Below are 57,671 nucleotides of genomic sequence, written 5' to 3' on the forward strand. Positions count from 1 at the left end.
CCAGTGAAGTCATCTATGTCGCCATGGGGATTGATGAAGACGGGCACCGGGAAATTCTCAGCTTCAGCATTGGCGGCAAGGAGAGCGCCTATGGCTGGCGAGAAGTGCTGCAGGACCTGCACCGCAGGGGGGCGCATGAGGTACTGCTGGGCGTCTTTGACGGGCTTGCCGGGTTGGAGGAGGCCTTCAAGGAAACGTACCCCAAAGCCGATGTCCAGCGTTGTGTGACCCACAAGATGCGCAACACGCTGCCCAAAATTCGGGATACCGACAAAACCGAGATGGTGGCCGATTTGAAAACCATATACACCGCGCCGGATCGGGAGGTAGCCCTGGCCAACTTCGATGTGGTGCAAAAAAAATGGGGTAAACTCTACCCTAAGGAACTGAAGTCCTGGGAGGAGCAGTTGGATGTCCTGTTATGCTTTTACGACTACCCGGCTGCCATCTGGTATGCTATTTATACCTCCAACCCCATGGAGCGAACGAACAAAGAAATCCGCAAACGGCTGCGGCCCATGAACAGTTTAACGAACATGGATGCCGCCGAAAAGATTGTCTATCTGGAGGCCCTTGGATACAACGAGAAATGGAGTCAACGGGTCCTGAGGGGATTTGGAGAGGCCCAGACGAAGGCCGACTTGAGTCAAAAATTCGCAGCAAAGTATCCCCTAGCCCAAGAGATCTAAGAACCAACCCAACCGACGACAGAACAACTGGATATGAAAGGAAATTTTCGCAGGGGGGATCCCCCCTGACCCTTGAAAACCATTCCTATCCATTGTCCCAATGGATATCCTACAACCTTTAAAGATAATTACACAAACTTCTTGACGCTACCTCCAGCCACCGAAATTCCCCAAATGAAGTGTACAAAATCCCACTAATCCAGTTGTGGCACCGAATCCCGGAGAATTAGTGGTACAAAATCCACTTGGCATCTCTGGTTACGGAGGCTGCTGCGGGGCTTCCGTAACTTAAGTCCGGGGAAGTATTCTCGCTTTGACTCTTACGCCGCAGATCCTGGCGGACCTTAATCTGGCGGTCATCTGAAAATCCCGTTCTTTGTGATAGAACCTTTTTTTGCGGCCCGGGGCTTTTATCTGAATAAATTCCTGGCTGAAGTTGCAGCCGGCTCTGTTTATCTGCTATTTTGGATGTGTAGATCATTATTGCCAGCCTGATATGACTCCGGACTGGTGCACCCCCTGAATTCACGGGTTAACTCCCGGCGGCAATGCCGGCTGTGAGATTGTGCTCTGGACGGAAGATGCGGATTCAGCGGTCGAGTATGCTGTGAGGCATGGCGCTGTGCTGTCAGCTCCTCCACAACCTGCGCTCCGGCTGGGTGCAGGACCCTGACGGCAATCCGATTCAGTTCGTGTGCAGAAAGGAATTCGTTGAACGGTGGAGACCATTCTAATTATTGAAGATCAGGAAGATGTCAATCTGATGCTGGCGGAAGCCTTGACGGGTGCGGGCTACGCTGTGAAATCCTCATATACCGGCATGGATGGCCTGGAGGAAATCCGCAGCCACAAGTATGCTCTGATTCTGCTTGATATCATGCTGCCCTTTAAGAACGGGGACGAGCTGCTTAAGGAATTGCGGGCTTATTCCGATATTCCGGTCATTGTCATTTCCGCCAAGGGCATGATCGGCACGAAGATTGAGCTGCTCAAGCTGGGGGCAGATGATTATATCACCAAGCCCTTTGATCTGGGCGAGGTGGTGGCCCGGGTGGAATCCAACCTGCGGCGGTCCCATAAGCAGCGGCAGGAGACCAGAATCTTCCGGTATAAGGATCTGGTACTGGATGCCGGCTCCAAGCATGTTACTGTTAACCAGCGCCTCATGGAGCTGACGGCCAAGGAGTATAGGATACTGGAGCTGCTGGTCATGCACGGCGGCAAGGTATTTACCAAAGCCAATCTGTACGAATCGGTCTGGATGGATGAATACCTCGGAGACGACAACTCGGTCAAGACTCATATCAGCAATCTGCGCAACAAGCTCCGGAGATTGAATCCGCAGGAGGAATATATTGAGACGGTATGGGGCCTTGGCTATCGATTATACAAAATGTAAGGCTATATAATCAGCCGGATTTCATCCGCCCGAACCTTCATTTTAACGAGCTTCGGATCGGCATAAGCCTCCTGATGGGCCATTCTGACTTTTCGGGTTCAATCCATAAGGCCGGAAAATACTTTTGCTCCCTTGACCTTTTCTAAACCTTTGGATATTACAGTAGAGCCAGAAAGGGCAGGTGGGCAAAATGAAAGAAACGGTTCTAAGGACAGACAGCCTGACAAAGAGCTACCAGGGGGCTAATGCGCTGCATGATGTATCCATAGCACTTGAAGCAGGGAAAATCTACGGTTTGATCGGGCAGAACGGGGCAGGGAAAACCACACTCATGCGGCTTGTTGCCGGCCTGGGTTTTCCTTCCGGCGGCCGTATCGAGCTGTTTGGGCGAACGGGTGAGAAGGCTCTCCAGGTGGAGCGCAAAAGATTGGGCTGCATGATAGAGTATCCCGGTCTTACTCCCAACATGACCGCCAAGGATAATCTGAAGCTTCACCGGCTGCTGCGGGGCATTCCCAACGCGGAAGCGGAACAGGAGCTGCTGGAGTTCGTGGGCCTTGCGGACACCGGAAAGAAGAAAGTGAAGAATTTCTCACTGGGCATGAAGCAGCGGCTCGGGATCGCCGTCGCACTGCTGGGCAATCCGGAGCTGCTTATTCTGGACGAGCCGATCAACGGGCTTGACCCGCTGGGGGTTGTGGAAATCCGCAGGCTGCTTAAGGAATTATGCGAGGAACAGCAGATGACCATTCTGATCTCAAGCCATAATCTGCCTGAGCTGTACCAGACCGCAACCGATTATATTATCATCCACCAGGGCGAGGTCAGGCAGACCCTTACCCAGGCCCGGCTGGAAGAACGCTGCAAACGGCATATTCTCATCGGCTGCAATCAGCCGGAGCGATTGGCAGCTGTGCTGGAGTCGAAGCTGAATACAAGCCGCTTTGATGTGATGCCGAATCATACGGTCAAGCTCTATGACTATCTGGACGATAAGGAAAAGGTATCCAGAGTCCTGTATGAGAACGGAATCATCGTCACCAACCTGTCGGGCGAGGGCGATACGCTGGAGGATTATTTTATTTCAGCCATTGGAGGTGACGGGAATGTATAATCTGATCTCGGCTGATGTGTTCAAAATGCGCAAATCTGCGGCAATCAAGATTATATTTGCCATCACCGCGATATGTGCGGCTGCCATGTCAGTAATGGCGTATCTGATCCCGCAGGGCAAGGTGGATGCGAGTCTAAGCGGCATCGGGTTCATGTTCTCGGATATGAATGTGATCAGCATTCTGGGGGCGGTCCTTGCAGGCATATATATTTGCGGAGATTATGAGAATAAAACGATACACAATGCTATTTCAAGCGGCGTCGGCCGGGGAACGGTCATTGCCGGCAAAACCATCGTATTCTGCGGTGCGCTGGCGGTGATCCTGCTTCCCTATGCCATTGCCACTGCAATTGCCCTTGGCACCGGCTCCGAATTCAGTACGGGCAGCGTCTCGCTGGGTTTTCTGAATGTGCTTACATCCGGGGCAGGCCGGGGCTTCTCAGCCTCGGATAGTATGGAGCTGCTGGTGATCAGTGCGGTGTTGATTATCGTATACATGGCACAGCTCAGTGTGACCATCCCTCTGGCGATTCTGCTAAAAAGGCCTGTGCTGGTCATCGCAATTTATTATGGCTTATCGGTTCTTTCCGGGCAGCTGGCGGGAATTGCAGGCCGCTCTCCGGGCTTTGAACGGATTTTCGCGTTGACTCCATTTAGCGGGAACTACACGCTGATTACACTGGATACGGGGGCGGGGGAGATTATACAGGCCCTTCTCGTTAGTGTCCTCTTCGCACTGGTCATGCTGGCGGTCACTTACAGCGTCTTCAGAAGGTCGGAAATCAAATAACAGAAGGGCTGGTGAAGGCGTTGACGATAGCGGCAGGCCTGTTGGCTGGTGCGGTCATTGTGCTCATCCTGTACAACGCCTTGCTCCAGAGGCAATTAATCAGTATTAACCGGCAGCTGGAGAAGCGTTTGAGAGAAAGAACGAGGCAGCCGGTCAGTCTGGAATTAATCAACCGTGAGCTGAACAGGCTTGCCGCAAATATTAACCAATGCCTGAAGGCAGAGGAGCTTCTTCGCCTTGACGGCATTCGGGAGGAAAAACGCTTCAAGGAGCTGATTGCGAATATATCCCATGACCTGCGGACCCCGCTGACCGCGATAAGGGGATACCAGCAGCTGATGGACACAGCAGAGCTGCCGGACGGCCAGCGGCGCAAGCTGCGTACCGCCCGGAAGCATGCGGATGAGCTGGGAGCCTTGATCGAGCACTTCTTTGAATATTCCTATCTGGTGAGCGCGGAGCTGGAACCGGTTCTTGTGCGGATGAATCTGACGAATCTCGTCACAGAGTGCCTGGCAGAAGCCGTCGCTCTTTTGGAGGAGAAGAAGCTGGCCGTACATATAGAGGAGTCTGCGCCTGTATTTGCTTATGCCGATCAGGAAATGGCCGTGAGAATTGTCCGCAACCTGATCCGCAACTGTACGGCATATTCCGATGGAGATGTAGAGGTAAGGATATTTACTGCGTCCCAGGCCGTAATCTCATTCCGAAATCATGTGAGAGATGCTGAGGCCATTGATGTGAAGCGGATTTTTGAGCGGTTTTATACCGCCAACACAGCCAGGAGCAGGACGACTGGACTTGGCTTGTTCATTGTCAGGCTGCTGGCGGAGCGTCAGGGCGGCAGCGCAAGCGCGTCTCTTGAAGACGGATTCCTGGAGGTCCGAATCGGGCTGCCCGTATACACATAGCTGGGAGTCATTATAACAGCCTGCCCAGGGATCACCGCCGGCCATCAGGCGGGATGATCCCTTTTTGGCGAGCTCCCGCACAGAATGCAAGAGGCTGAAATGCTATAATAAGGCAAAGCACTGTCCGGGAGGCGAAAAACGGATGAGGATTAGATTACCCAGGCTTTTCTCTGTACTTGTATTATGCTTACTTACGACCACATGTGATTCGGAAAAGGTGACGGGAAAACACTCTGAAGATGTACCGCAGAAATTAACTCTCGCGCAAGCGGGTCCATTCATTCTGGCGAACAAGGAGGTATCCGCTTCCGGCGGCATAATTACCCATTTGATCGAAATTACACCCGCGGACATATGGGAACAGACAGGGCAGCAGCTTTTTAAAAATATAGCGGATTCCAGCTGGGACACCTATGCAGTATCGGGTGGAAAGGCCGTGCGGATCGGGAACGGATTCGGCGGGTTTGGCGTAACGAGCGCAGTGCCCTTCGATGTTAACAAGGACGGGACGGTGGACCTGGTCTATGCCTATTCCTTTGGATCAGGGCTTCATCGCTCGGTTATTGCGTGGCTGGATTTGAAGAATTATACAGAGCACACCGTCCCCGATAAACCGTCAGCCAAGGAATTCCGTGCGGAGGATCTGATACTGCAAGCTAATGGAGAAGAAGGCATAGGGGTCTACCGCATCAAGGGCGTGGATAAAAGTAAAATCAGCTTGGATGTACTGCGCACTTATCCCGCACAGCAGGATATAGAGCATATGACGCTGGAGAAGGAAGGAGACCTGGCTTGGGAGAACGGTGAATTGCTTAATAGCACCGGGGAATGAAGGCAAATATGAAGACTGCTGTCAAGCTGAAAGGTAGGGGGATAACCTTGTTTCATCCTATGAGCCTGTTGATACCGCTGATGATCTTGCTGCCCAATCTGCTGTTCTTTAGATTGGAGCCCCGGAATATGCCCGGTGAAGCTGTACGGAATGTGTTTTTTACCGGAGCAGAATTCATTGGGCGGATCGGAGTTATCATCCTCCCGCTTTTCTATTCCCTGCATATGCAGAGCGTGTTTGAGGTGCTCGCACTGACCCTGATGCTGCTCTCGCTGGGTATATACTATTCGGGCTGGGCCAAATATTTCAAGAATGGAAGACCATACAGACTGCTGTATACCTCTCTCATGGGCATTCCCGTACCTCTGGCGGTAAGTCCCGTCCTGTATTTCCTGTGCGCCTCCGTGCTTTTGCACTCCAGCTGTCTGCTCATCTTCAGCCTTATCCTTGGAGCGGGACATATTCCCGCCAGTCTGGTTGAATATAAACGAAGCGCGTAGCCAATTTGTTGCCGGGGCTATTCTTCATTTCTTTTACGCATGTATCGGAGTTCAGGTTAATGGGCAAGCTCCTTCCGCTCCAACAGTCTCCAGACCTGATCGATGACCGGCTTCAACTCACTAACCGGTGCTGTAATTCCCCGGACGGGTTCATTGGGATTGCAAAAAGTAATCAAGCGGTTCAGACGGCCGCCTTCGATGCATTGATCCAGCCAGCAGATCGTATTTATCGCTGTAATGCGGATAGACAGTCCCGGGGTTCACATTGGCCCGTTCCGTTGAACAGCCGCCGGAGCCGGTGGGCGGCAGAACGCAACAAGCATTAGCTGAGATGAACCACCTCTGCCTGCGGAGGCGGTTTTTATGAAAATATAAGAATTTACAGGCTTGGCACACTAAAAGATCCTTCGATTTCCCGCTGAGACACCCCGTCCCCTCATAAGGAAGGCGTAGCCGTTTCTGCTTGAAAGATCAGAATTTATAGGTTTTGGGGAAGCGAAGCTTATCCGTTAATTCACGGCTGCGCTGTAAATGAAAGAATGGATCGGGACTTCGGCCAGGCAAACTGCGCGATTGCGTTGGCCGCAGCGGGCAGGCAGAGGGAATCAGAGGCAGAAGTGCCTTTGAATTCGCCCGAAGCCGGCTGGACGAGGGAATCAGCTGAAATGGCAGCATTCTTATACAGGACGCCGATAGGCGTCTTTCTTGTCGTTTAGGAAATTATGCTTCTCGCAAATTGTGGATAAGGTAGGTATGAAGTTAGGGGGAAATTATAATGCGTCTTAGTCGTGCTGAATGGTGCTGGGTTTGCTGAGTTGCTGGGTCGTGCTGAGTTTGTTGAATGGTGCTGAGTTTGCTGAGCCGTGCAGAGTCTGCGGGTTCTATGTTTTGCAGGAGGAAGCGCGGAATAGAGCGGGTCCAACCGAGGCCGCACCGGGGCAGGGACGGAAGTGGAAGGGAGTGAATGAAGTGGAATTCGCAAGAATTAGTACACTTACACGGACGGGAAAGTCTTAAAGGAATCGCGGGAAAAAGCTGGCTCCATCTAAATTCAACCTGTAATCCTTATTCCAATCCGGAAAATGTGCTTTAGCAGCGGCCGGAAGAACCCTCTGAGCCCGCAGCGGACTTCATTCACATCGTCAACCGCTGATTTTGGTGCTGAGCCAAAAAGGTAATTTAATGTATAGGAATGGAACCGGAGAACCTGAAAACGCTGATGAAACGCAAGGAGATTCATAGGGAACGGAAGCGAAGTGGAAAAAGTAACACTAATGGGCTGGAATTCTGGCTTGAACGGGCTTTAGTGGGATTTTGTACACTTAATGGAGGCCCGCTCCCCCCTTATGGCTGATTTCAGCCGGATTAGTTGTACTTTTTCCCACCAGGGATGATCCGGAATCCGAATGCGCTGCTTTAGTTATCCTTTTTACCACTCAAATGGCTGCCCTTTGGATGAATGGTTCAAGTTCAGCTTAATGCAGGCGTATTCCTCTGCAAGGTGAGAGAAACGGATCGGTTAGGTCTCCTTTTTCCCGCTAACGTAAGCGAAAAAGGGAAAGTAGGGATTAAGTTTCCTTTTTCCACTTGGGCTTAGGCCGCCGGGTCTGAGCAGGAAGGTCTGGAGGGATCGGGGAGGAAGAGCTTCAGCCGGCCAGGGGAACCGGAGAGCCGGGGAACCGCAGCCAGCCTTACACCTGAAATGCAAACAGCTGCGCTGCCCGGTCAAGGACGGCATAGCCGTTTTGTTCTGTCCGGATTACGGCAACGAGGCCCGGAGCCGCAACGAAAGAAGGGGGAAACATAAATATGTTTACAATTGACTAATAGTCAATTATAATCGACTCATAGTCAATGACTTCAAGTCAATTATATTGTCCGAGATATTCATTCGGAGTGGAGGAATCTGTTATGGGTAAAAAAGTGATTTTAATTACCGGGGCATCATCCGGTATCGGCAAAGCGACAGCCCAAAAGCTTCTGTCTGACGGCCACATTGTATATGCTGCTGCAAGACGGGTTGAACAAATGCGTGATCTTCACAAATCCGGCGCGGTAACCCTCTCGCTGGATATCACACATGAGGAAGATATTCAGGCATGCATCGGCAAAATCATCAAGGAGCAGGGCCGGATAGATGTGCTGTTCAATAATGCCGGATTTGGTCTTTTTGGAAGTGTGGAAGAAGTAAGCCTGGAGGATGCAAGGTACCAGTTCGATGTAAATCTGTTCGGTCTTGCCCGAATGACCCAGCTTGTCGTGCCATACATGAGAGAGCAGCGCAGCGGGAAGATCATAAATACCTCCTCGGTGGCCGGAAAAATGTACGGTCCGCTGGTCGCCTGGTATACTGCAAGCAAGCATGCACTGGAAGGCTGGTCGGATTGTCTGCGGCTGGAACTGAAACCGTTCGGAATTGATGTGGTTATTATTGAGCCGGGAACGATCGAGACGGCATTCGGAGATGTGGTAAGCGGGCCGCTCTTGAAACAATCAGGGAATGGTCCATATAAGAGCACAGCAAATTCACTTGTCAAAACCGCCCAGAACACCTCTCAGGCCGGCGGCGGTTCATCCCCTGTGGTGGTGGCCAATGCCGTTTCCAAAGCAATTGCAAAGAACAACCCCAAGATCAGATATGCTGTCGGCAAATTGGCAAAGCCTATCATTTTTCTGAGAAAATGGCTGGGGGATCGAAACTTTGACCGGCTCATTATGAGCCAGATGAAATAAAGCATAGAACTTGCTGCGTTACCTTGACTTCAGTTGGAGGATGCTCTCAAGCTGCGTCGGGGTATTTTGCCATAATCTTGACATCCCTCCCTCTATTCATTACTATTGACTGCAAGTCGATACAGAATGTTTATTATATTGAGGTGCTGATATCAATGAAGAGGGCCATGACCGAAAGCGCGAAAGCTGAGAAAGCCAAGATGATTCTGGATGTTGCGCGTGAAATGTACCAGTATGGCAAATATGAAGATATAAAAATGAGCGATATCGCCAAAGCGGCGAAGGTTTCGAATGGCACGCTATTTTATTATTACAGCACGAAAGAAATTCTGTTTATGGAAATGCTGTTTCTGGAGTACGAAGAACGCTTCAAGAACTTTATGAATATTCTCCGTCCACTGGACAAGATGTCGTATGAAGAATTCAAAGCTTTTTTTCTGGGCGAGATGGAGGGGATTCTCGAACAGGATTCCGTTTTCATCAGGTTGAGTGCAATAAAGAATACTATTCTGGAGAAGAATATTGATGAAGAAACGGCTGTCAAAGCCGCCGCGGCAATGTATGCTTCCGTAGAACCAATCGTACGATTTCTGACTGAAAGAGTAAGCTTCCTGGATACAGAGTCCTTCATTAATTTAATGGGGGCACAGAACGCTATTATTGTAGGGTATGTTAATATAGCCAGCATGCCTGATGTGATGTTCAAAGCCATTGCCGGGCAGAACCTTCAAAGCTTCAAGATAGATTTCAAAAGGAGTGCCTTGACCGCAATGGAATATTACCTTGACGGTTTATACAGAAGTCAAAACGGCGCATAGATAATCCCTCTCACCCCACTTCATGAAAGGGATACAAGAATTTCTCTTAATCAGACTAAGTAGATTCAATCACTCCCGAGCTTAAGCAGAAGGGCATCATAATCGCTGTTCAGATAATACTGGCCGGCAACGACATATCCGCCGTCATTGGCAGCTGCGACGCTGTTGCCAATTTCACCGCTGTCGCCAAAATTATAGGTATTGGACCATAGCGCATTGCCGGAGCTGTCAATTTTCAGCAGCAGCAGGTCTTCCTTGTACACCTGCGGAGTAATGAACCCTGTCACAATGTAGTTTCCGTCCTTCGCAAGCTTGATGCCGTTGGCGAAGTCTCCGGTGGTTGCGTGGAACTGTCTGTTCCAGAGCTGGGAGCCTGATGTTTTATATTTATGGAATATGTTTCTATATAACGGCGTCCGCTTGGGTTTATCCTTTATAATGCTTCGTAAGTAAATCTGCTTTATTGCTTAGGGGGATGCTGATGAAGGCGATAGGATTTGACCTTGGCGACACGCTGATAGTTTATGAGAATGTTCCATCACACACAATTAACCCCGCCTCATCGTTTCTAGGTGGGGCTAGCTGTGCTGTTGCAGTTCCCGCCGGGAGCGGGGATTAATGATCTTCATCCGTAATTTCTCTGTCCGGCAGTTGGGTCACATAGCTGTCGGACAGCTGTAGAAGCTCAAGCGCCCGGTTGAATTCATCTTCTGTGGCTTGAAGCGGCCTAATGCCGTCTCCGGATAAGGTGTAATGCTGGCCGTCCCCGAACCCGCTGCCGGATAAGAATAGCTCTTCATTATTTACGAACGATCCTGTAGGCAAGTAATAGCGTTGAGGCAGCAGATTATAGGAGGATTGATTCAACAGGTCCTGTCCAAAATGAATATGGTTGTCTAAGGACACTCCCAATAAATTGGCTACGGTAGGCAGAATATCAACCTGTCCGCCTAATTGCTCCTTCACGCTTGGAGTTGTTACACCACTGGAAGCGATGATCAACGGAATATTAATCAAATCGCGTTCCGTATATTCGTGATCGAGAATTTCCTCCATTAAGGCCTGGTCGTTGTCCTTCAGCGAGAAAATGGGAAGGCCCCGATGATCGCCATACAACACGATTAAGCTGTTATCCCAAACCCCGCTTCTCTTAAGCTCTTCCATAAACTGGCCAAGCGCATAATCTGCATAATTCTGAGCACGGATATAATCTCCAACAAGCGTGCCTTCGTACCGTTCCGGCAATGTCATTTGGTATTTGCTCTCCGGAATCGAGAACGGATTATGAGAGGACATCGAGATTACCTGTGAATAAAAAGGCTGGCTGCCGCTGTCCATCCTGGCCAGCTCCCCGGATGTTTTTTTGTAGAGAACTTCATCGGAGGCTCCGTAGAAGACGGTATCCTCTTCGCCGAAGTAGGATTTGTCATAGTAGCGGTTAAATCCTATTGCACGGTACAGCTCTCCGCGGTTCCAAAAGTCAACCTCATTGGTATGAAAGGTTGCCGTATCGTAACCTTGTGCCTGCAGCAGCTTGGGCAAGCTTGGAAGCTCCTTGGGCGCATAGATGTCAGTAGCCGGGCCGTCCGGCGGAACATAAAAAGAAGTGTTCACGATAAACTCGGCATCGGAGGTATTGCCTTGCCCGACCTGCTGGTAGAAACGGGGGAAATAGAAATTCCCGGCGGCAAGCTTATTCATATTAGGCGTGATCTCCTGCCCGTCAATCGACAGGTTAATCAGAAAATTCTGAAAAGACTCCATTTGGATGATGATCAGGTTCTTATCCTTGGCGGCACCGAACAAGGCCGGATTTGCCGGAGCTTGAATGCCCTTCTTCTCATCAATGACGGCTTGTGTTATCTTGGACAGCTCAATCTGTTCTTCCTCATGCTCAGCAAGCAAAGCGTAGGCTTCATAATTGAGGATGCCCATTTGCTCGGCCTGGACGGTTTCATTCATGCTGGCCTGATTCGGAAAGATGTTCATCATGCAAATCACTAAGGAGATACAGAACAAGGCTGCGACCACCTTGCGGTTGCTCCGGCGCGCCATAGCTTTTTTCCAGGCGACGGCTTTCTTCCGGCTGAGCATGACCAGGCTGATAATGATAATATCCAGAAAAATAAGCATATACTGTGGCTGTATGACCGAGAATATGCTTTTCTTCACAGCTCCGACCTGTTTGGCCTGGCCAATCACCTGGGAAGTGGCAATAATGCCAAAATGATTATGATACACAATCAGAGAGAAGAACAGAACCGTAATGAGCAGATTCACAAGCATGTAGACGGCAATTTTCCGTTTTGTGGCGAACCATTCAATCAGGCAGAAGATCAGCAGCACAAAAGGGATTTCTTTAAACCAGGTAGTCCAGGTTGGACCATCTTCGAACAAGTAATACCAGGCAAAATAGCTTTTCGCCAGCATGATCAGAGAGAAGAACAGTATAGATCTTTTGCTGAGTGTGCGAGGTTCCTTCAACCGCATTTTTTATGCGCATCCTTTTCTATATAATTAGTTCATTCTATTACATAGAAGTATTCAAAATCAACTAGATTTGTGCAGGGCAAAGGGAGAGGGATTTTGGCCGGAATTGAATATATTATTACATGATGCGGGGGATTTAAGAGTTTCTGAGAGGTTTCAGGTCATCGGCTGAAAAGAGAAAAATTTCCTTAGGTATGAAAGAACCAATACGGCCCTGTCAAGGCGGGGAGTTACGCTGGTACCGCCAGAATCCTTAGAGGCGTTCTACAGTATTGTGTCAAATGATAAACGCTCTAAAAGCTCAACTGATTTGATGGATTTAATGGTATTGCTCGTTGCAGATTGCTGAGGCTTCTATTGCACAAAGTACAATCATGCAATAAGGCCTTATCGTTAGCGGAGATAAGTAAGTGCTGCAGCTTAAGTTCAGTCTACATCAAACGATGTTGAAATATTGAAAGGGTAAAGTGTAATATTACAAACCTACCTTTATTTATTTCCCTGAAATCAAAAATGTTCGTAAATTATAAAATATAACAAAAATATATTATATTCTAAAATTTTCTATGTTATTCTATTAGCGGCTGTTTATGGTCCAGTTATAAAAGAGAATGGAGGAATGAAGAATGTTTCTAAGCTTCCCGCGTCTGCGCAAAACCTGGACAGGCCTGGTCATTGCCGCTTATCCAGTGTGGCTGTGCACGCCGGTTCAACACTGGCCATCACGAATCCGGCAAAAGCAAAAGGAATCGTCTATGTACCAACGGCGGCTGCCGCCTGGTCCAAGCACAACCGGGGCAGCCAATATGCGGCTACGCTTGAGCAGTACGGCAAAAATACACTAAACCGGTGACGCTTGCAAACGTTCCTGCCGAGTGATTTGAGAGAGACTTATTCACAGAAGCTTGGGGTAATGGCTGAACGCCTTATCCCGGGCTTTTTTTGTGCGGCTGTGCCTTGGTTCAGTACGTCCCCAGACCGAGGCATAAATGCGCTTGCAGACCGTTAAACGCCTTATCCGCCGGGAGTATAATGAAGCAGCGCCGGAGAAATACATACCAAGTTTATATTCAGTTTAAACTGGCCATTTATGATCCAACTATATTAGTTGTCTAGGAGGAAGAGCAAATGAAGCAAATCAAGAAAACAGCGCCCCAGACAAGGGACTGGGCCATTGAAGCTCAGGGGCTTGTAAAGGTTTTTGGCGACAACCGTGCGGTGGACGGCGTGGACCTGCGGGTGGCTACGGGCTCCATTTACGGCGTGCTGGGCCCGAATGGGGCGGGGAAGACTACCGCGATCCGGATGCTGGCTACGCTGCTGAGACCGGATGGGGGCTCCGCCAGGATTTTTGGGCATGACGTGGTGAAGGAGCCGCAAATCGTGCGTCAGCTGATTGGAGTGACCGGACAATATGCTTCGGTGGATGAGTCGCTTAGCGCGACCGAGAATCTGGTGATTTTCTCCCGGCTGCTCGGGCTGGGCCGCGTTGATGCCCGCCGCAAGGCGGCAGAGCTGCTGGAGGAGTTCGGGCTGGCTGAAGCGGCCAAACGTCCGCTCAAAAATTTCTCCGGCGGCATGCGCCGGCGGCTGGATCTGGCCGCAAGCCTGATTGCGCAGCCGCCGCTTATTTTTCTGGATGAACCGACGACCGGACTGGACCCGCGTACGCGCAATCAAATGTGGGATACGATCCGGCGGTTGATTCAGTCCGGTTCAACGGTGCTTTTGACCACGCAATATCTGGAAGAAGCCGATCAATTGGCCGACCGGATTGCGGTGATCGATCATGGCCGGGTGGTCGCGGAAGGAACGGTAGATGAACTGAAATCATCGGTGGGTACATCGTCCCTGCAGCTAAGGGTACAGAGTTTGCAGGACACTGGCTTTGCCCGTCAGACCGTTGAGCGGGTGCTGAAGGCACCGGCAAGCACATCTGCGGAAGCTGCGTTGATTACTGCGCCGATGGCGAATGCCGATCTGGTTACGGATCTGCTGATTGCTCTCCGTGAGGCGGGGATTTCACTCGCGGAGCTGAGTGTGCAGAAGCCAACGCTCGACGAGGTTTTTCTGAGCATCACGGGGCATGGGGTAGAGGAGAAATCCATTCCTGCTTCCGGCCAATCCATTCATGTGGAGGGACAGCCGGTATGAGTACAATCATTAAGCCGGGTGCAGAGCGCCAACTGAAAAACCGCTCGGGCTTCGGACAGTCGGTACGCAATTCATTGACGATGGCATACCGGGGGCTGCTGAAAATCAAACGAACACCCGAGCAGCTCTTCGACGTAACGTTTCAGCCGATCATTTTCACCCTGATGTTCACCTATATTTTTGGCGGAGCGATCTCCGGGGATGTCCTGAATTACCTGCCTGTAATCATCCCCGGGATTCTCGTTCAGACCGTAATCACAACTTCGATTGTTACCGGGGTCCAGCTGCGTGAGGATATGGAAAAAGGCGTCTTCGACCGCTTCAAATCGCTGCCGATTTCGCGGATTGCCCCGCTCGCCGGAGCGCTGCTTGCAGACACGGTGCGGTATACCATCGCGACTGTGCTTACTTTTGCAATGGGGTATGTGATGGGACTGCGTCCGGAAGGCGGACTCGGGTACGTTGCCTTGGCCGGTGTGCTGGTAATCATCTGCTCCTGGGCGATCAGCTGGATTTTTGCCTTCTTTGGTGTAATTGCCCGGACGGCTTCCAGCGTGCAAGGGATCTCCATGATCGTGCTGTTCCCGCTCACGTTCCTCTCGAATGCTTTTGTACCGGTCGATACGATGCCGGGCTGGCTGCAGTGGTTTGTCAACGTGAACCCGATTTCACATCTGGTCACAGCGGTCCGCGGGCTTGTCAACTCGGGAACCGCAGGCTCGGATCTTGTGTTCTCCCTGGTTGGCGCGGCAGTCATCGTAGCGGTATTCGCACCGGTCACGGTTCGGGCTTATATGCGGCGGACGTAATGGTAAATGGATGCACATAGTGCCGCATAGAATATTTTATAAAGACAACACCAGAGCCTTATCCTGCGGGATAGGGCTTTTTATACTAAGAAATTTACAAATATGGCTGTGAATCCGCCCCTGAAATTACCATTACTTGTATACGGAACATTCAGGGAGTGACCCTCTATGCCAAGCAAGACCGCTGTACACAAGCCGGCAGAGCAGCAGGCCGGGACGAAAAAGAGTTCTGCACAAGGCCCGCTCACAGATAAAGCGGCAATGAAGCCGCTGCTGCGAACACCGCTTGAGCTAAAAAGGCTAACCGGCCGCCTCTTAACAGCTCCGGAAACGGTGACATCCGGTGAGTTTGCTATGCTCACGGGTGCCATTGGTATCCGGAGTGCTTTTATGCTGCTTGACCAAGGCAAGCGAAACCAAGAAAAGGCAGAGCCAACGGATAAAACCTCGGATACACCCACGCAAGATTCTCAGAACTCATCTGTCGCTTCACCAGGCTCATCAATACCGCAAGATTCCCCGTCAACGCTTCAGTCAGAGGTACCGCCCGGTCCTATTTCAACACAAGCTGCGACACCGGAAAGGGCTGAGAAGATCAGCCCCAAAGCTGAACAAGGCAACAGAAATGCAGCTGGATTCAAAAAGGATACTGAAGGCAAGCTATTGCCGATCACCGATGAACCGGCTGCAGTTCGGGTAATTCAGGCCACCAGAAAAACGTCTAAACCTGGAGCCGGGTGGGAACGGAAGCCAGAGGGCAAGCCTGCTATGGTCAAAGCAGAAGCCAAGCGGGAAAGAAAAGCAGAGGCCAACGCAGGTGCCAAGGTAATGGGGAAAGCAGAAGCTCAGGCGGAAGCCAAGTCAGACGCGGAGCGGGAAGGCAAAGCTGGGGTTCAGGCGGGAGCCAAGTCAGATGCGATGTCAGAAAGCAAAGCTGAAGGGAGGGAGGCAGCTAAGCCGGATGTGCAGCCAGAAGACAAAGCAGAAATGAGGGCGGAAGCTAAGCCGGGTGCGCAGCCAAAGGGCAAAGCAAAAGCGAAGGCGGAGGCTAGATCAGGTGCGAAGCCGGAAGGCCAACCGGAAGCTAAGCCGGAAGGGAAGCCCGCAGCCAAAGCGGCCCCGTCTGGGCCTAAGTCTGCTGCTTCAGGCCCGCTGTCCGCTGGCCAGCCGCTGCAAGCCAAAAAGGCAGCTGCAAAAGCTCCAGTTGTAAATATTACAGGCGATAATCCGGGCAGTATAATCCGGCAGCTCGGCAGCATTGCCCCGTCAGAAATTGTTGAGGCCTACACTCAAGCAGTGAATGTCTCGGGGCGAGCGCTGGAGCAGCAAAGGCAGCAGGCCGAGAAGGCGCTGCCTGCAATACCGGCACCAACCGGAATCGCGCCCGGCAAGGATACTGAAGCAGCAGAGCCTTCGAAGCGGGCAACGGCCGATCCGGCGTCCGCTTCCGGGCTGCCCGCTTTTCAGAGCGGGAAACAAGGCGGGGATACCACGGCAGGAATAACCAGCTTTCCGGAGGGGGCGGAGGAGGCAAATCCGGACCAAATTATGGAGGAAGCAAGCCGGTATGCAGCAAATCCGCCGGAAATTGGTCTGACGGGCGAAGCGGACCCTTCCCGGGTGGAGAGCTTTCAGGCAGAGGCCGCGCAGCATATGCAAACTGCACAGGATTCCGAACTGGAGCAGACCCGTCAGGATTTCGGTGAGGACCGGATTCTGCCCAAGCCGGACGCGGCCATTCTCAAATCCGGGCATGCTATCCGTTCCGTGGCCCCGCCTGCTTTTCAGCTGAAATCCGCCGGTGTGATTCCGCCCGATGTTGCCGGATACCTCAATCCTCATCTGGAGGGCCCGCTTCAGGCCTACATGGAGAATAGCCAGGCGGAGTACCAGATAGGGAAGGAACCTTTTGACAGCGGACTCACATCTGCCAAAAGTGATACAAAGGCCGAGGTGGAACGGCTGAAAACAGAAGCTTCAGAGAAGCAGCGAAGCGAACAGACTGCAGCCAAGGCAGAGGTGTCGGGGTACCGGAGCCAATGGCGGGAAGAGATCAAGGCCACCAGCGGGGAGTTTGACCGTGATGCGGGTACAGCTGCAGCAGAGAAGAACAAGGAAATTACCGGGATCAAGGAAGAGAAGGAAGGCGAGGTCAAGAAAAAGCTGTCCGAAGCCGAAACCGAATCCCGGCAGGAATATAAGAGCACGGAGACCCAGGCAGAGGAGAAGCAAAAGGAAGGTGAGAGCGAAGGGGAGCAAACAAAGAAAAAAGCTAAAAACCCCTGGGAATGGATTAAAGAAAAAGGCAGGCAGATCGGAGAGGCCATCCAAAAAGGCATGAATTTCCTCTTCACCCAGCTGCGCAAGGCAGTCAAAACCATTTTTGATAAAGCCAAGCAAGCCGTAGTGGGGCTGATAGAAGCAGGCCGGAAGCTGATTGTCAGCGCCATTAAAGGCTTCGGGAATGTGCTGAAGGGCTTAGCCAATAAAATATTCGCCCGTTTTCCGGGCATTGCCAAGAAGATCAACGGACGGATTGACCGTGCGGTGAACAAGGCGGTTCAGGCCGTCAATGCTGCTGCAGGCCTTCTGAAGAAGGGGGTCAGCGCCGCCCTGGATTTCATGGGGAAAACGGTGGATAAGCTGTTTGCCGGTGTCCAGTCGCTGTATAACGGCATATTCTCGGGAATCGGGAAATTCCTGAATGGCGATTTCAAATGCAGACGGGCCAGGCGGACGACAAGGAGAAGGACAAAGATACCGGCAAGGCACCGAAGAGCGGAGGCCGGGAACAAGGGCTGTTGAAGGTGCTGCAGCTCCTTCAGGGTGTGTTCGAGATTCTGCAAAAGACAGCCGGCAAGGTTGCAGGGGCCATCAACAAGGCTTTGCCGGTTATCAACATTTCGGACAAGTCGTGGTTCAACCCGTTCAGCATGATTTATGCCGGTGCTGTTCAGGCGCTGGAGGTCGTGAAGAATCCTGCTGAGGCGCTGGGTGAGGGGGCAGGCAAGCTTAAGGAAGCGGCTGGAGGCTTTTTTAAGGGGATTAGAGAAAAGGTAACCGAAGCCGCCGGCGGGATTAAAGCAAAGGTGCAGCTGCTCGGGAAACCGGCTCAGCTCATGACGGTCCTGGCCAACAAAAGCGTGGAAATGGTGCTGAATTTTATCGTCTCCAATCCGCCGTCAGCGCTGATTAAAGCCGTATTCAAAGGGATTGAAGCCGTGGCAGGCCAATCGCTGGTTAAACTGATCCGCCAGCATATCCCCTTTGCAGACAAGCTGATTAACCAAATCGCAGACTCCAGTCCGGTCCAGGGCCTGCTGCAGCCCTTACAGGAGCCTGTGGAAAAGGTCGGCGGAATGATCGACGAGGCAACGGAAGGAGCGGCCAGCCTTGTCGATGCTGCTGAAGCAACAGGCCGACAATGTCTTCAGTAACGGCACGAAGCTGCTGGCCAATCTGTCCGGGCTGTCCGGGACTTCAAGCGGAGGCAGCAAAGACAGCCCAGGCCAAAAAGAAGAGCAAAAAGACGGCGGAAAATCAGGCGCTGCCAAAAAAGAAGCCGCCGGTGATTTCCTCGGCACAATTAAGGGAGGCATTCACACCCGCCTGTTAGCGTTCGGCAAGCAGCTTTTGAAGTCAGGAGTCAACCTCGCGGTGGCAGGAGCAAGCTCTGGGGGCAGACACCGTCAAACTGAAACTTATGGATTAACCGGACAAGGTCTCCAAGATTATTTAAATTTATCTCCAAGGGATGCTTTAGCCCGTGATATATGGGATGTACGTAAAATTTATCAAAAGGATGGACTCTATACACCGGAGATAAGAAGAAGCCTGCAAGATGTTGTAAAAATGAATGAAAATATGTATCCTAATTTATTCAGAAAAAAACGTATAAACTTATTTAAAGGATATAGTCATAAACGGTGGGATTAACCCTCCTGATTTATATTTAAATTGGAGATGGGACAGATCTAATAGCAGACCCGCTTATGGTCATGCATATACAAGACATGGCTCACATGTTTCTGATAATGAATTGAATTAAAAGCTATATGAATTGAACCGGAGAACCTGAACAAGTGATGGAACGGCAAAGAGGTTCATATGGAACTAAAGCGAAGTGTAAAAAGTAACACTAATGAACTGGAATTCTGGCTTTAAGGGGCTTTAGTGGGATTTTGTATACTTATTGGAGGCTTTCTCCCCCATACAAGGTGATTTCAGGCGAATTAGTTGTATTTTTTCCCACTAGGGATGATCCAGGATCCGAATGCGCTACCTTAGTGTTCCTTTTTACCACTAATTACGGCTGGCAAAAAAGCGGAAGGGAATTTGGAGACTGCAGGAGCGGAGCGTCTGCCTTTGTCTGCGGATTTCCACCGCGAACAGTGGTATACATCAAGAAATCTGCAGACGGGCAGCGGCGGGAAGTCCAAGCATTCTCTGGAGTCACGACCAATCCTAAATAGAAAAATTACAAGTTCAATCTATATAGAGCTAGCAGTATATGATTTTTGTATATTCAAACTCTTGCAGATAAGGAGCGATGGAACAATTTCGATGGCAGTCAAGGAATATGAAAAAGTAGTCTGAGAACAAATGCAAGTCTAAAGGACTACTATGAAATTGAATGTATAGAAAACTGTGGAAAATTTTGATTCTACTGTAGAGAACTATGTATATAGCCAGCCTTCCGCCGTCCAGACGCAGGTGATTTCCCGACTCTGATGCTCGTCTGACTTAAACACCTGTGCTGTAACGGTTTCCGGATCTGCTCCAAACTTCTTGAGCCAATTATAGAGGGTATTGTCATTGAGCTTTAGCTCCTGGGCGAATTCCGACAACGTATGGCTGCTCTCCTTGAATGCTGTACACACTGACACTTGAAGGCTTCGTCGTACACAAGTTTTTTCATGAGATACAATCTCCTTGTTTTAAGGCTGCTCATTCAATAAATTTTGTGTTTGCTGTTCAAGCTAACTTCAGAGATTAAAAAATCTGATGTAACAGTGATTGGCACAACGCTCCGTTAGCGGATCGTCCGTATGGATTCAGAAGTCTATCTGACTCCAGAAACAGGGGATGTCCCAAGCAGCCATTTCATGGCTCATGGGACATCCCCTGTTGTTCGAAGCCGGCAGGAAGGTGGAAGCAAGGGTAGAGATACCTTTGATCTGCGGGGAAGTCGGGTGGATGGCGAGATCAAGGGTTATAAGCTTCATTTGCTTGCACAATACATTATCCTTCTATTGCTCGCTTGATACGCATCCTTCCATTTGCATGGATGCAGCCGATTTCATGGAATATATGCCTATCCCCTGCTTTTTACAGCGTATATTATATTTCTCGCGGCATGTTTTCTGACATAATTATTTCTGTGCAGAAGCGGAAAAGGCTGATCGGTAGAGTCATGGAGTCAGTAATCTGAACTTCCGATTACGGCAGGGAAAGTAAAGGGGCTATGAGGAGGCAGGTGTGAGAGAATGCCGTTTTTTTAAAATCGTTATTCAATATTTTTGATCATTAATTGATCAATAAATTTTCTTTTATTAATAATTATGATTTTTGTTGACCAAAATTGATCGTTCAATTATACTCAAATCAATACAACCGACAGATTAAAGTCATGTATATGTAATTATATCTAACACGTATCTTTTACTATTAGACGAGGTGATGATTATGCCGGAAATACACACTTTATCTCCTTCTTCCGGGACGGTCCTGTGGGGTTACATCGGCGGTCCTCAGCAAGCGGTGCTCAGGGTGAAGCCCGGGGATTCCGTAATTCTCAAATCTGTATCGGGCTCACCGCAGGATTCTGTGCCTTCCGAATGGATTCCGGACAGCCTGCGCGAGATTCACGAGCGGACCCGGGACCGCGGGCCCGGGGTGCATATCCTGACCGGTCCGATACATGTAGAGGGTGCAGAGCCGGGCGATACGCTTGCCGTGCATATTGAAGATGTCAGGGTGGATGCTCTGTATGGCTTCAATTATATGGGGCCGATGTCCGGTATTTTCTACAATGAGATGGACGACCCGGACACCGCCATAATCAAGATCGATGCAGAGCGGAAGCTCGGCGTCTGGGGCCCGGCCAAATTTCCGCTGAAGCCGTTCTTCGGAATTATGGGGGTTGCTCCTCCGGATCATTGGGAGCGGATTACGAGTGTAACTCCCGGACGCTACGGAGGCAACATGGATAACCGCGAGCTGACGGCCGGCTCGGTGCTGTATCTGCCGGTCATGCGTACCGGCGGACTCTTCTATGCCGGTGACGGACACGGGGCCCAAGGCGACGGGGAGATTGATGTAACGGCAATCGAGGTCTCGCTGGAAGGCCGCTTCCGCTTCGGGCTGCTCAAAGGGACAGAACAGCGCTGGCCCTATGCACAGAAGCACGGCAAGCTGATCAGCATGGGCTTCGATGAGGATCTGGCGGCGGCCCTGCAGGCGGCGGCGAACCAGATGATTGGCCTCCTGCAGGAGAAGCATGAATTAACGCGCAAGGAAGCTTACCGGATCTGCAGCATTGCCGCTGATTTCCATATCACGCAGGCGGTGAACGGCATCAAGGGTGTACACGGAATCTTCGATACTTCGATCTTGGCCGACTAATCAGGCCTGGGCCATTTGCAAAGGAGAGATTGGGATGTTATCCAAAAAAGACAATGAGCTGTTGACGCAGACGGGACCGGAAACGCCGATGGGTGAGCTGTTCAGAAGATACTGGTTCCCCGCCTTTCTGTCGCGTGAGATCGAGACTGGCGGCGCGCCGCTTCAGGTGAAGCTGCTGGGTGAACGCCTGGTTGCCTTCCGGGATAAGACCGGCCGAGCCGGACTGATGAGCGAATTCTGTCCCCACCGCGGGACTTCATTGACACTGGGCCGAAATGATGATTGCGGCTTGACCTGTATTTATCATGGCTGGGCCTTCAATACCGAAGGAGACTGCACGAACATGCCGTCGGAGCCAAGCTACAGCAAATACAAGTCGAAGATCAAGCAGACCTCATACCCTATCCATGAAGCGGGCGGCATCGCCTGGACCTACATGGGGCCGAAGGAGCTGCAGCCGAAGTTCCCCGAGCTGATCTGGACCAGTCTTCCCGGGGATATGCGCATGGTGGAGAAGGTGCACCAGGAGTGCAACTATCTGCAGATCTGGGAAAATGAGATCGACTACATGCATGCGGCCTTCGCCCATCTCGCTCTGAAGGAGCAGGACATGAAGGAAGGCGCGCTAAGCACAGAGCTGGGGATTAATCCGTCCCACCCGCTTGTCACTTCTGTCAATCCGAAGCTGGATGTGCAGCTGACAACCTACGGCTTCCGCAATATGTTCATCGGCCAGGCGGATGCGGATAATCATTTTATTCTTGAGGCTCCGATTCTGATGCCGTTCTTCGGCTTCACTCCGCGTGTGAAGGAAGAGGATCATCTGTTCCATGCTTATGTTCCGATCGATGACCACACCACCTGGGCCTATGATGTCCACTTCACGCTCGACCACTCGCTGGATGCAGAGAACCAGAAGCTGCGCCGCGGCTTGTGGGTGGATGAGAACCACCGGAAGATCCATAACAGCTCCAATAACTATAAGCAGGACCGCTCCCTGATGGAGGGCGACAACTTCTCGGGCATCCTTGGCATCAGCAATCAGGACCATGCCGTTACTGAGAGCATGGGGCCGATTGTGGACCGTTCCCGGGAACATCTCGGCACCAGCGACATTGCGATTATTGCGCTCCGGCGCATGCTGCAGCGCACGCTCCGCGAGATGGGCGAAGGGAAAGTCCCGCTGGGGCTTGATCCGTCCATTCCGACAGAACGCATCTTCAGCGAGGGTGTAATTGCGCCGAAAGAAATTCCGTGGGAAGAGGCCTGCCCGGTGGACCCGGTGTATCTTCCGGACAAGGAATCCGATTCTTTCAAGAGCAAGGTATAACGGCGCCTTGAACAGAGGTGTTCTTGGCTGCGGAAGGAGCTGAACCACTTGCCGAACCCAGTGAAAGTAGCCATTATCGGCACCGGCCGGTCCGGGGATCACTATTATTCCAATTGCAAAAGAATGTTCGATATTGTGCAGCTGGCCGCTTGCGCCGACGACAATGCGGAAGCTGCGCGGCGCCGGGCTGCCGCGTTAGGCACTCCGAAGGCTTGCTCGGTAGCTGAAGTGCTGGCGGACGGGGAGTTTGAGATCGTTGTGCATTTCGAGGGAGCAGCCATGACCCGGAGAATTCTTGAAGCGGGCAAGCATGCGTTCGCCGCAGGGAGCTTCGCCATGAGCCGGGAGGAAGCGGATGGGCTTATTGCCCTGGCGGAGTCCAGAGGGGTTATCCTTGGAACTGCTCCGGAAACGGTGCTGGGCGCAAGCTTCCAGGCCTGCCGCAAGCTGCTGAATGACGGCTGGCTTGGCTCTCCTTACGGGGGGAGGGCGGTGGTGGTCATGGACCGTTATTCATTCGCCGATCCGGGCCGGTTCTTGTCGGAGACCGCGTTCTACTTGACGAACTGGATTCATCTGCTGGGTCCTGTCCGCCAGGTAACAGCCTACCGGAGCGGTTATGAACTGGAGGCCCAGCTGCCGGCTCGTGTTGCGGAGGATGAGCTGCCAAAGAGTCCCGACGCCCATGTTACCGCCACCTTGCATTTTGCTGGCGGAGTTGTCGCCAACCTGTATATCGTGCTGAATGCGCCTCAGGACAGCCATGCTTTTGAAATTTATGGCACAGAGGGGAGCCTCTATATGCCCTATCCGCAGCTCTACGGCGGGCTGGTGCAAATGAAGCGCGAGGAAGAAATCAAGCTGAAGGTCCCATCCATCTACAATTATGGTGAAGAGTGCTCCGGCATCGGCGTGGCGGATATGGCTTATGTACTGAGGATGGGTACACCGCACCGCACAAATCCTGAAGTGGCCCGCCATGTGCTGGATGTGCAGCTCTCCATTGGGGAGTCGCTGGTGCTGGGTACGGGCGTGCAGGTCGAGAGCACCTGCAGCCGGCCGCAGCCGCTGCGGATCGGGCTGCCCGACGGGAAACTTGATGAGACAAGGGTCGAAGCAATGACTGCGGCGGACCAATAATGGAGGTGCCCGAAGATGGGTCTGTATTCCTTGGGGATTGATATAGGCACGACCGCCGTGAAGGCGATCCTGCTGTCGGAAGAAAGAATTGTCTATCAGACCAGCGCCGTACATGATCTGCTGTCACCGCAGCTGGGCTGGGCGGAAGAGGATGCCGGACGCTGGTGGAGCAACACGCTTCAGGTTGTGCGGGAAGTACTGCAGGCAGTTCCGGATGCCGGGGCGGGAATACAATGCATTGGTGTCAGCGGCATGGTTCCGGCAATTGTGCTGCTGGATGAACAAGGGGAGCCGCTGCGCAACAGCATCCAGCAGAATGACGCCCGGGCGGTGCAGGAGATTGAAGAGGTGCTTAGCGCACTGGACCAGAAAGCCCTGTATGCGGCGACTGGCGGCTGCACGAATCAGCAGCACATTTTACCCCGGCTGCTCTGGGTGCGGAAGCATGAGCCTGAAGTGTATGCAAGAATCGCCACGGTATGCGGTTCCTATGACTACATTGCCTATAAGCTCACCGGCATCCGTTCGCTGGAGATCAACTGGGCTGTGGAGAGCGGCATGTTCAATATCCGTACCCGCGAATGGCTGGAGGAGCAGCTTCCTCTGCTTGGATTGGCTGCCGCTTGCTTCCCGAAGGTCAGTGAGTCCGGCGAGATTATTGGGAGTGTCTCTGATGAGGCAGCTGCCATCACCGGCCTCCGTCCCGGCATTCCGGTCATTGCCGGAAGTGCGGATCATGTAGCTTCCACGCTGGCGGCGGGCATTGTTGCACCGGGCGATTTGCTGATCAAGTTTGGCGGAGCGGGTGATATCCTTTATTGCATGGATGAGATCCGGCCGGACCCGCAGCTCTTTTTTGATTACCATGTCTTTCCGGGCCATTATCTGCTGAACGGCTGCATGGCGTCCAGCGGCTCGCTTGTGAAATGGTATTCCCATCAATTTCTCCGGAATGAATCTCCGGAGCTGTTCAAGGAGCTGGATGAGGAAGCGGAGAAGCTGCGGCCCGGCTCGGACGGGCTGGTTATTCTGCCCTATTTTCTGGGAGAGAAAACGCCGATCTTCGATCCGGAGGCAAGAGGGGTTATGTTTGGTTTGACGCTTAGCCATACCCGCGGCCATGTCTTCCGCGCCATTCTGGAATCGGTAATCTACGGCTTCCGCCACCATATTGAGGTTATGGACGGGCTGGGCTACAGGCCGGCGCGGATTATGGCCACCAACGGCGGAGCCAAGAGCCGGTTCTGGTGCCAGATTGCAGCGAACGTACTGAACAGCGAGATCCGGTCTTATCCCGCACATCCGGGCTCGGCGCTGGGTGTGGCCTTTCTGGCCGGGAAGTCGGCGGGCCTTTACAAGCAATGGGAGCAGATTAACAGCTTCCTGACCGAATATCGTGACTTCATCCCCGACCCGAAGCAGGTGAAGGTGTATGACAAGGCTTACCTGATCTACCGCGAGCTGTATACGAATCTGAAGCCGATGTTCAGCCAGGCCAACGAGTTGTATTCTGAATAAAGATCAATCTTCTTATAACAAGGATAATAGAATAGATGGGAGAAGAGCAGGATGGAACTGGAAGGCAAAATTGCTGTAGTTACCGGCGCAGCCAGCGGTATCGGTCTAAGTATTGCAGCCCGCCTGGCGGAGGATGGGGCGACGGTTGTTGTTTGTGATCTGAATGGGAAGGCTGCGGAGACGGCTGCCGAACAGCTGCCCGGCACTGGGGTCCACCATGCGGTATCGGTGGATGTAACGAATAAGAGCCAGGTGCAGGAGGCCTTCAAGTCCATTATTGACCGTTACGGTGTTATTGATATTCTGTGCAACAATGCCGGTGTGTCCACGATGAACCGGATCGAGGATCTGACGGAGAAGGAATGGGATTTCAACTTCAATGTCAATACAAAGGGAGTGTTCCTGTGTACACAGGCCGCCTTTCCTTATATGAAGGAAAAAGGTAAGGGGAAGATTATCAACACCGCTTCCATGGCCGGCAAAAGAGCAACTCCGCTCCTCGCGCATTACGCTGCTTCCAAATGGGCGGTAGTCGGCTTCACCAAAAGCGCAGCGGTCGAATTCGCCCCCTTCGGCGTAACTGTCAACTGTGTCTGTCCGGGCTTCGTCAAGACGGGCATGCAGGAGCGGGAGCTGATCTGGGAAGCGGAGCTTAGAGGCATGACTGTGGAGGAGGTTCAGGAGGAATATATCCGGCTTACGCCGATGGGCCGGATTCAACAGCCTGAGGATGTGGCGAAGGCGGTCTGGTTCCTTGCGACCGAGCATGCAGGCTTCATCACCGGCGAAGCGCTGGATGTAACGGGCGGCGCGCATCTGCTGTAACAAGTTATGCACTACTAATGTCCGTGATCGGAGGAGACACGCATGAAGTTGCAATTCAATCCCATGGAGTACCCTTACCCATCCCGCCGCACTGCGGTTTACGGCAGGAAGGGAATGGTGGCAACCTCCCAGCAGCCCGCGGCACAAGCGGGTCTGGATATCCTTAAGAAAGGGGGCAACGCCGTCGATGCTGCCATCGCCGCAGCGGCCTGCCTGACTGTCGTGGAGCCGACCTCCAATGGCATCGGAGGCGATGCCTTCGCACTCGTCTGGATGAAGGACCGCCTTCACGGGCTGAATGCCAGCGGACCGGCGCCGGCCGGAATCTCAATTGAGCAGCTGGAGGCCTCCGGCCTGACCGAGATGCCGGTCTACGGCTGGACGCCGGTTACTGTGCCGGGAGCGCCCTCAGCCTGGGCTGCCTTGTCGGAACGTTTCGGGCGGCTCGCACTCGCGGAAGTGCTGGCACCGGCCATCCGTTATGCGGAGGAAGGCTATGCAGTATCCCCGACGCTCAGCTATTTCTGGAGCATGGCGTTTGAACGCCACCGCAAGGAAATGGAGCCGGAGCTGTTCGGGCAGTGGCAGGGAACCTTTACGGTGAACGGCCGGGCGCCGCGTCCGGGTGAGATCTGGTCGTCTCCGGACCACGCCTCTACGCTGCGGGCAATTGCAGAGAGCGGGGCGGAGGCCTTCTACCGCGGCGGCCTGGCGGAGCAGATTGATGCTTATTCACGGGCGAATGGTGGGTATCTGCGGGCTGGTGACCTGGCTGCGTACCGTCCGGAATGGGTAGAACCGATCAGCTCCAATTACAAGGGGTACGATGTCTGGGAGATTCCGCCGAATGGACAGGGAATTGTCACTCTGATGGCACTCAACATCCTGAAGGGGCTGGAGCCTGAGACGATGAATGACGCGCGGATCTGCCACCGCCGGATTGAGGCGGTCAAGCTGGCGTTTGAAGACGGCCTGTGGGAGGTCACAGACCCGGCCTTCATGGAGTCAGGGGCGGTTCAGCGTCTGCTGTCCGAGGAATACGCCGCCCGGCAGCGGGAACGGATTGCCGAGGAGGCGCTTCTGCCGGGCACGCCGCCGATTCCGACAGGAGGAACGGTGTATCTGTGCACGGCGGATGATGAAGGGAATATGGTGTCCTATATCCAGAGCAATTATATGGAGTTTGGATCGGGCCTGGTTGTACCGGGAACGGGAATTGCCCTCCATAACCGGGGGCATTCCTTCTCGCTTAATCCGGCGCACCACAATGCGCTTCAGCCCGGAAAACGGACCTATCATACCATCATTCCGGGCTTCCTGTCGCGTGATGGCCAGCCTATCGGGCCGTTCGGAGTCATGGGCGCTTTCATGCAGCCTCAGGGCCATCTGCAGGTGCTGCTGAACACGCTTGATGAAGGGATGAACCCGCAGGCGGCGCTGGATATGCCCCGGTGGCGCTGGGAGAGCGGCCGGAAGGTGCTGATCGAGCCCTCTTTCCCCGAGGATCTGGCAGAAGCGCTTAGACAGCGGGGGCATGAGCTGGAGATCGGCAGCAATCCCGGCATGTTCGGGCGGGGGCAGATTATCTGGCGGGACCCGGGTACAGGCGTCCTCTGCGGCGGAACCGACCCCCGTACGGACGGCTGTGTCGCCGCCTGGTAAGCAGGATCGAGCGAATGGAGAGGTGCAGGCAACGTTCAACAATAGCAACGACATGCTGATATTTTACTAACATGACCGATAAGGAGAGAGTGCCAATGACTTGGTTAAAAGAGGTAATCGGAACCGAGAAAGCGATTATTGCCATGTGCCACTTAAATGCGCTGCCCGGTGATCCCGGGTTCAATCCCGAGAAGGGGATGGAGGATGTGGTGGAGTGGGCAAAAAAAGACCTCATGGCACTGCAGGATGGCGGTGTGGATGCAGTCATGTTCTCCAACGAATTCAGCCTGCCTTATCTTACGGATGTCAAGACTGAGACGGTGGCTGCGATGGCCCGGATCATCGGGGAGCTGATGCCGATGATCCGTGTGCCGTTCGGAGTAAATGTGCTCTGGGATGCCAGAAAATCGCTGGATCTGGCTGCTGCCACCGGAGCCAAGTTCGTGCGCGAGATTTTCTCCGGGGTATATGCCAGCGACTTCGGCCTCTGGAATACGAATGTCGGTGAAACCATCCGCCATCAGCACCGGATCGGAGCGTCCGGTGTGAAGCTGCTGTATAACATTGTGCCTGAGGCTGCGCAATACCTGGCCCACCGCGAGGTCAGCAGCATTGCCAGAACGACGGTGTTCAACAACCGGCCGGATGCGCTTTGTGTATCCGGGTTAACCGCAGGCGCACCAACAGATTCCCAGACTTTGCGGCTCGTGAAGGACGCTGTTCCGGGGACGGTTGTGCTGGCGAATACAGGCATGCGCCTGGACTCCGTGGAGACCCAATTGTCTGTAGCCGACGGTGCGGTTGTGGGGACGACCTTCAAATATGAAGGCATCTTTGAAAATCATGTGGATGTCCAGCGGGTTGCCGCCTTCATGAACAAGGTTAAGCAGTTCAGAAAGGGCGTTCTGGAAGAAGCCAGAACTACCCTCGTCTAGGGCGGGACGGCGAAACGAATGCCTGGTATGAAATAGGGGCTGCAATTATAGCAGTGCTTCACGATCGGCATCTAAGGGGCTGCGAGGAAATTAGCGGTACTTTATTTCGTCGCAGTCTAAGACGGTTCTGCTTGCTGCCTGCTTCCGCGATTAAGCGGGGGCAGGCGCTTATACTCTGGTTCATGTGGAGGGTGGATGGTTATGGGGAATGGGTTGAGCGGGCTGGCCGCACTCACCGGCACGGCTTGGGAATGGATGAATGAGCCCCGGCACTGGCAGCTTGAGAATGGGGTGCTGAAGATGACGGCAACACAGGCGGAGGATTTCTTCAATGATCCGCAGAATGAAAGCAAGGTGGCGACTGCGCCATTCGCATATACGGAGCTTGCCGGGAATTTTGCCGTTCAGGTACAGGTTGGTGTGGAAATGAAGGCGCAGTGCGATTCAATCTGTCTCATGATGTTCGATACGGAGGCTAATTGGGCTAAAATTTGCTTTGAGCACATGAATACTGAGCCTTCGATTGTAACCGTCATAACCCGGGAGCGGTCGGATGATTGTATCTCCGGGAGGGTGGCTGCGCAGGAGCCTTATTTGCGATTATCGCGGTATGATAACGTTTTTGCCTTCCACAGCTCGGAAAACGGAGCCGACTGGTCTGTTGTCCGCTATTTCCGGCAGGAAATGCCGGAGACGGTCAAGGTGGGGCTGGTCGTGCAGTCGCCGTCCGGTCCTGAATGCACAGGAAGCTTCCGCTCCTTCCGTGTGCTGAAGAACAGGGAACGGGATGTCCGGATTATCGGCATGGCGGGGGAGCCTTCATGACAATTCTATATGCCGGCGGCCAGGCCTGTGATGTTGATGTTGTTGTTTTCGATAAGGACGGTCTGCTGTTCGACTCCCGGCATTTCTGGAAGATGCTTGCCTATGCCCGGCTGCAGGTGCTCACCGAAGTGATCGGGTCCGAGGGGGCCGCGGAATGGTGCCGCCTGTTCGGGGTGCGCACTGCACATGAAGAGCTAGACGGGGCGGACCCGGACGGGATCTTTGCACTGGCGTCCCCTGAGGAGGAAATCGTAGTTACGGCTTCCGTAATCCGTTCCTTTACAGGTCTTGACTGGGGGGAGTGCCGAAGCCGTGCGCAAGCTGTATTTAAGCAATCGGACGCCGGGTTTGACCTTGCCGGTGCGCTGCGGCCTAAATCCGGCTTCCCGTTTATCTTCGACCGCCTTGAACGGGCGGGGCTTGCTTATGGTATTGCAACCTCCGATGATCTGAGCCGCACGCTGGTCTCGCTTGAGCAGTTCGGCCAGTCTGGGCGGACCCGCTTCATTGTCACACCGAAGGATGTGAAGCGCGGCAAGCCGAATCCCGATATGCTGGAGCGGGTTGCGGAGCTTACAGGGACGATGCCTGCCAGAATTGCCATGGTAGGTGATTCTTTTGTGGATGTGCAGATGGCGCGTGCAGCGGGCTGCATCGGAATCGGCATCCCCGATGATCCGGCCATGAAGCTGAAAATGCTGCCCTTTGCGGATATCATCCTGGACTCGCTTGAAGAAATTCGTGTTCCCGGTGATGAGGATGCAGCACCGTCCGTATATATAGCTGCGGGTGAAGGGGGCTAATGCGGTGGGGTACATTTTGCCGGGAGTTTGCCGGCCTGCCTCCGGACACGGCAATCGGGCATTTGCATCTGCATGTTAAGGGGATGCGCCACGCGGAAAGGTTCTATTGTGGAGTGATGGGCTTCGCAGCTACGCTTCATTATGGGCCTTCCGCCCTGTTCGTAGCTCCCGGCGGGTATCACCATCATCTCGGGCTGAACATCTGGGCGGGTCCCGGAGCGCCGACGCCGCCGGAGCATGCCGCCGGTCTGAAGGAATATACGATTGTGCTTCCCGGAGAGACGGAGCTGGAGGCTCTGGCCGCACGGCTGCGGACAGCGGGCGTAGAGCTGACGGCCGGGGAAGACGGACTGCGTTTTCGCGATCCGTCCGAGATTGGAGTCCGGCTGGTCGCGGAGTGCGCTGAAGTATAGATATATATAGAAGCAGAATATGCATTACTTATCGCCGGGGCTGGAATTTCTGTGAGGGTATCATCAGTTTGCCGTTTGCGGAATGGAGGAGATCGATGGAATCGGACAATAAGAACAACGAAGATTCGTATGCGGGATACATCCGAATGATACAGCGGCAATATGAACTGGTGGAGGATGAGCTTCCGCCAACCCATCTTTGCGGCGGCATGACCGAGGTTATGGTTCCAGTCCGTGACGGGACTAAGCTGAACACGAGGATCTATGTCCCCGCCGGGACCGGGCCATGGCCGGTCATACTGGAACGGAATCCCTATCCTGACATGCACCCGGTAGCTGAGCTTGCGGCCTGGGAATGGACGAAGTACGGTTATGCCGCCGTTTTGCAGGATTGCCGGGGCACAGGAGGTTCTGAAGGAAGGTGGGAGCCGTTCGAGAACGAGCGCAATGATGGGCTTGATGTCATTCATTGGATCATAGAGCAGTCATGGATGAACGGCAGTATGGCTATGAATGGCCAGTCTTACGGAGGTTTCGTGCAGTGGATCTTGGCTGACCGCCTGCCTCCGGAGGTGAAGACCTTGTTCATTGGCGTATTCGGTACGGAACGGCACCGGCAAATGTACATGAACGGTATGTTTCGCCATGAAATATACACGTTCTGGGCTGTACAAAATAATGGAGCCGCACCGCTGGCTGATCCCGGAGGCGTATACCGGAGCATGCTTCAGCATGTACCGCATATCGAAGCCGATGCTGCCAGTATTGGACAGGAGCTGCCCTGGTACCGTGAATGGCTGCTGAGTCCGGGAGCGGATGCCGCAGCATGGGATGTGGAGCCGTGGTCGGGGCTGCAGGCAATGCCTGGACTGGTCAGTGTGCCGTTATATCTGTTCGGAGGCTGGTTCGACCATCATCTGGACGGGATGATGTGTGCATATGAAGGGCTGCCTGATCAGGTGAAAAGCGCAAGCCGCTTTGTGATCGGACCCTGGGTTCATACGCTGCAAACCGCAGGAGATCTGGAAATGGGCAATGCTGAATCTAGTCCGCTGCGCGAAGCGATACTCTGGTTCGACCACCAGCTAAAGGGCAAGCCGTATGCTTACAGCACAGGTGTGGTGGATACTTATGTGGTAGGAGATGACGGATGGCGGGCCTGGACCGATTGGGGAAGGCGGGATAAAACCCTTAAGCTGCATATGGACTCCGGGGGCTCCGTTGTGGACGGAGCGTTGAAGCTTATGGATAAACCGGGCGGTGAAGGGCGGATAACGTTCCGGTATGATCCCCGTAAGCCGGTCCGCACGCTGGGCGGCGATGCCTTGTTGGCCTGGATTAATCCAGCCTTTGGGGGAAGCAGGCCGGCGAGTGTACTGCAGCTTGCCCCGGGCGAAAGGGAGGATATTATAACATTCGTTACAGAGCCGTTTCATGATGAGCTTGCTATAGCGGGTGCAATCAGAGCCTGTCTGAGTGTCCGGTCCGATGCGGTGGACACGGCGTTTACGGTCAAGGTATCCGAGATGAAGGGGGATGGAGGCGCTTATAATATTCGTGACGGAATCACCACTCTTGCTTACCGCAACGGAGCCGGTTCTCCACAGGACTATGTACCGGGAGATACTGCCGGTCTTGAGATAGAGCTGTGGCCCGTGGCCTGGACCCTGTCCGCCGGTTCCAGGCTTAGAGTGGATATATCCTCATCCAACTTCCCTGCCTATCACCTGCACTCCAATCACGCCGGCAACTGGGCGCTGCAGCAAGAGTTCCGCGCTGCTAACCAGACTCTACTTACGGGGGCGGAGCATAACGCCTGGATTGAAATTCCTTTGGGATAATACGGGCCTATGGTGCCGGGGGAACATAACGGCAGTTTGACGCGCATAGCGCCTTTTAAGTCGGAAGCGGCTTAGAGGCGCTTTTTGGGATGCTTTTTGAACGAATAATGAAAAATATTGATCTGCTTTTACTGATTGTGTATAATTTTATTCATAAACTTTCAAAATAATTACAGTATTTTGTATTCTATACTGGAATAATGAAATGTCATCGTCTGAAGTGCCGCAAAAGAGCGGCATATATGTCTATCTGATCAGTTCCGTGTTATATTGTGTCTATTAATGTCTGGAGAGAGGTTTTCTTATGACGAGTTCCCGTGAAAAGGAAATTATCAAGTTACTGCAGGACAAGTCCCCGCTTAAGATCGAGGAGCTGGCCAGGCTGCTTCAGGTGTCCGAGCCTACCGTAAGACGCGATCTGATTGCCATGGAACGCAAAGGGCTGATTCTGCGGGAGCGAGGGGGGGCATCTTTGCCCGGGCTTGGTGTGGAGCCGCTGTTCACCCAGCGGCAGAACCAGAATCATGAGCTGAAGCGGAACATCGCCAAGTACGCTGCCAGTCTCGTCAAGCCGGGGGATGTAATCGCACTGGATGCGGGGACGACAACCGTAGAGCTTGCCAAGGAGCTGCTGAAGCTGGAGAACCTGACAGTCTTTACTTATTCCATGCCTGTGGCGTTTGTCCTGACAAGAAGTCTGCATGACATTTATGTCATTGGGGGTCATCTCCGCAAATCCGAGCAGTCAATGGTAGGCAATCTGGCTATGGATATGATCCGGCAATTTAATTTCGATTATTTCTTTATGGGGCTTGGCGGATTTAATGAAGAGAACGGTCCTACGGATTATATTCTCGATGAGGTCGAGATGAAGCGGCTCATCATTCAGCGCTCGAAGAAGGTTATCGCCCTTGCCGATATTTCAAAGTTTGATAACGCTTCACTCGTCAAGGTGTGCGAGTATGAAGAGATCGATGAGATTGTGACCAATATTCCGGAAAAGGATGAACGGGAACGTCTCCGGTTCCATTCGAATATTACTTTGGTATAGAGGCGGCGCGGACAATAATAGAATACGGAAAGGTTTTCTGCGGAACGGAGTGGGCCGATGGCTTGCGGATGTTTCGCTTTTTTGTGTTCAAAAGCTTATATATAACATAAACATAACAAAAAAAGTTACTTAAAATATAAATAATTGATCAAATAGTTTCAGATAATGATTATTATTGATTAAATTATAAATAAATATTGACTGCAATTAATGTGTGACCTATAATTCGATATAATATGAAAGGTAGTCTTCGATACAATGTCATGTTTTATTACATTATCAACGGGAACTATATTGGAGGTGGATTGCTCATGGCTGAACAGAACCGGAAAGAGCTGGAGAATGTAATGGCAGCTCGAAGCCGCCGAGGGCTTGAGCTGCATGGCGGACGTTTGCTGTCTCTTTTCAAAACAAAGGTGAAGGGCCCGGAGGTGCTGCGCCAATTTGTCTTTGTCGGACCGGCGGCGCTGCTCTTCCTGATTGCCGTTGCTGTTCCCTTTGTGCTGGGTGTTTACTATTCGATGACAGACTGGAACGGGATATCCAAGACCCATTCCTTTATCGGGCTGCAGAATTACATTCAGATTTTTTCGGATGATGCCAAATTTCTTCGTTCCTTCTGGTTCACCGTAAGGATTTCGGTAGTGATTACAGTGCTGATGAATGTGCTTGGATTCCTCGTTGCGCTGCTGCTTATGAATCCGTTCCGTTTCCGGAACGGCCTCAGAACTTCCTTTTTTATGCCGAATGTTCTGGGCGGTCTGGTGCTTGGCTTCATCTGGCAGTTTATCTTCACGAAGGGCTTTGAGGCGCTGGGCGCTTCGACGGGCTGGAGCCTGTTCCAGATTCCCTGGCTGGCCACGGAGAGTACGGCCTTCTGGGCCGTTGTGCTGGTCACTGTATGGCAGGGGATGGGCTACGTTATGGTCATCTACATTGCAGGTCTGTCCAACATTCCGGCTGAACTGAAGGAGGCGGCCAGGGTCGATGGTGCGAACAAGTGGGTTATGCTAAGCCGGATCACCTTTCCGCTGATCATGTCTTCGATTACCATCTGCTTGTTCTGGAGCATAAATGTTACGCTCAAGATTTTTGACGTGAACATCTCGCTCACCAATGGCGGACCGTTCGGCACTACGGAATCTGTTACCCTGAACCTGTACTACTCTGCTTTCCGGGATAACTTCCTGGGCGTGGGCTCGGCCAAGGCGGTCATATTCTTCCTGATTGTTGTTCTGATTACTTCCGTTCAAGTGTATTTCACCAAGAGAAAGGAAGTGGAAGCATGAGAAGGCTGAAGTCCCGGTATGCCCTGCTGGAGGTTCTGGTTGCCCTGCTTGCTGTGCTGTTCCTGCTGCCGTTCTATCTTGTTGTGAGTAATTCATTCAAGGCCAACGGGGACATCCTGTCCGGTATGATGGCCCTCCCAGGCTCGCTCCGTCTGGAGAACTACGCGAATGCCTGGGAGCTGCTGAATTTTCCGACGGTTCTGACCAACTCTGTGCTGATTACGGTTCTGAGCAATATTGGCACTACGTTATTCGCCGCAATGGCTGCGCATCAATTTATCCGCAGGAAGCACTGGATTAACAACTATTTGTTCGCATTGTTTGTTGCCTCCATGGTTATTCCGTTTCATACACTGATGATTCCGCTGGTGCAGGTGCTGAAGTCTATGGGACTGACTAACAGTATCGCGGGAGTTGTTATTGCTTATTGGGGTCTCAGTATTTCATTTGCAATTTTTCTGTTCCATGGCTTCATTAAATCTCTTCCTTTGGAGATTGAAGAGGCTGCGCTAATCGACGGCTGTACCCCCTACAGCTTGTTTGCAAGAATTGTGATGCCGCTGCTCAGGCCGATTACGGCAACTGTCATCATGGTCCATACCTTGTGGTACTGGAATGATTTTCTCCTGCCGTTGCTGCTGCTTCAGCGGCCTGACCTTCGCACGATACCGGTGGCTATCAACTCCATGTTCGGTCAATACATGAAAAATTGGGAGCTGGCGCTTCCGGCATTAACGATGGCTATAGCCCCTGCTGCCCTGCTCTTTCTGGTGCTGCAGCGCCAGGTGATGGAAGGCGTCACGAACGGAGCGGTTAAGGGATAGATGGCGAGAGTTCAATGTTATATCCATGTCAATTGTTATGATATGGATATTTTTTTGTCTGATTTAGCTGTTTATAAGGGGTGTGAATATGTAAATGAAGAGTTTTTGATGAAAACAAATAAAATATTAATCATTATGTGATTATTATTGACTATTTAAGATACATTTCTTATAATTTTAAATATAAGGTTGGCACTTATTCTTACATGAAATGAATGAATAATGTGCTGAAACGAGATTGTGAAGCGATATACTACATACAGCTAACATCCCTCGACAGGTAAGCCAACCCAAAACCATTACTTTTTTGGAGGGATTTAAGGTGGGGAAGTGGAAACTAACAGGTTTTTGCGGATTGTTGTTCTTGTTGATGTTGCTGACGGCATGCTCCGGCAGTTCAAGTGAAGCCAACGGAGATACGGCTGCAGGCTCCGATGCCACGCCTTCCCAGGCTGCTGCTTCAGAGCCTGTAACACTGCGGATTTTCACCAACCTTACTGAAGCATCAGATGCGTTCAAAGTCCTCAAGGAAAAGTACGAAGCCGAGTTCCCCAACGTCACACTGGAAATTGATGCAACGGGGGACAACAATTTTGGAACCGCGATGAAAGCAAGAATGGCTGCCGGAGAGATGCCGGATATTTTCACAAACAGCGGGGGGAGCGAGCTGGGCCTTTGGGGAGACTATATGGAGGACCTCTCTTCTGAAGCCTGGATTTCTGAAGCTCAGGACAATACGCTGAACAATATTACCGTGGATGGCAAGGTATATGGGTTTCCGTTGACGATATCGGGTTTCGGATTTATGTATAACAAGGATCTCTTCGCCAAAGCGGGAATTACGGAAGTGCCTGCTACGATGACAACCTTAAAGGAAGCGGTAGACAAGCTGAACGCGGCCGGGATTCCTGCCTTCATTCCCCCCTTCGGTGAATGGTATACTCCAGGCGTTTTCGAAGCGAACAATCCGGTAGCGAAGCAGGCAGATCCGGTCAAGTTCCTGGCTGATCTCACAGCAGGCAGCGACAAGATTACCGGAAATCAATTGTTCATGGACTGGCTCGATCTATTTATGCTTGAAGTCAAGAATGCCAATAAAAATGTCCTGACTATCGACTATACGACGATGGTAACGGATTTTGCGAATGGTGAAGGGGCGATAACGCTGGGCTCCAGCTTCTCACAGCCTTTGCTCGATCAGATCAACCCGGATGTGAACCTGGGCGTTATGCCTATGCCGATCAATGATGATGCGGAACTGAATGACAAGATTTTTGTTGGGGTCTCTGCTTATCTGGCGGTGAACAAGGATTCCAAGGTGAAAGACGAGGCAAAGAAACTTCTGAATTGGCTGGCTGCGAGCGAGACCGGCAAAGCGGTGCTTGTTAATGATTTCAAGTTCATTCCGACGATGAAAGGGGTAGAAACGACTCCTGAGGCAGTAGGCTCCATAGGCTCATCTATGATGGAATACATTGATGCAGGCAAGACACTCTCTTATTACTACAATGATTATCCGGAAGGTCTGACTACTGAGTGGGGGACCATCCTCCAGGAATACGCGGCAGAACGCATCACGAAGGAACAAACGCTGGAGCGGTTCCAGGCTGCATGGGATCAATTCAATAAGTAAAAGGATTTCGGAAGCGTGGCCTTCTTCATTGCGGTGAAGGGGTCATGCTTTTTTGCGGATAAGGGGATTCCCCCTGGAAAGTTAGACCTGCAGAGATTGCGGAGGTATCACTTCCGTCACCGGACAGAATCCGGGAGCAGCGGAGCACAGCCGCCGGGCGAATTCCGGGCGCAGCTTGGAGAGTTCTCTGAAGTAACTGCCCAGTGCGTGATTGAGGCTGACGGAGCCTTTTTGGAAGGAGAGGGGGCAGAAGGTCTGGACATGGCTGTAATAATACCGTTTGTCCCGGTTCGGCAGCTTGAAGATCGAGGGCGGAACGTAAGCGGCAGCGTCAAAAAGATTGGCAATGCGGTAGCTGTTCGGGACATGCTTGCTGCAGGCTTGTGCAAAGGCCGGATCACCGGTGCGGGGAGAACCATAGGTATACAGATGCGGTGTGTTATATTCGGTATTGGCGGCAATATCCGCTGCACACAGGGTTGCGAGTGCTCCGCCGAGGCTGTGGCCCGTAATATACAGTCTTTTGCCGGAAGGCAGCCTGGAGAGTGCAGAGAGAAGCCCGCTGCGGGCGGAGGAATAGATGTCGGTGAAGCCGCGGTGCGCAAGGCAGTCTTCCTTAATGTATTTGAATTTTTTCTGCATGGCGTTGGCGTTGGAGATCCAGTTGACTGTCGAGCTGCTTCCGCGAAAGGCGATAATAATCTCTTCCGGAGATTCGAGGATGAACCCGAAGCGCTCCCGGATTTGGCCCAAGGATTTCGCATGAATTATGTGGCTGACCGAATAACCCATTGGAACGGTAAACGCACCGTCTATATTGTTAAACTGGACATAGGTCTGTCCGCAGACAGCCGCCAGAAAGATTGCCCGCTCTTCAAAAGCCTGATTGCTGCTCATTCGCATCCCGTCCTTCCCATTATTCTATGTATGCATGAGCGCAGGATCGGTGCTTGTCGATGAGGAGAAAAGTCCAGTCCGAGATTGAAAAGCTTATAGCGCAAATCTGCCTTCCGTATAAAAAAGCTTGCGCGATTAATCGCGCAAGCTTTTATTGTCCGGAGGCCAGCCAAGCTGCAAGCTCTTCCGTTTGTGAAAGGACGGCAATGGGATCATAGTACCAGGATGTTTCTTCTTTCCAGACATAAATATGATTGTTTTTGACCGCAGGCAGGCTGCCCCAGATCGGGTCATCCTTGAAGTCCTGAACAGTCAGCCCGTTGTCGGTCACGATAAGGTAGTCCCCGGCATATTTGTGAAGCATTTCGGTAGAAATTTCTGCCCACTGCTTCTCCATGAGTTCTTCCGCAACCTCGGCCCGCGGCTTGCGGCCCAGTGCCTGATAGACAGCCTGCCCGCCTCTCCCGAAGTTGTCTCCATAAGCGTAAGTGGTTTTGTCTGTATGCTCCAGAATGCTGAAAGTGGCTTCGGCCGGGATGGCCGCATCCACCTTGGCCCTGGCTCCGGCAATGCGTTCATCGTATTGAGCCAGCCATGCCTTGGCTTCCTGTTCCTTGCCCAGCAGTTCTCCGAAATAAGTTAACTCTTCATGGGCATTTTTCAGGTCCCCGTAAGGCACGATGACGGTAGGGGCAATTTGGCTTAAGGTTTCGTAGCTGTCAGCCATACCGGAAATAATAAGATCGGGTTCGAGTGCGAGAATCTTTTCGGGCGACATTTTCCCGTAGGTTCCGGTATCGGCTATGCCCGTGAGTGCTTCCTTGAAGTATAAATTCTCCAGCGTCAGGCCAGGAGCGCCGACAGGGATGGTATCCAGGGCAATCAGGCTGCCCAGGTATTCCTCGGCAACGATGCGTTTCGGTTCAACCGGAATTTCAATGTCCCCGTTTATGGTTGTAACGGTTTTGAATGAAGCCGGTTCCGCCGCCTGCTCCGGTTGCGGCGATGCTGCCGGGGCTGCGGCGGTACTCCCTGTACTGGCTTCACTTCCCCGGGAAGTGCTGTTTCCGCAGGCTGCAGCAAATATGGCCATGGTCAGCAGCAGGGGGAGGAGGAACCGGTATCTCCGGTTTGTGCTGTTGTATTGCGGGTTAGTCAATTTGTATGCCTCCTTATGTAAAATGATTATCATTATCAATTACACTTTACAGACTTCTCCCGGTCAAGGCTATGGCCTAATGTGATTTTGTCTCATGTGAATTTGTGATGTTACCGCCTGCATAATCGTTTTCAATTGAGCCAGCGAGGATAAGGGATCGAAGCCATAGAATTTGTCGGGCTGGTTCAACTGATACACGCGGCCGCCTTGAACTGCGGGAAGCGCTCCCCAGCAAGGGGATTGCTGGAGTGCCATGAACCGTTCCTGTCCTTTCCGCGTTGAGGGGAGGCTGGTAATGAAAATATGCTCTGCGGGATAAGCGGAAATATCCTTAATGGATGCCTCCAAATAACCGCTGTGGAGCAGGCCTTGCTCAAGCAAGACCCCAGGCGGATAGAACCCCAAATCTCCGTATACAATCTGACACCCATGGCCAAAGCTGCTGCTGTAGCAATATGCTGATTCCTCGCCAATCTCCCAGACGATGGCTGTACCGCGTGCACCGATCAGCGCGTCCAGCTTCTGGTTGGCGGTCTGACACAGCCCGTCGAATCGGCTGAGCCAAGCTTCAGCCTGCGGCTCACGGTTAGCGATTGCTGCGATCTGCCGGAACTGCTCCCGCCAGCCCATCCGCATATAAGGCAGCTCAATCACCGGTGCCACCGGCAGCAGCAGCTTGCTCTCTGCGGGCAGGGCATAGCTGATTATAACGTCAGGCTGTGCTGCGGCTACTGATCCATAGAGCGAAGCGGCACGGTTTTTCTCAGACCGTAATTTTTGCTGGGAAGGGACAAGATCGAGACGCTCCATCCAGGCCGAATATACACCCAGTTCAGGCATGATCTCCAGTGCTCTCAGGCTGGCCGTGTGATTGAAATTCAAGGAAACAATTCTTTTATTCTTGCGGTGGTAGGCTGCAGGAGACACGCCAACGACCTGCTTGAACTTTCGGCTTAGATAGGTTCCTTCGCCATAGCCAACCTCCAGCGCAACCGCAGTCAAATTCGGTGCACCGGTCAGGAGGCGCTGCTGTGCCCGGCGGATTCTCAGCAGAGTCATATATTCATTGAAGGTTTGGCCGGTCGCCTTGCGGAAGGCGCGTGAGAAGTGTTCCGGGCTGACTCCGGCCAATTCTGCCATTTGTACTCTTGTCAGATCCTCGTTATAGTGCGAGTCAATATAATGCAGTACTTGTTCCAGCCAATGTGCGGGGGCTTGGCCGTACTCCGACTTTTTGCTGTACAGCTCTGACAAAAGCTCCGAGAACAGCTGCTGCAAGGCGAACGGTTTATTCTGTTCCGGCTCCCCACAGGCTTTCAGCAGCTCTGCAGCAAGCGAACAGGCTTTTGAGGTGCACGCAGACAAGGGTTCGCCGTTGTTCAAAGGGCTGGCATCTGTACGCTGCCCCGGCAGCGCGGCGTATTCAATCCATACACCGTATAGCTGGTATTGCGGGCTTAATGAAATGCTTAATGTGCTGCTGCAGCTCAGCAAGGTCCCGCAAGCAAGGCTATGCTCTTGCCCCTCCAGCTCGATGGTGCCGCTGCCCCCGGAGACAATCATCACTATAGAGGAGAGAGGACGGGGATCAGATTCTCCGCCGACGGATAATCCGGCAAGATTAACGATCCGCGTGGGAATATGGAAGCTGTGGGGGTGCGGCAAGGAAGCACCGGAGAGCAGGATAGGCATAATCTCTGTCACTACTTTCATATTTGATAATCATTCTCAATTGAAGTATAGCAGCTTTTCAGAGGCTTGACGATCCTCAGAGCAAGGCCGTGGGTCCGCCAATCGGCCGGTTTCCAAACCGTGGAATATAATTGAAACTTATGGGCGTGATTTGCGTCTATACATCGTCTGCAGAATTCACAAAGTTATCACTGAACCGGGAGAGGACGGGGAATTCATGGTGAAAAAATGGCTCGCCGCACCGCTGCTTGCCGCCTCACTGCTTATGGCTCCGATGACAGATGCGGCTTCAACCGCTTATTTCAGGTACACGTTGGAGAATGGCGGCCAGAGCACCAGCCCGGCGCTGCTTAAGAATGGAATGACTTATGTGTCTGCCGGACTCTGGGAGTCTTCGGGGCTTCAGGTAAGCTGGGATAAGGCACATCAAAAAGCGCAGTTTATAGGCTGGAACAAAAAGATCGGTGTTCGGATAGGCAGCACAATGGGAGTTCTTGACGGAGCAGCCGTAAATCTTGGCGGCTTGCCTTTTATGCATCAAGACCAGCTGTATGTCCCGGCACGTTTTCTGGTCCGTTCGCTGGGGGGAACCCCGGTAAGCTGGAATGCGGCGCAGAGTCTCTATGTTGCCCAAGGGCTGCAGACCTTCTCCAGCGCAAGTGCAAGCTATGGCGGAGTTACATACACCGTAGATAAGAATAATGGCATCTTATATGCGGCTGATGCTGCGGGCAACCCCCGGCTGCTGGCAAAACTCGGATCGGAGCTATACGATATGCTTCAGTTTGATTTTCAAAAGACGCCTAAGGGTCTGGTCTACCTGACAATCACGGATGTATACGGTGAACCCCATATCAACAACGCGTGGTATACGCTGATCCTCAAGGATGGTGCGGTTATCCGCCAGGACAAGGTGAGATACTGGCAGCGCTACGGCGATAATGTAAAAATGTACGGCAATACGCTGGTGCTTACGGATGGATACACGCTGCGGCTTATTGAAGACGGGACGGGGAAGGTTAGCGCCGCAATAGACATGGCCGAACTTGGCGGTGAGTCCGGAGCGTATCTGGTGGAGGGAATGGACGATGATTTTCTGCTGATCCGTCCGAACCAGAAGGGGCTTCTCCTGCTGGTCGAACGCAACACGGGGAAACGAACCTTATTGTACCAAGAGCTGCTTGATTCCGGGCAGCAGGAGTATGCGGAAACGAATGACATTCCATTCCATGGAGACAATCTGAAATTCATTAAGCGAGAAGGGGATGCGCTGCTGTTCACGAATGAGTATGTGCAGGACGGCAAGGTGTATAAATACATTCTGACGGGGAATTAAAGCTCGGCCGGCAAAAGAAAAAGCGTCCGGGGTATGGCATCTGCACATATCCTCGGGCACTTTTTAAAAGATAATTTATATGTCTCCTCTATACATTAGCCTTATCTTTCTCGCTGAAACGGGTACCGTCCTTATAAGGACGGCAAAAGCCGTTTCCACTTGAAAGATAAGAATTTATATGTTTTGGGTCCCCGCAAAGTTCCTGAATAATCATCGAAGCCAAGGCCCCGCTTTGTGGAATTATTTTGTGGAGTTATTGCGGGATCAACCGGGTGAGCTGGTTCAAGAGCTCGCTGATTTGGCTGACCGTCCCGGGAATGCCTGTCGATTCGAAGGCGGCTTTGCCTTCTTCCAGGTTGGTTATGGCCTGATCCAGACCCTCCTGAAGCTTGTCATTGTAGCCGACAATCGATTGGTGCAGCTCCGCTGCATACTCCGGAACCTGAAGATCGGCATATTGGACGATTTGTTCCTTGAGTGCAGCCAGCCTATCCGTCAATGCCTTCCTAGCCTGCGTATCTGCGGCTGCATCGGCGGCCAGCGAATCCATCTCTTGCCCGAATTCCGCCAATGTCTGCATATAAGTGGCTGTATCGGCGGCGAAGCTGACGCTGTTTCCCACCTTTTCCGCAAACCCGCAGCCCGGTACAATCAGCAGGATGAACAGCAGCAGGCTTAACCCGTATTTCTTCATTTGCTTCACTCCTCTTCAGCTATCGTATGTGCCGGGTTCACCGTAGTTTATACGGACGGAAGCGTAACGGGTTGCGGGAAAGTTATCTTCGGCCAAGCTGTGCTCAAGGCAACTGCAGGCCCAGAAGCTGTTCGCTCAGACTCCAGAGCCGGTCTGCTTCTTCAGGATCTACCGCATAAGGCATCACTCCGACCTGACGGGTCGAATCGTCGCTTTTCCAGGGGGCATTATCCTCTTTCAGGACAAGGCTTGCCACCTCTACATTCTCACAATAGACGCCGCCCAGGCCGTTCAGCTTGGGATGCGTGGCGCACCAGACCTGCGTCGCAGCGCCTTGCTTGATGGTTTTCAGCTGTCTGGCCGGGTCGATAATAGGCTGTCCCTCGTCGTCGACAACACCGAAGTTTCTAAGCTGCTCAAGTGTTGCGTACCGGGCGAGATCGGTGATGATGCTGCCCGGATGGAGTGCAAAGGCGCGGATGCCTTCATCCCTGCCGCGCTTGTCCACACCCACCGCAAACAAAATGTTGGCGGTTTTGGACTGCCCATAGCCTAGCATAGGCTTATATTCCCGGCGCTCAAAATTAGGATCATCATAAATAACTTTGGATTGCCGGTGCGCCCAGGCCGATACCGAAACGACGCGCGCCCCGCCTGCCCGGCGCAAGGCCGGCCAGAGGCGGCCCGTAAGCTGAAAGTGCCCCAGATGATTGGTGGCAAAATGGTATTCGAAGCCCCGCCCGTCCTTCGTCAGCTCAGGAAGTCCCATAATGCCTGCGCTGTTCACCAGAATATGAAGGGGGCGGCCTGAAGCCAGAAACCCGGCGGCAAAAGTGTCAATCGAATTCGGATCGATCAGATCCATTTCCTCGATTTCGGCACCTTTAAGTCCGGCCAGCGCCTGCCGGGCCTTGTCCAGATCGCGCGCCGGAACGATCACATTGGCTCCGGCGGATACAAGAGTGCGGGTCGTTTCCAGTCCAAGGCCGGCATAGCCGCCGGTTACAATGGCTGTTGTGCCGCTCAGGTCGAGGCCGCGGATCACGTCATCAGTTGTTGAAGAAGCTCCAAAGCCGGAGCTGATCGGATGTTGTCTGGTTGTCATTAATAAACCTCCTTGATTTGTTTTCAAGGATATTATTCAATAATTTATCGTTTGAAAGTAGACCTTTACTGCCGGATATTTGCCCGATCCTGCAAATCTGCTCCAGCTTCCAAAAGGGGTTAACGGAAGGTAAGCAGCCCGCTCTGCTCAAGCAGGCCGGCGGAGAAGGAGGCCTGAACAGATTTAATATCCTGGAGAGGAGGAAGGCCGAACAAACGGCGGTATTCCCGGTTGAATTGCGACGGGCTTTCGTATCCTACCTCCAGGGCGGCAGTTGTTGCATCCATTGCCCCGCTCAGCATGAGACGCCGGGCCTCCTGCAGGCGTAGCTGCTTCTGATACTGCAAAGGCCCCATGGTTGTGACCGCCTTGAACTTGTGGTGCAGCCCGGAGACGCTCATATTGCTCGCTTTTGCAAGCTCTTCTACCGTAAAGGAACGGCTGAAATGATCCTTAATCCAGGCAATGGCGGAGCCTATTCCTTCCGCCTGCTGGTCAAAGAACACCTGCTGGAAAAAGAGATGGCCGTATTCTCCGGACAGCAGCTTGAAGATCATCTCGCGTTTGACCAGAGACGAGAGAAAGCGGGCCTCCGCTTCAGGCATGTCAAGCAGCTTCATCAGCCGGATGAACAGCTCCAGCTGGTCCGTGCGGGTTGTGCCGATGAAGGCCCCTGCGGTCAGCTTCTTATCTCTGGGGCTGATCTTCAAGCCAGCCTCCGTAATCACGGAAGCGATTTCCTGTGTCGTGAAATCAATGCGCAGACCGACATAAGGGACCGAATCTTCCGTTGTGTTGACTTGTGCGGTTCCCGGCATCGAAATCAGGGAGGTGAGGAAGTCGCCCGAGCGGGCAAAAATGATCTGCCGGCCGAAGTGGACTTTTTTGGAGCCTTGCAGGATGAGACAAAATGAAGGCGTCAGCACCACTGGAATCGGCGGAGTCGGATGGCTGTACCGGTTGATTGAAAGAAACGGCACGGCTGTCTGGTAACGTCCGTCCGAAGCTGCCGTGCGTTTGGCGAGCGCCGTTAATTCATTCAGGGCCTGCTCCCGGAGCGGCTTACGATATTCTTCCTGAGTATGCTTCGCTGGTGCTTCTTCATGCATGCGGAATTCCTCCTGACTGCTAACCTTCCGGTTAAAATATTGTTGCCATTAGGCTAAATTATACCCGCGGCCCGGCAGGAAGCAAACTGCCTGATCGCGGTAAATACCGGAATCTGCAGCTTTAGGCAATTATTCAGCAGTAATAGTCAAGCCTGCGATATCTGCTTAAGCGATAATCGCCCTATAGACATTTCTTTCATCGTCCTAATGCAGAGTTCGGGGGAGGTATTGCAATAGTGACACAGATCCATTCAAATCATTCAGGCACCGTTCTGGTGACAGGAGGCAGCGGGTTTATTGCAGGCTGGTGCATAGTTTTGCTGCCGCCGCCGGGGTTAAACGCATCGTTATGACAGCCTCGTGTGCGGCAGCCCCCCCGTCCAGATGGATGAACGATATTTCGGCAACGCAGCGCGCCAGGCTCGGAGAAGCAGGCAGTAAGGCTCCCAAGGGAAAGCTGCCGAACCTCGTGCTGCGGCTGGCTGCTGTGTTCGACCCGCAGTTTCGCGCGATTACACCGATGCTCGGGCGGGCGTTACCGTTACACCCCGCAGAAGGCGCAGCGCCTGCTGGGCTGGCAGCCGCGTCCGGCCGCTGCAACCCTCTGAGAGTCTTATTGCCCGGAAGTCTATATAGCAACCATAAGAATGGAGGAATCGATCATGACAATAAGCAAGCGCAAGCTTGGCTCCCAAGGGCTGGCGGTGCCGGCCATCGGCCTGGGCTGCATGGGGATGAGCCAGTCTTACGGTCCGGCAGATGACAAGCAATCCATCGCGGCCTTGCACCGTGCCCTTGAGCTGGGCTGTAATTTCTTCGATACGGCTCAAGGCTATGGTCCGTTTACCAATGAAGAATTGCTCGGACGGGCATTCACGGGTCGGCGCGACCGGGTAATCATCGGCACGAAATTCGGCTTCCGCTTCAAAGACGGGAAGCAGGCCGGCGCCGAAACGGCAAGCCGCCCCGGGCATATCCGCGAAGCGGTGGAAGGCTCTCTTCTCCGGATGAATACCGACTATATTGATCTTCTGTACCAGCACCGCGTCGATCCGGAGGTGCCGATTGAAGAGGTTGCTGGCACAGTTGGCGATTTGGTCCGTGAAGGCAAGGTACGGTTCTTCGGCCTTTCCGAGGCCGGCATCGCCAATATCCGCCGCGCGCATGCGGTGCATCCGGTCTCTGCGCTCCAGAGCGAGTATTCTCTCTGGGAGAGAAATCTGGAGCCGGAGATTCTCCCGGTTCTGCGTGAGCTGGGCATTGGACTCGTTCCCTTTTGTCCTCTGGGACGGGGATTTTTGACCGGTGCGGTCAAACGGGCGGAGGAGTATCCGGCCAATGATACCCGGCGCTCCGACCCGCGCTACCAGGGCGCGAATTATGATGCGAATATGCAAGCGGCCCGGATCGTAGCTGAAATCGCTGCGCAGATGGAGGTCAAGCCCGGACAGGTCGCGCTGGCCTGGCTGCTTCATAAGGGGGAGGACATCGTACCGATTCCCGGAACAAAACGCGTGGCTTACCTGGAAGAAAACCTGGCTGCTGCCGATATCCGGCTGGGCGCTCCGGAGATGAACGCACTTGACGCAGCCTTGATGCCGGAGAATGTCGCGGGACAGCGTTACCCCGATTGGATCATGAAGACGATTGACCGTTAAGCCAGGCCCTCGGGTTCTGGGTATTCTTACGGTCAGGAACTGGACATAGCCTTTCCAAGGAAAAACTCTTGCCGGTTTAGGCAGGAGCTTTTTTGTCGTTTAGGAAATTATGCTTCTCGCCAATTGTGGATAAGGCGGTATGAAGTTAGGGGGGAATTATAATGCGTCTTAGTCGTGCTGAATGGTGCTGGGTTTGCTGAGTTGCTGGGTCGTGCTGGGTTTGTTGAATGGTGCTGAGTTTGCTGAGCCGTGCAGAGTCTGCGGGTTCTATGTTTTGCAGGAGGAAGCGCGGAATAGAGCGGGTCCGACCGAGGCCGCTACCGGGGCAGGGACGGAAGTGGAAGGGGGTGAATGAAGTGGAATTCGCAAGAATTAGTACACTTACACGGACGGAAAAGTCTTAAAGGAATCGCGGGAAAAAGCTGGCTCCATCTAAATTCAACCTGCAATCTTATTCCAATCAGGAAACCGGGCTTTAACAGCGGGATCGGAAGGACCCTCTGAATCCGCAGCGGACTTCATTCACATCGTCAACCGCTGATTTTGGTTTTGAGCCAAAAAGGTAATTTAATAAAAAGGTAATTTAATGTATAGGAATGGAACCGGAGAACCTGAAAACGCTGATGAAACGCAAGGAGATTCATGGGAACGGAAGCGAAGTGTAAAAAGTAACACTAATGGGCTGGAATTCTGGCTTGAAAGGGTTTTAGTGGGATTTTGTACACTTAATGGAGGCCCGCTCCCTCCAAATGGCTGATTTCAGCCGGATTAGTTGTACTTTTTCCCACTGGGGATGATCTGGAACCCGAATGCGCTGCCTTAGTTGTACTTTTTCCCACTAGGGATGATCCAGGATCCGAAGGCGGTGGATTAGTTATCCTTTTTACCACTAAAATGGCTGCCCTTTGGATGAATGGTTCAAGTTCAGCTTAATGCAGGCGTATTCCTCTGTAAGGTGAGAGAAACGGATCGGTTAGGTCTCCTTTTTCCCGCTAACGTAAGCGAAAAAGGGAAAGTAGGGATTAAGTTTCCTTTTTCCACTTGGGCTTAGGCCGAGCAGGAAGGTCTGGAGGGACCGGGGAGGAAGAGCTTCAGCCGGCCAGGGGAACCGGAGAGCCGGGGAACCGCAGCCAGCCTTACACCTGAAATGCAAACAGCTGCGCTGCCCGGTCAAGGACGGCATAGCCGTTTTGTTCTTGGAAGAAAAGTTGGGGCTGTTAACATAATAGATGATGTAAGCAGAAATTCGCAGGTGTAATTTCTGTATCCCGGACATCTGTGGTAGACTACAACAGTCTGGGGATTACATTTTGATGTACAGACAATTTGTCCTGGGAGGCAGATATTATGAGAAACAACACAAGTGTTAGCGCAGAAATTCACCTGGGGATAACGTCTAACTGATATAACCCGTTAACGTCTCCCCGCCATTCGAAAGGGGAAAATCATTTGAAGCAACTATTATTAATCATCGACGCGCAGCAAGAGTTAATGGACGGAAATCAAAAGGAAAGTGCAGTCTTCAACAAAGAGCAGCTGCTCCAGAACATTATTTAGTGATTGGAAAAGCCAAGGATGCCGAGATTGAGGTTGTATTTGTAAGAGATCTGGACGTAGCTGACGGAAAAGGGCCCGGCTTTCAGGTTCACAATGCAATTCATAAGCCGGAGGGTGCCAAAGTCTTTGACAAGCGGGCAACCAATTTTTTTCACGGAACCGGGCTTCTGGAGTATTTGAAGAAACGGCAGACTGAGCACGTGGTAATCATGGGCTGCAAGACACAGCATTGCATCGATACCGCAGTCCGGGCGGCAACGGTCAGCAATTTGGATGTCACCTTAGTCGGTGATGGACATTCAACCAACGATAACGAAGATTTAAGTGCTGAACTAATCATCAAGCATCATAACAAGACGCTGCATGGCCACTACAATGTCGAACACTTTTCTGTGGTCCGAGGTTCTGCGGAAGACTTGTTCACTCCGGTACATGATTCTTATAGATAATAATTGCCCGGCAGGCGGCACTTTGATGGTGCCGTTTCTGCTTGTCTTTTACCGTATTCAACCGAGGTGACTCCAAATGAAAATCACAGAAGCGAAAGATGAGGAAATAGCGGTCATTACAGAGCTTATCCACGGCGCTTTAAAAGAGTTCGGCACACTTGGATTTGCTTTCGGTTTTTGCGGCTTGGAAATGGACCTTCTCAACGCTCTGAAAAAGTATCACTGATTGGACCATTTGGCGTACAGATAGCTACTATATCGATTGGACTTGAAATCTGTAGAATATAGGTCAGACAACCCTGGCGGATCATCACGTGACTGCACTATGTGCAATAGACATCCATGCCGCTGCACAGCACCTGGAGGATGCACATATAAGCAGAAAAATCAACTTGCAGGATAGAACACCCCCAAGCTTTCATTGAGTAGAGCTTCGAATCAGCATAACAGCTGGATGGACCCCGCCTGACCTTTCAGGTTCAAAGGATATAGCTTTGCCGCCATGATTCGGCGGATTAGATTTACTGTTTCCGCTTCGCTTCGTTCCTTGTTCACCTCATTACCGTTTCATCAACCTTCAGCTTCTCCAAAAACGGTTCAATTTATATAGAATCATTAACTGCAAGAGCATTGCCGCCACCGTCCTGCCCGGTGCGGCAATGCTCTTATTACTTCAGCGGCTATTGCCTGGTTCCCCTGGCTGCTTCATTTAATAACGCTCCAGGATCAGCTGGGTCTTGAGGCCATCCTCCGGAATCAGCCATCCTTTTGCCTTCAGCAGGCTCATCAGCTCGCTGCGCACTCCGGATGCGGTGGAGATACTTGCGGTTTTGAATGAAATCTCAACGATATTCTGGATGCCGGTTCCGGCCCCGTCACGCACAGGCCAGACCTCAAGTGTGAGCTCCTGGCCATTCCAGGTGCCTTCATAACGCTCGAAGGTCAGCGGGCCATGGGCACGGGAGGCTGTCAGCTTTTGCTTGCCCCAGTTCGAGGAGGACCAGTTCTTCAATTTGCCCGGCAGCTTGTCGAGCAGCAGCTCCAGGGCCTCCTGCTCCGGGGGAAGTACGGCTCCTGCGGTTTTTGTGCTGACCTTCTTCGTATTGGAAAAGCTGAGGGTCTGCTTGCTGTAGCCCCAATCGATCTCTGCTTCATAGTTGTCGTCCGAAGCGTCGAAGCCTTCCTTGTTCGCCAGGGTGAGCGCAGCCTGGATGTCTCCATTGACGACAGGATAGCGCTTCTTGTAGGTCAGCTCGTAGTCGGATTTATCCGCTTTCTTGCGAAAACGCACATCCCACCCCGCATTGTTCAGCTCCAGCAGGTTCGTATCGAAATACTCCACGCGGATGGCCTGCGGCGAAGAAGCCAGGCCCAGCGTCTCCAGTACATTGCTCCGCGGCGTTCCATCGCTGTTCAGCACGGTGTCGGGGTTACCCAGGAACTTCACCTCATAGGCCGGGACTGCGTTAGCTGCGGCAGAGACATGCTCCGGCTGCAGAATTCCCTGTCCGGTCAGCGCACCGCCTGTGGCTACCACGCTCAGCATGAGCGACAAAGCAAGCTTTTTCCATTGTCTCAAATTAATCACTCCCATAATCTGGTTTAGGTACATGACCCACTTTAAAGGCCAAGTATATGGGAGCAGTTAAAGGGAAATGGCATTTACGTTAATCCTGCATAGATTTGCTCAATGGCGGCTAACAGTTTTTGGTTGCCAGCAGTGTGTTGCGAAAGCTCTCAATCTGCACCGAAGGATGCCGGTCCTTGTTGTGCACAACATAGATATAGCGCGGTGCCAGCTCCCCTTCTATGGGGAGCACCTGAATCAGGCCTTGCCGCTCCTCCCCTTGCACGGCCATCCGGGACATTACGGAGATGTGGCCGCCCAGCAGCACAAGCTGCTTGATTGCCTCCAGCGAGTCAACCTCAACCGTATTGCGCAGCCGCAGTCCCTGCTGTTCGAACCAGCGCTCGGTGAGGCGCCGGGTGCTGGACTCTCTTCCATGAAGGGCAAAGGGAGCCTTAACCATCTGCTCAAGGCCTACTTCGGATTGTTGAGCCAGGGGGTGCTCCGGGGAGCAGATCAGAACGAGGTCATCCGTGATCAGGGAATCGGCCTGCAAGGCGGGTTCCACGAACGGCTCCGAGGAGATCACCCCCAGATCAATCTCATGCCGGATCAGCATCTCCCGGATTACGGGCGAAGGCTTTACTGACAAAGCGATGCGGATGCCGGGGAATTCCCGGGAGAAAGCATTCAATATGGACGGCAGCAGATAGGTTGCGGGCACATAGCTGGCGCCGATCAGGAGCGTCCCGCGGTACAGCGTCTCGAACTCACTTACAACACGGCGGGCCTCCCGGGCAAGGGCATTGATCTTCACGGAGTAGTGGAGCAGGGCCTGTCCGGCCTCGGTGAGGAAGGTTTTGCCGCTGCGGGACTCGAACAGTCTGACCCCCATCTCTTCCTCCAGTGATTTCATATGGAAGGTTACGGTAGGCTGTTTGATCCCGAGCACCTCGGCCACGCTGGTCATATGATGCAGCCGGTCGATCAGCTCGATGATTTGCAATTTGATCAGATTCATGGAAACAACCTCTTCTTAAGTTAGTGGGACATTCTCTACCATAGATTTTATCTATGAACATTAACAGAATTCATATATAAAGTTAATTACATGTTTACACGAAAAATAAACAACCTGTGAACACAGGCGTTAGACTGAAAACAGCTTAAGAAGACAGGCAGGGATCGAAATGAACATTCAGATCAGGGGGATTCACAAAAGCTTTGACGGCCAACCGGCGCTGCTGCCTGTCCATCTGGATTTGAAGCATGGCAAATTCACCACTTTGCTGGGCCCCTCCGGCTGCGGCAAAACGACGCTGCTGCGGATGCTCGCGGGACTTGAGCGCCCGGATGGCGGCGAATTGTACGCTGACGGGAGATGCTGCTTCTCAGCCGGGCAGAGGATTGATGTTCCGGTGCACAAGCGGAATTTCGGGATGGTGTTCCAGGATTTTGCACTTTGGCCGCATATGACCGTCTATGAGAATGTGGCCTTCGGGCTGAAGGCCTCCGGGCAGCGACCGGAGCTGCGAAGCAAGGTGCTGCAGGCACTGGAGATGGTCCGCTTGCAGGGTCTGGAGAAACGGTATCCGCATCAGCTGTCGGGTGGCCAGCAGCAGCGGGTTGCTTTTGCCAGAGCGGTAGCCGTGCGTCCGGGGGCAGTGCTCTTCGATGAGCCGCTGAGTGCGCTCGACGCCGTACTTCGCGAAGAGATGAGAATCGAGATGTTGTCGCTGGTGCGGGACATGGGCCTTACAGCGCTGTACGTCACCCATGATCAGATAGAAGCGATGTCAATGTCCGACGAGATTGTGGTCATGAAGAGTGGACAGGTGCTTCAGACTGGAACTCCCGAGTCGATCTACGAGGCTCCGGCGGAGCCGTTCGTAGCCTCCTTCATCGGCAAGTCCAACTGGCTCGCGCCGGGGCAGTCGATGGTGCGTCCCGAGCATGTGGCCTGGAGCCGTTCGTCCGGCGAGGACCTGTGTTATTCCGCCGTTGTGCGGAGCGTCAGCTATGTCGGAGAGCGGTACGAGCTTCGCGCGGATGTAGAGGGGGCCGGTACATGGACAGTCTATCTGAACAACCGGATTCCGGCCGGTGAGACGGTGCAGCTCTATATCTCTCCCCGGCGGATATGCAGAATGAATCCTGTTATACAAGAACCCAAAAGGAGCGAGAATTGACATGAAATGGAACAAGACGCGTAAACAAGGGGCAGTAATGCTGTTATCTGCTGTGATGGGTATGAGCCTGTATGGCTGCAGTACGGGCAGCACCAGTGCGGGCGAGGCAGGCGCGGGAACGCCGGAGGCAACCGGCGCCACGGCAGCTCCGCAAGCTGCAGAGGCTGCATTGAGCGGCAAGCTGGTGCTCTACTCGGCCGGCCCGCAGGGCTTGGCAGACAATATTGTGAACGGCTTCAAGGCCAAGACAGGCATCGATGTGGAAATGTTCCAGGGCACGACCGGCAAAATCCTGGCCCGGCTGGAAGCCGAAAAAGCGAATCCGGCAGCAGACGTTGTCATACTGGCTTCCCTGCCTTCGGCACAGGCGCTTATGGCGGACGGCCTGACGCTGCCCTACCCGGAAGCGGCCAATAAGGATAAGCTGAATCAGGACTGGTCGGATGCCGGAGGCAATTATTTCAGTTCAAGCGCATCGGCGCTCGGAATTGTCTACAATACGAAGCTTGTAGCCAATCCGCCCAAGACCTGGGCAGAGCTGGCCGGAGCGGAATGGAAGGATGCTGTCAATATCCCTGATCCGACGCTGTCAGGGTCGGCGCTGGATTTCATTACAGGCTATCTGAGTGTGAACGGGGAGCAGGGCTGGGAGCTGTTCCGGGATTACAAGGCGAACGGCGTCGCCATGGCGGGGGCGAACCAGGAGGCGCTTGATCCGGTGATTACGGGAGCGAAGAGCGTTGTGGCGGCAGGTGTGGATTATATGGCCTATTCCTCCAAAGCCAAGGGGGAACCGCTCGATATTATCTATCCGGAGGAAGGCACTGTGGTAAGTCCAAGACCGGCAGCGATTCTGAAGTCAACCCCGAATGTGGCTAACGCCAAGGCGTTCATCGATTATCTCTTGTCCGATGAGGCCCAGCAGCTTGTAGCCGGCGCCTACCTGATTCCGGGACGCGAGGACATTGAAGCCGCTAACCGGGCCAATCTGAAGGATATTCCGCAGCTTCCGGCAGACTGGACCTGGATGAGCGAGCATGGGGATGAGACTGCAGCGGAATTCGCGGAAATTTACAAATAAGGCTTAGGGCTGGGGTGAAAGCAATGAATTCAGTCTCCTTGGACAGCAACCGGATATTCCGGAGAGCGGGCATGCTGCTCTCCTTCTTTTTGCTGGCGGCCAGCATCGGCATTCCGCTCCTGCTCATTTTCTGGCAAAGCGTCTATCCGGATCAGCATCTGGACTGGATGGCTCCGCTCCGCACGATCACCGGACACAGTCTGTCCGGGGTGCTGCTGAACTCGGTGTGGCTCGGCATCTGTGCGGTGGCCGGAACCACGCTGCTCGCCATGCCGCTTGCCTGGCTGATGGCCAAGACCCGCTTGGGGCGGCACCGCTGGATCGATGTTATTCTGCTGATTCCGTTTATGACTCCGCCCTACATCGGCTCAATGGGCTGGATTCTGTTCATGCAAAAAGGCGGGTATCTTCAGCAATGGCTTCCAGGCGCCGATGCGTTAAACGGGTTGTTCTTCAGCTTCTGGGGGATGGCGTTCATTATGAGCCTGCATCTGTTTCCGTTTCTCTATCTGCTGCTGCGGGATGCGCTGATCCGCGTCGGCGGCAATCTGGAGGAAGCGGGAGCGGTGCACGGGGCAACGGCAGGCTACCGCTTCCGGCGGATTATATTACCGCTGCTGCTGTCTGCCTATGGCATGGGCGCGATGCTCGTGTTCGTCAAGACGATTGCGGAATTCGGAACGCCCGCCACCTTCGGCCGCCGGATCGGCTATTATGTCATGACCTCCGAGATTCATAAATACATCTCCAGCTGGCCGATTGACTTCGGCAAGGCGACTTCGCTTGCGTCCGTGCTGCTGTCGGTCTGTCTGGTCATGTGGTACTTGCAGTCAGGCATCAGCCGCAGGTTCACCTTCCGTCTGGTGGGCGGCAAGGGGCAGCGGTCCAAGACGTACTCCCTGCGCGGCGCCGCCGGCTGGCTCGCAGGCCTGTATCTGGCGGCGCTGTTAATATTGTCCATAGGCATCCCTTACTTCTCGATAATCGCCGCCTCGCTCATGAAGCTGCGCGGAGCAGGGCTGACGCCGGACAACCTGACATTGGATCATTACAGGGAGCTGTTGTCATGGGGATCAGTGAGCCTGAAGGCGATCGGGAACAGCCTTGGGCTGTCGCTTGCCGCTGCATCGGCGGCTGTCGTGCTGGGGGCAGGCTTCGCGCTGGCCATTGGCCGGTCTTCTAACTGGCTCCAGCGGAGCATTGATCTGCTGAGTCTTCTGCCGAATACGGTTCCGGGCATCGTTATGGTCGTCGGGCTGATTCTGCTCTGGAATGCGCCGTGGATGCCCTTCACGCTCTACAACACCTACGGCATGGTTGTGCTCACCTATGTAGTGCTGTTTCTTCCTTATACCGTGCAATATGTAAAAGCGAGCTTTTCGCAAATTGACGGAACGCTGTTTCAAGCGGCCCGGGTATTCGGGGCAGGCCCCTTATATATACTGCGGCGCATCCTGCTTCCGCTGATTATGCCCGGCATGCTGGCGGGCTGGATGATGACGTTCACCATTTCTGTACGGGAGCTGGTCGGCTCGCTGCTGATTCTGCCGCCGTCGATGCAGACATCGGCTACGTATATTTTTGCCCAGTTCGAGCAGGGGCAGGTGCCGCTTGGCATGGCGATGGCAGTGGTGTCGGTCGGCTTGACCGTGCTGCTCCTGCTGGGGATCGAGCTGCTGAATTCCAGAAGAAAGTGGAATGCATCATGACAAAACTGACCATCTGGGGAGGCGCCGGAGAACACGGGCGCTCCTCCTACCTGCTGAGCGGAAGACGCTTCCGTCTGCTGCTCGATTGCGGAGTGAAAAGGGGCGGAGCGGGTGAATATCCGCTTATCGTTCCGGAGCAGGCGCAAAGACTGGATGCGGTGCTGCTCTCCCATGCGCATGAGGATCATTCGGTCGCGCTGCCGCTGCTGTATGCGCAGGGTTACTCCGGCGAGGTATGGGCAACGCGGGAGACGCGGGCGCAGCTGGATACATACTTCCGTTCCTGGCGTTCAAGCGTCGGACGGGAGGGGCATGAGCTGCCGTATACCGAAGACGATGAACAAGCCATACGTTACCGCTGTCTGGAGGAGGAGAGCGGGAGCCTGAACTGGTTCGAGGCAATTTCCGGGGTGTGGATGATGTGGGGGCGCAGCGGGCATCTGGCCGGCTCCGTATGGTTCCTGATCGCCGCCGAGGGCCGCTCCATCTTCTATTCCGGCGATTTTACGGCGGAGTCCCGGCTTCTGCAGGCCGATTCTCCGGCGGAAGCGCTTGAAGCAGCCGGCGGCGGCACGCATCCGCAGCCGGGGAGGGCATTAAGGCTGCAAGGCCGGCCTCTGGACCTGGCGATTGTCGATGCGGCTTACGGAATGGATCAGGACACCCAGGGCGGCAAGCTGAAGCAGCTGGAGCAGGCGATCCGCAGGACGGCGGCGCGGGGAGGCAAGGTGCTGCTCCCGGTTCCGGCAGGCGGACGCGGCCAGGAAATGATTCTGTGGGCCTGCGAATGCTTCGCGGATCTGCCCATAGTAGTGGAGCCCAAGCTGGTTGACGGGATGAGGCAGCTGACCGCTTCCCCTTTCTGGCTTCGGGACAGGGATCAGCAAGCGGCTCGCTCTGCACTGGGCAGCATTACCCGGTTTCTCGCTTCCGGCGGTTGGGCTTCGCCGCACAGCGATACGGAGCGCGAGCGGCTGCTGGCCGGGTCCGGCCCTTCCCTCTGGTTCGTGCCGGACGGCATGCTGCAGTCCGCCCTCTCCCGTTGGTATTACGCCAGGTGGGCCGGCCATTCCACCCATTCCGTGCTGATCACGGGCCATGTATCCGCCGGCACCTTTGGCTACCGGCTGCTGCATGAACCGGGGCAGCATGGAGTCTGCGAGGTGCTCAAGCTGCGCTACAAGGTGCACCAGGGCCGAAAGGATGTGCAGCGGATGCTGCAGTCTCTGCCCGTCCGGCACGCTGTGCTGGTTCACGCCGCAAGGCCGGAGACGGACCTGCTCTGCGAAGCGCTGATCCGGGATGGAGGGCTGCACGGCTGCACGCTGCACTCCATGGCTCCGGGGGAGGAACTGGTTCTGGAGAATAGGCAAGAGCTTCATTTGCCCGGGGAAGGCTGAAGGACATTTTCTGTAATGAAGCCGGCCCGCCATGACAAGGCGGACAACAAGCGCTGAAAGTATGGAGTGCATACTTTCAGCGCTTGTTTGCTGTAGCCCCCCCCCCCCCCGTTAGGC

Annotated in this window: 48 protein-coding genes and 1 pseudogene; 38 read left to right on the forward strand and 11 right to left on the reverse strand. The window is 53.2% G+C overall.

Features of this window, described 5'->3' with window-relative positions; translation table 11 throughout:
• The 9 genes from HYD27_RS07145 to HYD27_RS07185 all read left to right on the forward strand — a co-directional run.
• Positions 1-689: IS256 family transposase (locus HYD27_RS07145; RefSeq protein ID WP_219213025.1), on the forward strand; the 689-nt coding region annotated here is incomplete at its 5' end.
• Positions 690-1,407: 718 nt separating this feature from the next.
• Entirely contained in the window at positions 1,408-2,088 is a 681-nt protein-coding gene (locus tag HYD27_RS32635) for a response regulator transcription factor (RefSeq protein ID WP_219213026.1), read from the forward strand.
• Between the two features lie 190 nt (positions 2,089-2,278).
• Positions 2,279-3,202: an ABC transporter ATP-binding protein gene (locus tag HYD27_RS07155; protein WP_219213028.1), complete on the forward strand. Its 924-nt coding sequence runs from the start codon at positions 2,279-2,281 to the stop codon at positions 3,200-3,202.
• Positions 3,195-3,992 (forward strand): ABC-2 transporter permease, encoded by a 798-nt coding sequence (locus HYD27_RS07160; protein ID WP_219213030.1) that lies wholly within the window; start codon positions 3,195-3,197, stop codon positions 3,990-3,992. Before HYD27_RS07155 ends, HYD27_RS07160 begins: the two co-directional genes overlap by 8 nt.
• Positions 3,993-4,003: 11 nt before the next feature.
• Positions 4,004-4,903, forward strand: coding sequence for a sensor histidine kinase (locus HYD27_RS07165; protein WP_219213032.1), 900 nt, complete (start codon positions 4,004-4,006; stop codon positions 4,901-4,903).
• A 217-nt stretch (positions 4,904-5,120) separates the two neighbouring features.
• Positions 5,121-5,735 (forward strand): hypothetical protein, encoded by a 615-nt coding sequence (locus HYD27_RS07170; RefSeq protein ID WP_219213034.1) that lies wholly within the window; start codon positions 5,121-5,123, stop codon positions 5,733-5,735.
• Between the two features lie 47 nt (positions 5,736-5,782).
• Positions 5,783-6,235, forward strand: a complete 453-nt coding sequence (locus HYD27_RS07175; RefSeq protein ID WP_219213036.1) for a hypothetical protein — start codon at positions 5,783-5,785, stop codon at positions 6,233-6,235.
• 1,911 nt (positions 6,236-8,146) lie between these two features.
• Positions 8,147-8,968, forward strand: coding sequence for an oxidoreductase (locus tag HYD27_RS07180; protein ID WP_219213038.1), 822 nt, complete (start codon positions 8,147-8,149; stop codon positions 8,966-8,968).
• A gap of 155 nt (positions 8,969-9,123) precedes the next feature.
• Positions 9,124-9,786 (forward strand): TetR/AcrR family transcriptional regulator, encoded by a 663-nt coding sequence (locus HYD27_RS07185; RefSeq protein ID WP_219213041.1) that lies wholly within the window; start codon positions 9,124-9,126, stop codon positions 9,784-9,786.
• Positions 9,787-9,851: 65 nt separating this feature from the next.
• Here the strand turns inward: HYD27_RS07185 and HYD27_RS07190 are convergent, their stop codons facing one another.
• Together HYD27_RS07190 and HYD27_RS07195 are read right to left on the reverse strand one after the other, a co-directional pair.
• Complete coding sequence (locus HYD27_RS07190; RefSeq protein WP_219213043.1) at positions 9,852-10,073, reverse strand: hypothetical protein; 222 nt, start codon at positions 10,071-10,073, stop codon at positions 9,852-9,854.
• A 328-nt stretch (positions 10,074-10,401) separates the two neighbouring features.
• Complete coding sequence (locus HYD27_RS07195) at positions 10,402-12,276, reverse strand: LTA synthase family protein (protein WP_219213045.1); 1,875 nt, start codon at positions 12,274-12,276, stop codon at positions 10,402-10,404.
• Between the two features lie 619 nt (positions 12,277-12,895).
• On the opposite strand from HYD27_RS07195, the gene HYD27_RS07200 reads away from it, so the two are divergent.
• The 6 genes from HYD27_RS07200 (at position 12,896) to HYD27_RS31945 (ending at position 19,175) form a co-directional block, all read left to right on the forward strand.
• Positions 12,896-13,129, forward strand: coding sequence for a hypothetical protein (locus HYD27_RS07200; RefSeq protein WP_219213522.1), 234 nt, complete (start codon positions 12,896-12,898; stop codon positions 13,127-13,129).
• A 275-nt stretch (positions 13,130-13,404) separates the two neighbouring features.
• On the forward strand, positions 13,405-14,430 hold the full coding sequence (locus HYD27_RS07205; RefSeq protein ID WP_219213047.1) for an ATP-binding cassette domain-containing protein: 1,026 nt from the start codon (positions 13,405-13,407) through the stop codon (positions 14,428-14,430).
• Positions 14,427-15,239: an ABC transporter permease gene (locus HYD27_RS07210; protein WP_219213049.1), complete on the forward strand. Its 813-nt coding sequence runs from the start codon at positions 14,427-14,429 to the stop codon at positions 15,237-15,239. The genes HYD27_RS07205 and HYD27_RS07210 overlap by 4 nt, the downstream gene beginning before the upstream one ends.
• Before the next feature lie 168 nt (positions 15,240-15,407).
• On the forward strand, positions 15,408-18,044 hold the full coding sequence (locus HYD27_RS07215) for a hypothetical protein (protein WP_219213051.1): 2,637 nt from the start codon (positions 15,408-15,410) through the stop codon (positions 18,042-18,044).
• A complete protein-coding gene (locus HYD27_RS07220) occupies positions 17,957-18,676 on the forward strand; it encodes a hypothetical protein (RefSeq protein WP_219213053.1) in 720 nt (239 codons plus the stop codon). Before HYD27_RS07215 ends, HYD27_RS07220 begins: the two co-directional genes overlap by 88 nt.
• Positions 18,633-19,175, forward strand: coding sequence for a hypothetical protein (locus tag HYD27_RS31945; RefSeq protein WP_219213524.1), 543 nt, complete (start codon positions 18,633-18,635; stop codon positions 19,173-19,175). Before HYD27_RS07220 ends, HYD27_RS31945 begins: the two co-directional genes overlap by 44 nt.
• A 740-nt stretch (positions 19,176-19,915) precedes the next feature.
• On the opposite strand, the gene HYD27_RS07230 is transcribed toward HYD27_RS31945, so the two are convergent.
• Entirely contained in the window at positions 19,916-20,086 is a 171-nt protein-coding gene (locus HYD27_RS07230) for a hypothetical protein (RefSeq protein ID WP_219213055.1), read from the reverse strand.
• A gap of 838 nt (positions 20,087-20,924) precedes the next feature.
• On the opposite strand from HYD27_RS07230, the gene HYD27_RS07235 reads away from it, so the two are divergent.
• From HYD27_RS07235 to HYD27_RS07305, 15 genes are all read left to right on the forward strand, one after another.
• Positions 20,925-21,863 (forward strand): acetamidase/formamidase family protein, encoded by a 939-nt coding sequence (locus HYD27_RS07235; protein ID WP_219213056.1) that lies wholly within the window; start codon positions 20,925-20,927, stop codon positions 21,861-21,863.
• Positions 21,864-21,897: 34 nt separating this feature from the next.
• Positions 21,898-23,193, forward strand: a complete 1,296-nt coding sequence (locus HYD27_RS07240) for a Rieske 2Fe-2S domain-containing protein (RefSeq protein ID WP_219213058.1) — start codon at positions 21,898-21,900, stop codon at positions 23,191-23,193.
• 48 nt (positions 23,194-23,241) lie between these two features.
• The gene (locus HYD27_RS07245) at positions 23,242-24,333 is read left to right on the forward strand and encodes a Gfo/Idh/MocA family protein (protein WP_219213061.1); all 1,092 of its coding nucleotides are present in this window, start codon (positions 23,242-23,244) and stop codon (positions 24,331-24,333) included.
• Positions 24,334-24,348: 15 nt separating this feature from the next.
• Positions 24,349-25,851, forward strand: a complete 1,503-nt coding sequence (locus tag HYD27_RS07250; RefSeq protein ID WP_219213063.1) for an FGGY-family carbohydrate kinase — start codon at positions 24,349-24,351, stop codon at positions 25,849-25,851.
• Positions 25,852-25,902: 51 nt separating this feature from the next.
• Positions 25,903-26,676, forward strand: coding sequence for an SDR family NAD(P)-dependent oxidoreductase (locus tag HYD27_RS07255; protein WP_219213064.1), 774 nt, complete (start codon positions 25,903-25,905; stop codon positions 26,674-26,676).
• A gap of 42 nt (positions 26,677-26,718) precedes the next feature.
• Positions 26,719-28,338, forward strand: a complete 1,620-nt coding sequence (locus tag HYD27_RS07260; protein WP_219213066.1) for a gamma-glutamyltransferase family protein — start codon at positions 26,719-26,721, stop codon at positions 28,336-28,338.
• A 95-nt stretch (positions 28,339-28,433) separates the two neighbouring features.
• Positions 28,434-29,273: a BtpA/SgcQ family protein gene (locus HYD27_RS07265; RefSeq protein ID WP_219213068.1), complete on the forward strand. Its 840-nt coding sequence runs from the start codon at positions 28,434-28,436 to the stop codon at positions 29,271-29,273.
• A 201-nt stretch (positions 29,274-29,474) separates the two neighbouring features.
• Positions 29,475-30,098: a DUF1349 domain-containing protein gene (locus HYD27_RS07270; protein ID WP_219213069.1), complete on the forward strand. Its 624-nt coding sequence runs from the start codon at positions 29,475-29,477 to the stop codon at positions 30,096-30,098.
• Entirely contained in the window at positions 30,095-30,901 is an 807-nt protein-coding gene (locus HYD27_RS07275; protein ID WP_219213071.1) for an HAD-IA family hydrolase, read from the forward strand. The genes HYD27_RS07270 and HYD27_RS07275 overlap by 4 nt, the downstream gene beginning before the upstream one ends.
• Positions 30,901-31,314, forward strand: coding sequence for a VOC family protein (locus HYD27_RS07280; protein ID WP_219213074.1), 414 nt, complete (start codon positions 30,901-30,903; stop codon positions 31,312-31,314). Before HYD27_RS07275 ends, HYD27_RS07280 begins: the two co-directional genes overlap by 1 nt.
• A 95-nt stretch (positions 31,315-31,409) precedes the next feature.
• Positions 31,410-33,155 carry a CocE/NonD family hydrolase gene (locus HYD27_RS07285; RefSeq protein WP_219213075.1) on the forward strand — a complete coding sequence of 582 codons (1,746 nt, stop codon included), beginning with the start codon at positions 31,410-31,412 and terminating at the stop codon, positions 33,153-33,155.
• 304 nt (positions 33,156-33,459) lie between these two features.
• Positions 33,460-34,206 carry a DeoR/GlpR family DNA-binding transcription regulator gene (locus HYD27_RS07290; protein WP_219213077.1) on the forward strand — a complete coding sequence of 249 codons (747 nt, stop codon included), beginning with the start codon at positions 33,460-33,462 and terminating at the stop codon, positions 34,204-34,206.
• Between the two features lie 311 nt (positions 34,207-34,517).
• On the forward strand, positions 34,518-35,495 hold the full coding sequence (locus HYD27_RS07295) for a carbohydrate ABC transporter permease (protein WP_228745027.1): 978 nt from the start codon (positions 34,518-34,520) through the stop codon (positions 35,493-35,495).
• A complete protein-coding gene (locus tag HYD27_RS07300) occupies positions 35,492-36,319 on the forward strand; it encodes a carbohydrate ABC transporter permease (protein ID WP_219213079.1) in 828 nt (275 codons plus the stop codon). Before HYD27_RS07295 ends, HYD27_RS07300 begins: the two co-directional genes overlap by 4 nt.
• Positions 36,320-36,641: 322 nt before the next feature.
• Complete coding sequence (locus tag HYD27_RS07305; protein ID WP_219213080.1) at positions 36,642-37,952, forward strand: ABC transporter substrate-binding protein; 1,311 nt, start codon at positions 36,642-36,644, stop codon at positions 37,950-37,952.
• 81 nt (positions 37,953-38,033) lie between these two features.
• On the opposite strand, the gene HYD27_RS07310 is transcribed toward HYD27_RS07305, so the two are convergent.
• The 3 genes from HYD27_RS07310 to HYD27_RS07320 all read right to left on the reverse strand — a co-directional run bounded on the left by HYD27_RS07310 (position 38,034) and on the right by HYD27_RS07320 (position 41,721).
• Positions 38,034-38,849 carry a lipase family protein gene (locus HYD27_RS07310; protein WP_219213081.1) on the reverse strand — a complete coding sequence of 272 codons (816 nt, stop codon included), beginning with the start codon at positions 38,847-38,849 and terminating at the stop codon, positions 38,034-38,036.
• A 151-nt stretch (positions 38,850-39,000) separates the two neighbouring features.
• Positions 39,001-40,008, reverse strand: coding sequence for an ABC transporter substrate-binding protein (locus tag HYD27_RS07315; protein ID WP_309242029.1), 1,008 nt, complete (start codon positions 40,006-40,008; stop codon positions 39,001-39,003).
• A 69-nt stretch (positions 40,009-40,077) separates the two neighbouring features.
• On the reverse strand, positions 40,078-41,721 hold the full coding sequence (locus HYD27_RS07320) for an AraC family transcriptional regulator (RefSeq protein ID WP_219213086.1): 1,644 nt from the start codon (positions 41,719-41,721) through the stop codon (positions 40,078-40,080).
• Between the two features lie 196 nt (positions 41,722-41,917).
• Between HYD27_RS07320 and HYD27_RS07325 the strand changes: the two genes are divergently transcribed.
• Positions 41,918-43,036, forward strand: coding sequence for a copper amine oxidase N-terminal domain-containing protein (locus HYD27_RS07325; RefSeq protein ID WP_219213089.1), 1,119 nt, complete (start codon positions 41,918-41,920; stop codon positions 43,034-43,036).
• Positions 43,037-43,289: 253 nt separating this feature from the next.
• Here HYD27_RS07325 and HYD27_RS07330 read toward each other — a convergent pair whose 3' ends face one another.
• The 3 genes from HYD27_RS07330 to HYD27_RS07340 all read right to left on the reverse strand — a co-directional run bounded on the left by HYD27_RS07330 (position 43,290) and on the right by HYD27_RS07340 (position 45,944).
• Complete coding sequence (locus tag HYD27_RS07330; RefSeq protein WP_219213091.1) at positions 43,290-43,730, reverse strand: DUF6376 family protein; 441 nt, start codon at positions 43,728-43,730, stop codon at positions 43,290-43,292.
• Positions 43,731-43,833: 103 nt separating this feature from the next.
• On the reverse strand, positions 43,834-44,835 hold the full coding sequence (locus HYD27_RS07335; RefSeq protein WP_219213093.1) for an oxidoreductase: 1,002 nt from the start codon (positions 44,833-44,835) through the stop codon (positions 43,834-43,836).
• 119 nt (positions 44,836-44,954) lie between these two features.
• The gene (locus HYD27_RS07340; protein ID WP_219213095.1) at positions 44,955-45,944 is read right to left on the reverse strand and encodes an AraC family transcriptional regulator; all 990 of its coding nucleotides are present in this window, start codon (positions 45,942-45,944) and stop codon (positions 44,955-44,957) included.
• Between the two features lie 662 nt (positions 45,945-46,606).
• Here HYD27_RS07340 and HYD27_RS07345 point away from each other — a divergent pair.
• The 3 genes and pseudogenes from HYD27_RS07345 (at position 46,607) to HYD27_RS07355 (ending at position 49,834) form a co-directional block, all read left to right on the forward strand.
• A complete protein-coding gene (locus HYD27_RS07345) occupies positions 46,607-47,602 on the forward strand; it encodes an aldo/keto reductase (RefSeq protein ID WP_219213096.1) in 996 nt (331 codons plus the stop codon).
• Positions 47,603-49,051: 1,449 nt separating this feature from the next.
• Positions 49,052-49,608: pseudogene (locus tag HYD27_RS07350) on the forward strand (isochorismatase family protein).
• 76 nt (positions 49,609-49,684) lie between these two features.
• Entirely contained in the window at positions 49,685-49,834 is a 150-nt protein-coding gene (locus tag HYD27_RS07355; RefSeq protein WP_219213099.1) for a hypothetical protein, read from the forward strand.
• Between the two features lie 483 nt (positions 49,835-50,317).
• Here HYD27_RS07355 and HYD27_RS07360 read toward each other — a convergent pair whose 3' ends face one another.
• Complete coding sequence (locus tag HYD27_RS07360; RefSeq protein ID WP_375373901.1) at positions 50,318-51,202, reverse strand: hypothetical protein; 885 nt, start codon at positions 51,200-51,202, stop codon at positions 50,318-50,320.
• A gap of 103 nt (positions 51,203-51,305) precedes the next feature.
• Complete coding sequence (locus tag HYD27_RS07365; RefSeq protein WP_219213103.1) at positions 51,306-52,196, reverse strand: LysR family transcriptional regulator; 891 nt, start codon at positions 52,194-52,196, stop codon at positions 51,306-51,308.
• A 169-nt stretch (positions 52,197-52,365) separates the two neighbouring features.
• Here HYD27_RS07365 and HYD27_RS07370 point away from each other — a divergent pair, with 169 nt between their 5' ends.
• The 4 genes from HYD27_RS07370 (at position 52,366) to HYD27_RS07385 (ending at position 57,554) form a co-directional block, all read left to right on the forward strand.
• Complete coding sequence (locus HYD27_RS07370; protein WP_219213105.1) at positions 52,366-53,364, forward strand: ABC transporter ATP-binding protein; 999 nt, start codon at positions 52,366-52,368, stop codon at positions 53,362-53,364.
• A 1-nt stretch (position 53,365) separates the two neighbouring features.
• Entirely contained in the window at positions 53,366-54,445 is a 1,080-nt protein-coding gene (locus tag HYD27_RS07375; RefSeq protein ID WP_219213107.1) for an ABC transporter substrate-binding protein, read from the forward strand.
• A 71-nt stretch (positions 54,446-54,516) separates the two neighbouring features.
• A complete protein-coding gene (locus tag HYD27_RS07380; RefSeq protein ID WP_228745038.1) occupies positions 54,517-56,154 on the forward strand; it encodes an ABC transporter permease in 1,638 nt (545 codons plus the stop codon).
• Complete coding sequence (locus tag HYD27_RS07385) at positions 56,151-57,554, forward strand: MBL fold metallo-hydrolase (protein WP_219213113.1); 1,404 nt, start codon at positions 56,151-56,153, stop codon at positions 57,552-57,554. Before HYD27_RS07380 ends, HYD27_RS07385 begins: the two co-directional genes overlap by 4 nt.
• The last annotated feature ends 117 nt before the right edge of the window (positions 57,555-57,671 follow it).

Origin of the sequence: Paenibacillus sp. S150 (assembly GCF_019352175.1) — a bacterium.
Lineage (GTDB): Bacteria > Bacillota > Bacilli > Paenibacillales > Paenibacillaceae > Paenibacillus_AQ.

What these genes read in the sequence shown, in the direction of transcription:
- HYD27_RS07325 (WP_219213089.1), top strand. Translation starts at nt 41,918, where the DNA reads ATGGTGAAAAAATGGCTCGCCGCACCGCTGCTTGCCGCCTCACTGCTT.
- HYD27_RS07235 (WP_219213056.1), top strand. Translation starts at nt 20,925, where the DNA reads ATGCCGGAAATACACACTTTATCTCCTTCTTCCGGGACGGTCCTGTGG.
- HYD27_RS07330 (WP_219213091.1), bottom strand. Translation starts at nt 43,730, where the DNA reads ATGAAGAAATACGGGTTAAGCCTGCTGCTGTTCATCCTGCTGATTGTA.
- HYD27_RS07295 (WP_228745027.1), top strand. Translation starts at nt 34,518, where the DNA reads ATGGCTGAACAGAACCGGAAAGAGCTGGAGAATGTAATGGCAGCTCGA.
- HYD27_RS07250 (WP_219213063.1), top strand. Translation starts at nt 24,349, where the DNA reads ATGGGTCTGTATTCCTTGGGGATTGATATAGGCACGACCGCCGTGAAG.
- HYD27_RS07300 (WP_219213079.1), top strand. Translation starts at nt 35,492, where the DNA reads ATGAGAAGGCTGAAGTCCCGGTATGCCCTGCTGGAGGTTCTGGTTGCC.
- HYD27_RS07160 (WP_219213030.1), top strand. Translation starts at nt 3,195, where the DNA reads ATGTATAATCTGATCTCGGCTGATGTGTTCAAAATGCGCAAATCTGCG.
- HYD27_RS07280 (WP_219213074.1), top strand. Translation starts at nt 30,901, where the DNA reads ATGCGGTGGGGTACATTTTGCCGGGAGTTTGCCGGCCTGCCTCCGGAC.
- HYD27_RS07200 (WP_219213522.1), top strand. Translation starts at nt 12,896, where the DNA reads ATGAAGAATGTTTCTAAGCTTCCCGCGTCTGCGCAAAACCTGGACAGG.
- HYD27_RS07370 (WP_219213105.1), top strand. Translation starts at nt 52,366, where the DNA reads ATGAACATTCAGATCAGGGGGATTCACAAAAGCTTTGACGGCCAACCG.
- HYD27_RS07320 (WP_219213086.1), bottom strand. Translation starts at nt 41,721, where the DNA reads ATGAAAGTAGTGACAGAGATTATGCCTATCCTGCTCTCCGGTGCTTCC.
- HYD27_RS07345 (WP_219213096.1), top strand. Translation starts at nt 46,607, where the DNA reads ATGACAATAAGCAAGCGCAAGCTTGGCTCCCAAGGGCTGGCGGTGCCG.
- HYD27_RS07265 (WP_219213068.1), top strand. Translation starts at nt 28,434, where the DNA reads ATGACTTGGTTAAAAGAGGTAATCGGAACCGAGAAAGCGATTATTGCC.
- HYD27_RS07205 (WP_219213047.1), top strand. Translation starts at nt 13,405, where the DNA reads ATGAAGCAAATCAAGAAAACAGCGCCCCAGACAAGGGACTGGGCCATT.
- HYD27_RS07240 (WP_219213058.1), top strand. Translation starts at nt 21,898, where the DNA reads ATGTTATCCAAAAAAGACAATGAGCTGTTGACGCAGACGGGACCGGAA.
- HYD27_RS07220 (WP_219213053.1), top strand. Translation starts at nt 17,957, where the DNA reads ATGCAGACGGGCCAGGCGGACGACAAGGAGAAGGACAAAGATACCGGC.
- HYD27_RS07270 (WP_219213069.1), top strand. Translation starts at nt 29,475, where the DNA reads ATGGGGAATGGGTTGAGCGGGCTGGCCGCACTCACCGGCACGGCTTGG.
- HYD27_RS07335 (WP_219213093.1), bottom strand. Translation starts at nt 44,835, where the DNA reads ATGACAACCAGACAACATCCGATCAGCTCCGGCTTTGGAGCTTCTTCA.
- HYD27_RS07195 (WP_219213045.1), bottom strand. Translation starts at nt 12,276, where the DNA reads ATGCGGTTGAAGGAACCTCGCACACTCAGCAAAAGATCTATACTGTTC.
- HYD27_RS07180 (WP_219213038.1), top strand. Translation starts at nt 8,147, where the DNA reads ATGGGTAAAAAAGTGATTTTAATTACCGGGGCATCATCCGGTATCGGC.
- HYD27_RS07360 (WP_375373901.1), bottom strand. Translation starts at nt 51,202, where the DNA reads ATGGGAGTGATTAATTTGAGACAATGGAAAAAGCTTGCTTTGTCGCTC.
- HYD27_RS07385 (WP_219213113.1), top strand. Translation starts at nt 56,151, where the DNA reads ATGACAAAACTGACCATCTGGGGAGGCGCCGGAGAACACGGGCGCTCC.
- HYD27_RS07260 (WP_219213066.1), top strand. Translation starts at nt 26,719, where the DNA reads ATGAAGTTGCAATTCAATCCCATGGAGTACCCTTACCCATCCCGCCGC.
- HYD27_RS07340 (WP_219213095.1), bottom strand. Translation starts at nt 45,944, where the DNA reads ATGCATGAAGAAGCACCAGCGAAGCATACTCAGGAAGAATATCGTAAG.
- HYD27_RS07155 (WP_219213028.1), top strand. Translation starts at nt 2,279, where the DNA reads ATGAAAGAAACGGTTCTAAGGACAGACAGCCTGACAAAGAGCTACCAG.
- HYD27_RS07290 (WP_219213077.1), top strand. Translation starts at nt 33,460, where the DNA reads ATGACGAGTTCCCGTGAAAAGGAAATTATCAAGTTACTGCAGGACAAG.
- HYD27_RS07285 (WP_219213075.1), top strand. Translation starts at nt 31,410, where the DNA reads ATGGAATCGGACAATAAGAACAACGAAGATTCGTATGCGGGATACATC.
- HYD27_RS07355 (WP_219213099.1), top strand. Translation starts at nt 49,685, where the DNA reads ATGAAAATCACAGAAGCGAAAGATGAGGAAATAGCGGTCATTACAGAG.
- HYD27_RS07185 (WP_219213041.1), top strand. Translation starts at nt 9,124, where the DNA reads ATGAAGAGGGCCATGACCGAAAGCGCGAAAGCTGAGAAAGCCAAGATG.
- HYD27_RS07375 (WP_219213107.1), top strand. Translation starts at nt 53,366, where the DNA reads ATGAAATGGAACAAGACGCGTAAACAAGGGGCAGTAATGCTGTTATCT.
- HYD27_RS07255 (WP_219213064.1), top strand. Translation starts at nt 25,903, where the DNA reads ATGGAACTGGAAGGCAAAATTGCTGTAGTTACCGGCGCAGCCAGCGGT.
- HYD27_RS07210 (WP_219213049.1), top strand. Translation starts at nt 14,427, where the DNA reads ATGAGTACAATCATTAAGCCGGGTGCAGAGCGCCAACTGAAAAACCGC.
- HYD27_RS07275 (WP_219213071.1), top strand. Translation starts at nt 30,095, where the DNA reads ATGACAATTCTATATGCCGGCGGCCAGGCCTGTGATGTTGATGTTGTT.
- HYD27_RS07215 (WP_219213051.1), top strand. Translation starts at nt 15,408, where the DNA reads ATGCCAAGCAAGACCGCTGTACACAAGCCGGCAGAGCAGCAGGCCGGG.
- HYD27_RS07365 (WP_219213103.1), bottom strand. Translation starts at nt 52,196, where the DNA reads ATGAATCTGATCAAATTGCAAATCATCGAGCTGATCGACCGGCTGCAT.
- HYD27_RS07310 (WP_219213081.1), bottom strand. Translation starts at nt 38,849, where the DNA reads ATGAGCAGCAATCAGGCTTTTGAAGAGCGGGCAATCTTTCTGGCGGCT.
- HYD27_RS07380 (WP_228745038.1), top strand. Translation starts at nt 54,517, where the DNA reads ATGCTGCTCTCCTTCTTTTTGCTGGCGGCCAGCATCGGCATTCCGCTC.